The sequence below is a fragment of the Helicobacter sp. MIT 05-5294 genome (assembly GCF_000765675.1).
Taxonomy (GTDB): Bacteria; Campylobacterota; Campylobacteria; order Campylobacterales; family Helicobacteraceae; genus Helicobacter_D.
Genome location: NZ_JRPA02000008.1, coordinates 57672 through 105406, shown reverse-complemented (window position 1 = coordinate 105406; position 47735 = coordinate 57672). Strand labels below are relative to the sequence as shown.

Here is a 47735-nt window from a genome sequence, read left to right as displayed (position 1 = left end):
GGTAGATTGCGTAGTTGCTAGAATGCTTGGGGTTTTTGGCGTAGGAAGAATTTTTAATCTTATATTCTTGTGCCACTTCTGAAATTGTATTTGTCATTTTCTCATCTTGCGCTTCAAAGTATTCTAAATAAGTTTGCTTCTGTTTATTGGTATTAACTTTTAGGAGATTTAAGACTTTAAAAATATCTAAACAAGTTTTAAATTGTTCTTGGTCATTTTCTACTTCATTTGCCTTTTTGTTATTGAAGTTAAAGATAGCGGATTGCTTAATCATTCGTCTAGCAAACTTTATCCAATTATCTCCCTTCTGTCTTCTTGTATCCAATATAAAATCATATCTTAAAATAGCCCAGATTAAGAATCTGCTTTGGTATTGATTAAAAGCCTTGGGTAATAATTTATTTTCTTTTATGAAATTCATACTTTGATAAGTTGCACTTAAAAAAGGAATAAACTCTTTATAATATTCTTTCTTACTTTCTTCTTTTTCTTTGATTTTATTAAAATAAGTGATTTTCTTATCCTCTGCATTGAAAAGGTTTAAAGTAGTTGCTTCATAATTAATTGCCATAATATTAAAGAGTTCTTCTGCTTGTTGTGGGGTTAATTTAAATTCTAAATATTTTAGATTTCCTTTAGAATCTTTTGTGATTTTTAAATCCTCTTCATTGAGTCTTTTAAGTTGCTCTAAGGTTGCTTTGGGGTTTTGTTGTTGTTTTTTCTTTGTTTCATTTGTATAATCTTCTATTTTATTTTGAATGATTTTATTTAATGAAGAGGTTTTTATATCTGTTTGTAATGTTTTTAACATTTGAGCAGAGAGATTCTCTATTAAAGTTTTATATTCTTCATATTTATAGCTTGTAGTATCTTTAATAATGTTTTTAAAAGTATATTTATAATTATCAAATTGTTCATAGGGAATATCTTTGATGTCTTTTGTTAAACCAAAGAGATAATATAAGACAAGCTTTAGCCATAAGCCTTCAAGATTCTTTCCTCCTATATTGATTCCTATGCCTAGGGTGGCTATCCCTTCACTATCTCTATAAACTTCTTCTTTGATTGCTTCACTGCCTACTAAGAGGAGTTTTCTGATTTTATTATATTCTTCAAAGGTTGTGGGATTGAATTTTGTTTTAGATTCCATTGGTTTCCTTGTCATAAGCGTTTAAGAAGCTTAAAGCTAAAGCTTGATTGAAGCGGTAGGCACAATAGGAGGTTGCAACCACAACCCAACCATACCAAGCAGCATTATAATCCATAAACTTGCCACACATTAGATTTAAAGGGTATTTTCCTCCTGTCCTATCCATCATATACCTCTTGAACTCCTCATCTTCTCTAAACTTTATCCTTAAGCTTTCAAAGAGAATCTCTTGGGTGTGGAAGTTGTTTTGTTGCAAGAGTGCATAGGCTTTATAATATTGTCTATAAATCATTCTCTCCACTTCCTCATCGGTGTGGATTTCACCTTGAGATATATCAAATCCTGCATCATGAGGATATGGACCAGATGAAAGCCTAACAATATCTTTAAAGTTTGCTTTATGCTTAGAGTTAAAAATTGGCATTACTTTATAAATGAATGCCGTATATCTATTCCCCTCTTCATCTATTCCATATTCATTAAGCTTTGGGAAATATTCTAACTCAAACTCCCAAATATCAGGATAATCTAAACTTGTCTCATCATTATGGATAAATTCTAAAAGCTCATCATATCCGATTCCTAGTTTGTTAATTTTTGCTTTGGGGATAATAGAATCTGTTGGGTGGTCTTTGAGATAAAGGGCATTGAGTTGATAATATTCTTTTGGAACTTTATTGATATCAAATTCTTGTTCTTCACCATATAAGAGTTTAAAGATATTTTTAGGATTGCTAATTTCTTGCTCTTCATAGTAAAATCTTGTCTGTTTTAAAGGTAAATAAGCCTTTAGGGATTCTGTATCTTTTAGGAATTGCTTTCTGATAGAATTAGGGATAATGTCATAGATAATATCATAAAGTGTAATGATATGAATAGAAAAGCTACTTGTCGCTAAGGAATTATCTATAATGCTAAAACTTGTATCCTTGGCATAATTGATTTCTTGAATCTCTATCTTGCTTAGAGCATCAAGGAGATTATAGGGTTTATGGTTAAAGGTAGAAGTAAAGTTTTTTAGAAATTCTTTGTATTCTAATTTTGGATTATAGATTAACTCTTTGTGCTTTTCATAAAGTTTAATGGTAAGCCATTGGGTAAATATCATTTGAGCAAAAGGATATTTTTTTACAAGTTTAGAGAAGTCATCATTAGACTTTTGGTGGAAGTCAAGGACTTCTAAAATGATTCTTTTAGGCAAGCCTACACCAAAGGCACTAAAATCATTGTCTTGTAAGGTAGAGAGGTTTTTAAGATTAATTAGGTGTTTAAGATAAAGAGAAAAGTTAATGTCTGTATAGTTGTAGCGATCAAAGTATTCACCTATGATAGGCATAATTTCTTTGCCTAAATAAGAATCCATAGTCTCCATAGTTTCTCCTTTAATCTAGCGTGATAATTTTATCAGAATTAAATTAAAAGTTATACAAAAAAAGCGGGTGAGATTTTGGGGTTGTAGAATCCTGAAATGGGATTCTACTTTGTTTGATTAATCCTTAAAATTACCTAGATGATACCCATATAAAAGAGTGTTAAAATTTCTTCTTATTCACGTCATCAAAGATTTTGTTAGCGACTTCATCAACGGCGTTACTGATGTTTTGAGAATAGTTCGCGACTTCTACATTTTGTGCGTTGCTTTGTTCTAGTTGAGAAACTGCTTCGTTGATTTGTCCGATTCCTAAGGATTGTTCTTTGATAGATTCGCTCATATCGCTAATCCCTTGCACTAGAACATTGACATTTGCTTCAATCTCGCTTAAAGATTTCGTCGTTCGCTCTGCGAGTTTGCGCACTTCATCAGCCACAACCGCGAATCCTCTGCCGTGTTCTCCCGCCCTTGCTGCTTCAATAGCGGCATTAAGCGCGAGGAGATTGGTTTGGTCTGCAATATCACGAATTACACTTACGATATTACGAATATCATTAGCTTGGTTGCTCACATCATTGGCGCGGCTAGAGACATTTTCCATAGAGGAGCTGATTTGCTCCAAAGCAGAGGCAGTTTGTCCAAGTGAAGAGGCTTGATTATGTGCACCTTCAGTGAGTTGAATGACCGCATGATTTAAGTCTTTTGCGTTGGTTTCTAGTTCGGTGGCAAACTGCGAGGAAGCGCGTAACATTTCTTTAATGCTTTCTCCTAACGCATTTGCAGTGGATTCCACATTGCCTTTGGCGTTTGCGACTTCTGTCGTGAAATCTAAGTTAATATAACTTTTAAAAACGCGTAGAATCTCGTTCATATCGCTACCGATTTGAATTTGCAACACTTCAAGCATTTTATTGAGTGCATTTTTGAGTTCAATGAGTTGTGGATTGTGAGGATTCTCTACGATTTTGGCAGTAAAATCTCCTCCTTCAATGCGTTGCACAATTTCAATGGATTCTTTGACGACTTGTTCGTCTTGTTCCAATCCTTTTTGGATTCTTTGAATGTTTTGATTAATAGCAATGCGCATCATTCCAAGCTCATCTTCCGCCTTTGGTTTGGTGAGTAGTGGCGGAGTAGGCGTTTCGTGGTTTAGGTATTTTAAAAAGTGAAAAAGCAATTCAGAAATGCTATTGACGCGACTTAGCAAGGAAAGCTTGATAATCAAAAAGGACGCGAGTAAAATGGCAAACAAAATCACAATGATTCCAAACACGACGATAAATTCAATTTTTTGATTGGTTTCCATAAAGTCTTGCAGCAAGACTTCTACTAGGATATACAAATCCAAAGAATCGTTATAATCCACATAAGATTCGTATTTGTCGCCATTAATAGTGTAAGTAATGTTTGTGTTTGGCTTGAGATTCTGTAAATAAGAATAATCACTTGGTTTGCCATTTTTACCAAAAATAAATTGATCATTGGTTTTGTCTAAAACAATGATTTTTCCTTGCTTTCCGATGCGAATCGCATTGAGCTTTTGCGTTAGAATCTCATAAGAAGTCTTTAAGTCATAAGCCACAAACAAAATCCCGATTGTTTGTTGTCGTGCGTCTAAAATAGGCTTGTAAATAGACATATAATCACGACCTGCAAGGCGCACTTTCCCCCTAAAAACGCTTGGATTGCTTTTTGTGAGTTCGGCAAAAGCTGGGTGAGAGCTGTTAATAGCAGTGCCAACCATTCTATTTCCTTGTTGGTCTTGAAGAGAAGTAGAAATGCGCACAAACTCATTTCCTTTGCGCACGAAAATCGTCGCTACTCCGCCGGTGAGATTCGAGAAATTATCCACCAAATCCGTATTGCCAACAAGATTTACGCCATTAAACATTAAGCTTGGCACGATGGTTTGGCGGATTGTTGTAGAATCTCCGAGTTGATAGCTCGTAGCATTTGCCTTGCCATAGTGCGTTGTGATTGCGTTTTCAAAGAAGCTAAGAGAACTATCGCTTTCATTGATGATTTGACTAGAAATGATTTCGAAGTTTCCCTCTACGATAGAAGCCATTTGGCTAATTTGCAGCTTGATTTGGCTTTGGGTAAATTTATCCATGCTAGATTGGATAAAAAGAACAAAAGGCACCGCGATAATCAGTGCAACAACAATTTGAATACAGGAAAATTTTTTCCCCACAGAAAGTTTATCCCACATAAAAATCCTTTGCATTGGTGATGATTCTTTTGGAAACATAAATTATAATTCAAACAAATATAATAAAAGATAAAATAAATCAAATTTAGCCTCTATTTTTAGTCGTTTGGGGCTTGTGGTTGTATCGTTATAGTTGTAATAATATAATGTCTAAATTTGTAATATACGCACTTTTTGGAATTTTTATAAATAAAGATTTGGGTTTAAAAGCGCAAAAAATAATTTATAAAATTTTTAGAAAATTGTGCTAAGATTGTGGTAATTTTTGTTTTAGGTAGTGGAGATGAAAAGTAGCATTTTTGAATTGGTAGAGAATTGGACAAATAACGAAGTAACAGCAGTTTCAGACGCTATTGAATTGATAGAATATGCGGATAAATTGGGTTTTGATGAAGCTTGGATTGGAGAACACCATTTTAATAGCTTTACGCTATGTCCCGCGATTCTTACTCTTATCGGCTATGCCCTTGCACGCACAAAGCAAATCAAAGTTGGAAGTGCTGCGATTTTGCTCCCGCATTACCACCCAATTCAATTATCAGAAGAAATTGCAACGCTTGATTTGTTAAGCAGTGGCAGATTTCTCTTTGGTTTTGCGCGTGGAGCATTCCCGATTTTTGATATTTCTATGGGAAATAATCCCAATAACAATCGCAAAATTATGCTAGAAAATGCCAAAGTTGTGCATGATTTGCTATTTAAAGAACAAGTAACCCATGAGGGAGAGTTTTTTGACTTAAACAATATCAGCATTCGTCCTCACCCAAGAGGCTTGATTCCGTTTTATGTCGCAAGTAATCATGAAGAAACTCTCAAAATCTCCGCCCAAAGAGGCTATAATTTTTTGGGTGCTTTGACTTTGGAAGCAAAACGCGCAAAAGAAATTTATGATATTTTTGCCCAAAATGGCGCAAAGGATTTAGAATATGTGCTAACACGCGCCATTTATATTGATGAGAATCGTAGCGTCGCAGAGGAAAAAGCGCAAATAGGCGTGGATATTTTTACGCAATGTATGCTACGCGCAAACGAATCCAATCCAACTTTTGATGCGATTATGAAAGCCAGTGATTATAGTTATGAAGAGTTTAGGGCGGAATTTTTCAATAAAAACAAGATATTAAAATGTATGATTGTCGGGACGCCAAAAGACTGCGTGGAGCAGATTTTGGAATTGCGCAAACAAATAGAGTTTAACACTTTATCCCTCAAGCTCCTGTCCTCTAAGCTAGAAGATTCTAAAAATATCCTCAAACTCTACAAAGAACGCGTTTTGCCTTATTTGTAATGGAATCCACACAGCAAACCAAACTCCAGAATGCACAAAAAAGGCTTTTGGAATGGTATGCGCTTGAGGGTCGCCACCATTTGCCATGGCGCGATAGAAAAGCCCCCAATCGTGCGTATCGTGTTTTAATTAGCGAAATAATGCTCCAACAAACGCAAGTTAAAGCGGTATTGGAGCGATTCTATTTCCCCTTTTTGGATTCTTTCCCGACATTGCAAGATTTAAGCAAAGCAGAAGAATCAGAAGTGTTATCCGCATGGTGTGGGCTTGGATACTATTCTCGCGCAAGGAATCTGCATAAACTTGCAAAAATCTGTATTGCCACAAATGCCAATACAACACAGGATTCCGCAATTCCCGCACAAGCTTTGTTAGGAGATGAAAAGAATCCTTTGCCTAAAGAGATTCGGTATTTACGAAAGCTTCCCGGAATCGGAGCTTATAGCGCGGGGGCGATTGCTTGTTTTGGCTTTGATTTACCTGTGAGTTTTGTGGATTCTAATATTAAGCGCATTCTTTTAAGGCTTTTTGCGTTAAAACGAGCAACTCCTGCAGTTTTGGAATCTAAAGCAAAGATGATTTTAAACCACCAAGATTCTTTTAATCACAACCAAGCTTTGTTGGATTTGGGTGCAATGGTCTGTTTGCCAAAGAATCCTAAATGTGATATTTGCCCTCTGAATGATTTTTGTTTGGGGAAGCAAGATTGGCAGGATTTCACACAAACCAAATCCCAGCAATCTATCCCGAAGACTTTATCTCTTGGGGTTTGGATAAAAGATTCTAAAATCGCGCTTCTGCAAAGCCACGATAAATTATATTTTGGGCTTTATAATTTCCCACACATTCCACCAAATATCGCTAAAATAAGCCAAAAAATAGGCACTTTAAAGCATTCTTATACGAAATATCGTTTGGAAGTTTTGGTTTTTCTTTGTCCTTTGGAGGATAAAAAGGATTCTAGCTTTAGTGATTCTTTGTCGGATTTTAAGGATTCTTTGGAATTCTTTACGCGCAATTGCTTGGAGACTTTGCCACTTTCTTCGTTGGCTTTAAAAGTCCTTAAAATTTTGCATACAAAAGGCTTGTTTTAATGGAAATTTGCTAAGATTCCTATCTTAAAAATCCAAAAATAAGGAATCTTAAAATGCCACTTTTAGATAGTTTTAAAGTTAATCACGAAATTATGCCAGCACCTGCGGTGCGTTTGGGCAAGGTTATGCACACGCCAAAAGGCGATGAAATTTGTGTGTTTGATTTGCGTTTTTGTAAGCCCAATGTAGAAATCTTAAGCGAAAAAGGAATCCATACCTTAGAACATCTGTTTGCGGGTTTTATGCGTGAGCATTTAAATAGCGAAAAGGTGGAGATTATTGATATTTCTCCTATGGGTTGTCGCACGGGATTTTATATGAGCCTTATTGGCAAACCAACTCCAGAGGCAGTGCGCGATGCGTGGGAGAAGAGTATGCAAGATATTCTTAAAGTCAGCGAGATTCCAGAGGCTAATTCACTGCAATGCGGCACTTATAAAATGCACTCTTTGCAAGAAGCGCAGGAAATTGCCAAAAATACATTAGCCAAAGGAATTGGCATTATGGATAACGAATCCCTAAAACTTGATGTAAAATGACTTTAAAAGATTATTTAGAGGCGGTAAATCAGCTGAATTTATGGGCAAAGCATTATTATGTGCTAGACGATCCTATCGCGAGTGATGAAGAATATGACACGCTTTATCGCAAAGTGTGTGATTTTGAATCGCAAAACCCCCAAAGTATCGCGCCAGATTCTCCCACGCAACGCGTAGGGGATAAGGTGTTGGAATCTTTTAGTAAATCTGCGCATATTCAAAGAATGTGGAGCTTAGAAGATGTGTTTGAGCCTAAAGAAATGCAAGAATGGATAGAACGCGTCTCGCGCGGGAGCAATGCGGAATCCTTATCTTTTTTTGTTAGCCCTAAATTTGATGGTGCGAGTTTGAATCTCCTTTATGAGAATGGAATCTTGAGTGTTGCCGCGACGAGAGGAGATGCTTTTGTGGGTGAAAATGTAACACAAAATGCGCGAACAATTCCAAGCATTCCTCTAAAAATCGCTTATAAAGGGCGCATTGAGATTCGCGGGGAATGCGTGATTTCTAAACTTGATTTTGAAAATCTAAATTTTGAGCGTTTGCAAAAGGGCGAAAATCTTTTTGCAAACCCGCGCAATGCCGCAGCGGGTAGTTTGCGTCAATTAGATTCCAAAATCACCGCAAAGCGCAAATTGCAATTCATTCCGTGGGGTATTGGTGCTTGTGATATAGAGGAATTTACGCGCTTTGTTAGAGAAAATTCTCGCACGAAGGATTTGGAATCCACGCATTTATTTTCTGATGTTTTACAGGATTCTATTGGGGATAGTTTTTCTGCGCTGATGGAGCAAATTTATGCTTTGGGATTCCAAAAATCCCCTTTTGTGGAGAAATGTAGCGACTTTGAGAGGATTCAACAGATTTATTTGAATCTGATTGACAAACGCGATTCTTATCCTATTATGCTTGATGGAATGGTTGTGCGTGTGGATTCTATTGCCTTACAAGATAAGCTTGGTTTCACGATTAAAGCTCCGCGTTTTGCTTGTGCTTATAAATTTCCAGCGATTGAGAAGAGGGCTAAGATATTAGGAATCACCTTGCAAGTAGGAAGAACAGGCGTGATTACTCCGGTTGCGGAGCTTGAACCTATCAGGATTGAGGGGGCTAAAGTCAGTCGTGCGACTTTGCATAATTTTGATGAAATTGCCAAAAAAGATATTCAAGTTAATGACTTTGTTATCGTGATTCGTAGCGGCGATGTGATTCCTAAGATTATCAAGTCTTTGACTGCTTTGCGTGATGGAACGCAGTTTGTCTATCAACCGCCAACGCAATGTCCTATTTGTCAAAGTGAATTGCTTATAGAAGAAAAACTCATCAAATGCCAGAATCTTAACTGCGAAGCGCGTGTGAAAAACTCCATTATTCATTTTGCGAGTAAAAAGGCGTTAAATATTGATGGTTTGGGCGATAAAATCGTTGAGATTCTGTTTGACAAAGGCAAAATCGCTTCCATAGAGGATTTGTTTTATTTAAAATTTAGCGACTTAGAAGATTTAGAGGGATTCAAAGAGAAAAAAATCAACAACTTATTACAGGCAATTTCCGCGACAAAAGGGGTGGAATTGTGGCGGTTTATCAATGCGCTTGGGATTGAACATATCGGTGAGGGGGCGAGTAAAAAACTCGCAAACACCTTTGGCTTGGAGTTTTATCAAAAAACCTATGAGGATTTTATTTCTCTTGATGGCTTTGGGGGAGAAATGGCGGCTTCTTTGGTGGAGTTTTGCAAGGTGAATCTTGAGCGACTTTTGAGGCTTTTAAATCTCATTTCTCCCACTTGCACGACGCAAAATCTCACTAAAGATTCCGAAGTTAGAGGCAAAACCTTTGTGATTACAGGCACATTATCCAAAAATAGGGAAGTCTATCAAGAGATTTTAGAATCTCTAGGGGCGAAAGTCAGCGGGAGTGTTTCTAGGAAGACAGATTATTTGCTTTGCGGTGAAAATGCGGGTTCAAAGCTTATAAAAGCGCAGGAATTAGGCGTCAAAGTGATTGGTGAAGAAGAATTTAATGCGATGCTGTAAAGGCAGGAGAACAAGAAAGGGCAGGGGAGTTTATCTAGCGACTTTATCTAGTGAGTGAAGTTCGCAATAGAATCCAAAAGATTCTACGCTAAATCTCACTTTGGTTTTTACGATTCTAGTTATTTTAGCTTTTCTTTAAGTAGCTCATTGACACGCGCAGGATTTGCTCCTTTGGAATTTTTCATCACTTGCCCTACGAAGAATCCCAAAAGCTTTTCTTTGCCGCTTTTGTATTCTGCGACTTTGTCGGCGTTTGCGCTAATGACTGCATCAATGGCTGTAAGAATTGCCCCCTCATCATTAACTTGTGCTAATCCCATAGAATCTATTAAAGAATCCACATCGCCTCCGTGATTTTGCACCAAAACATCTAGGATTTCTTTGGCACTTTTGCCGCTGATTTTGCTCTCATCAATGCGCTTGACTAAAGTTGCTAAAGTTTCTGATTTTATACCGCAATTTTGTAGATTGTTTTCGCCTTTTAATCTTCCTAAAAGTTCGGTAGTCAGCCAAGTAACCGCGCCTTTTGCACTCGCGCCCAATGTAAGCATATTTTCAAAATACAATGCCATTTCTAATTCGCTTGTCAGCACTTTTGCGTCTGATTCTTTGATTCCAAACTCTTTGACATATCGTGCGCGTTTTTCATCGGGCATTTCTGGGATTTTGCTTCCTTGATCCATTAATTCTTCATCAATAAACACAGGCAACAAGTCGGGGTCTGGGAAATAACGATAATCTGCCGCTTCTTCTTTGCCTCGCATAGAACGCGTCGTGCCTTTTGCAGTATCAAAAAGGCGTGTTTCTTGCACGACTTTCGTTTCATATTTGCCATCTTCCCAAGCTTCAATTTGTCGTTCCACCTCGTATTCAATGGCTTTTTGAATGAATTTAAAAGAATTGAGATTCTTGATTTCTACGCGCGTGTAGAGGTTGGAATCCCCTTTGGGGCGGATAGAAACATTCGCATCGCAACGGAAGCTCCCCTCTTGCATATTTGCGTCCGAGATTCCTAAAAAGCGAACGATAGAATGGAGCTTCTTAAGATAAGCAATCGCTTCATCACTGCTGCGCATATCGGGTTCGCTAACGATTTCTAAAAGTGGAGTGCAAGCGCGGTTTAAATCTACTTTGGAATATTGGCTTTCGTGGATATTTTTCCCCGCGTCTTCTTCCATATGCGCCCTTGTAACGCCGATTGTCTTTTTCTTGCCCTCAATCTCAATTTCAATTTCCCCGCGCCCTACGATTGGAATCTCAAATTGGCTGATTTGATAGGCTTTGGGCAAATCTGGATAAAAGTAGTTTTTACGCGCAAATACAGAGTTTTGGTTGATTTTTGCATTGATTGCAGTGCCAAAAGAAATAGCTTTTTTGACGACTTCGCGATTCAGCACAGGCAATGCCCCGGGTAAGCCTAGACAAGTGGGGCAGATGTTTTTGTTAGGCTCTTCGCCAAAACTCGTTGCACAAGAACAAAAAATTTTAGTTTTGGTATTTAGCTGGACATGCACTTCAAGTCCGATAATGGTTTCATAAGCACTCATAAATTTCGCCTTTTGTTAAAATCGTGCGCATTTTATCGTGTTTTGCTTTAAAAAGTGATGATAAAGAATGCTTTGTGAGTGATTCTGTAAGATTCTTTGTTTGTAAATGGATTGAAGTAAGAGATTGATGTATGTTAAGTTTATTGATTTTTGATTCTAAAATAAAGAGATAATTTATGGCGAATCGCCCAAATAAACTTAGGTTGAATTTAGGCACATAAAAATATTTAAGTTTTAATATAATATTTATAATAATTTATTATTCATAATTATAATTAAATAAAGAAATCATATTTTAATGAAGAAAATATATTTGATATAGACTTTATTATAAATCACATAAAATAGAGATTTTCAATAAAATCTTTTAACAAAGAATCCCCAATGAGAAACATTGATTTTTATAATATCTTAATTTTTAAAAATTAATTTAATTTTTTAAGAATTTTAAATTATTATTACAATATAATTAACAGCGTTTTAAGTTATTACTTAAATTTTGTCGGTGGATAACTTTTTAATAAAATGATTTTAAACATGGAGGTTTATTTGATGTTTTGGAAAAACTTATCATTAGGTAAAAAATTCTTAATCCAACAAGTTGTGGTGTTTATCATAATTTTGATTCCTTTTATGGTATTCTTGGATACTATGATGGGCAAACATACTTCAAAACAGCTAGATTACAGGCTTACTCAAATTGACCATATCGTAAATGAAAACTTCCAACTTTTTGCAAATTATATTTTGGACGAAACCAATAAGTCTTATAATATTTTTGAAACAATTTTAGAACGATACAAGGGTGGTAGAACGCAGGATTCGTTTGTGCGTCAAGGAAGCGTTGTCGTCGCTGGAAAATCTGTCCCAAATCTTTATTATAATGGACACGATTTATCTAAGGCAATGGATATAACAGAGTATTTTACGAATCTAACAGGCAATGTGGCGACAATTTTTGTTAAAGATAATGAGGGCGATTTCACGCGTCTTACTACTTCGCTTAGGAATCTTGAAGGCAATCTTGTAGTTGGCACGAAATTAGGCAAATCCCATCCCGCCTTTGAATTGCTCAACCAAAATCAAATTTTTATGGGGCGCGTGAAGCTTTTTGGCAAAGACTATATGAGTCTTTATTCGCCAATTACCGATAGTTCAGATTCCGTGATTGGCGCACTTTTTGTTGCTTATGATCTATCGGGTGCTTATCGGGGTATTCAAGATAATCTTGGTAAAATTGTCGTAGGAGAGCATGGCAAAGTCTATATTATTGATACGAAATACGATGAGTTTATTTTGGGAGAATCTAGCAAGACGAAGCCTAGCAAATTTGCAAGATTCCAAAATCTTCCAGAGGGAGGATTGATTGATTATACTATCAATGGTCAATCTTATAGAGCATATAGTGGATTTAATTCCTCGTTTGAAATGTTTATTTTATCGGAAACTTTGGTAGAAGATTTTATTGCAGCAAACCGCGCAATGGAGCGCATTATTCTCATCGGAATCTTTTTGATGCTCACGATTATTTTGACGATTTCGCTTGTTGTGATTAAATACGGAATCGTGAATAGATTACAATCTCTCACAAAGACGATTCTAAGCTTTTTAAGCTTTATTAACCACGAGCAAGATCAAATGCCACCTTCTTGCAAAGGTGATTTAGGTGATGAAATAGGGCAAATCGCTAATCAGCTTGATAAATCTATGCGAAAGATTGAATATGGAATCGCACAAGATAATGCGGCTATTGAAGATTCTGTGCTTGTCGCAGAAAGCATTAAAAAGGGCTATTTGAATCACAAAATCACCAAAGAACCCCACGACCCAAGCCTTGCACGGCTCAAAAATGTGATTAATGACGCTTTGGAGCAAATTGAAATTAATGTTGTTAATGGCATTAGTTTGCTCAAAAGCTATGCGCAAGAGGATTTTAGACAACAATGCAAAGTAAGTTCTCTTGAAGGCGATATTTTAAGTCTCTATCAGTCTATTAATTTGTTGCGCGAAAATTCCGTCTCCACAATCCAAAAAAGAATTGAAACGGCACAAAATTTATTAGGAATCTCGGATAATGTTGCCGAATCTGTGAGGGATTTGCAACAAGGCGCGACCGAACAAGCGACGAGCATTAACCAAACTTCTAGTTCTATTGAAGAGATTAGTGCGACGATTCAAAGCGTCAGTGATAAAACCGCTGAAGTTACAAGACAAGCAGAAGATATTAAAAATATCGTCAGCGTGATTAAGGATATTGCAGACCAAACCAATCTCCTCGCGCTTAACGCCGCTATTGAAGCAGCAAGAGCGGGAGAACACGGGCGTGGATTTGCCGTCGTGGCAGATGAAGTGCGAAAACTCGCAGAGCGAACGACGAAGTCTTTAAGCGAGATTGAAGCAAACACAAATGTGCTAGTGCAGTCTATTAACGATGTTTCCGAATCCATTAGAGAACAAGTTGTAGATATTGCGCACATTAATGACGCGATTGGAGAATTAGAGCAGGTAACAGAACGCAATGTCCATATTTCCAATCATTCCCAAGAAATTAGCCAAACCCTAAGCGCATTATCCAATACGATTGGGGAAGATATAAAAAACAAAAAGTATTAATGGGGCGCAAGTTTTTAGACAAGGTATAAGGAATCTTTGTTTGTAGTTGATTGCTTGAAGTTTGCTAGACAAGGAGTTTAAGAATCCGAAGTTCTTTTGGGTTCTTGTTTAATTTAGATTCTAATTGATTTGCAACAATTCACATCTTAATGTCGCAATGATAGAATCCTAACAAATCCTTGAAGCAGATTCTAGCACTTCCTTACATCCAATCAATGATTTTTGTAACTTCTTGCACTTCAAAGCACTTGATATTGAGATTTTGGGTTGGCTTTTTGGGTAGAATCGCGCGTGTGATTCCAAGCGATAGGGCTTCTTTAAGCCTTGTTTCTACATTTGGCACATCACGAATATCGCCTACTAAACTCACTTCACCCAAAAACACACTTCCATTAGAAAGCGAACGATTGCGAAAGCTTGAAAGAATCGCAGCGACGACCGCCAAATCCGCAGCAGTTTCTAAAATCTTGATTCCACCTGTAATGTTGATAAACACATCGTAACGATTAAGTGGAATCTCTAGTTTGCGCTCCAGCAAGGCTAGAATCATATTAAGGCGATTAGAATCAAAACCCGTAGAAGAGCGTTTGGGCATTCCATAAGCGCAATCACTCACTAAGGCTTGCACTTCTAAAACCAATGCGCGAGAACCCTCCATAATCACGCTTAACGCGCTTCCGGGAGCAGAGGTTTTTTGTTGGAAGAAAATCTTAGACGCTTCTTTTGCGCCGACTAAACCATTGCTTTTCATTTCAAAGATTCCAATTTCGCTTGTATTGCCAAAGCGATTCTTGAATCCTCGCAAAAATCGCAACTCACGACTAGAATCCCCTTCAAAATAAAGCACACAATCTACCATGTGTTCTAAGATTCTAGGTCCGGCAATCGCGCCGTCTTTGGTGATATGCCCGATAATAAACACGCAGATTCCATATTCTTTTGCCAAGCGCATTAGTTCAAAGGTTACCTCACGCACTTGTGAGACGCTTCCCGGGCTTGAGCTTATGTTTTCGCTATAAAGCGTTTGAATGCTATCTATGACAACCATAGAATAATCGCGCCTATCGGTGTGGATTGCCCCTAGAATCTCTTGAAGTTTGATGGCATTTAGTAGATAAAGATTCTCGCATACCGCGCCCAGTCTCTCCGCTCTAAGTTTGATTTGTGAGGCACTTTCTTCGCCGCTTACATACAAGATTTTTTTGCCCATTTTGGCTAAGTTGCTAGAGATTTTCAGCAAAAGTGTGGATTTGCCAACTCCCGGGCTTCCGCCGACTAAATACATTCCCCCAAGCACGATTCCGCCACCAAGCACAATGTCTAATTCTTGCTCCCCACTGCTAAAGCGCACAAACTCTTCTTCTTGCACTTCTGTAATAGGCGTAACTTTGCTAGTTTCTAGGGGGGATTTGATGGCTTCAAAGGCAGCAATTTGTTCTTCTTTGAGTTCTAAAAAGCTTTCCCAAGCTCCACAATTAGAGCATTTTCCAAGCCATTTTGAGCTTTGGAATCCACAATGTTGGCATTCAAAAATTTGTGTTTTTTTCTTTGCCATTTTGCAACCTTTAAGAATCTATGCAAGATAGATTGGATTTTTTGGATTCTTTATTTTGGCGATATTTAGCTTGTTTGCGTCGTATCAAAAATGGAATCCAAAATCGTAGTGATGTATTCTTTTTCGTCAAATGCAATCAAATCGTCCGCATTTTCGCCAACGCCAAGATAGAGAATTGGCACACGCAAAGTATGGATAACGCTAAAAATCGCTCCGCCTTTGCTCGTCCCATCAAGCTTAGTGATAATTACGCCATCAATGCCGCCTAGTGTTTGGCTGAAAATCTTTGCTTGATCCAAACTAGAAGTTCCTTGTGTGCCATCAAGGATTAAGATTTTTTGGTGGGGCGCACCCGCTTTCGCTTTGTTGCAAATCCGCATAATCTTTTGCAGTTCTTGCTGTAAATTGCTTTGATTGTGCAATCTTCCGGCAGTATCAAGAATCGCAATGTCTAAATTTTTGGCAACTGCGGAAGTAATCGTATCAAAGGCAACTGCGGAAGGGTCGTGTCCGATTTGTGAAGCAATCACCGGGAGATTTAACCTCTCACCCCAAAGTTTTAGTTGCTCTATCGCTGCAGCTCTAAAAGTATCTCCAGCTCCTAAAATCACGCTTTTTCCTTGCTTTTTGTAGAGATTGGCAAGTTTAGCAATCGTCGTGGTTTTACCCGCGCCATTCACGCCGATAATAAGATGCACATTGGGTTTGTCGTTTGTGATTTTTGTTTGCACTTTGTCATAGTAGCTTTCTCCGCGAAAAAGCCTAGATAAAGCGACTTCAAGCTCACCACGACTAATTTCATCACCCAATGGGCTTAAAATCATTTCAAGCAAATCATAATCCATATCTGTTGCAATGAGGATTTCTTCTAATTCTTCTTTAGAGATTCTTTTTTGTGTTTTTGGGAGCAAATCACGAATATTTTGCGTGGTTTTTTGCAATGTTTTTTTGAAGATTTCAAGCATTATCGTGCCTTTATTTTTGCTAAATTTTGCGAGAGGTCAAACTCAATCATTTCTTCTGGAATCGCACCTAGATAATGGATAATATAGCGTCCTTTCTCATCATATAGCACAAGAAGCGGCACTCCCTCTATCCCATTTAGTGCGCGGAAAAGCTTGGAGCGATTCTCATCTAGTATCATCGGGATTGTTGTGGTGTTTTCTTCATTAAAAATCTGCATAATACCTTTGAAGTTTTCTACCTCTCCTACCAAATCATCAATAGGGATTCCATAAAATGAAATTTGTTCTCCAAATTGTTTTTTGAGATTCTCTAAATGCGGTAAAATACCTTTGCATGGGTCGCACCAAGTAGTAAAAAAAACCAATATTTTCAGATTCTCTTTGTCGGTTGTGATGATGAGATTTTTTAAAATATTTTCTTTTTTGGGTTCAATATTTTTGAAATTACTCTGTTCTTTTGGCGGGATTTGGTTGATAGTTAGTATCGTGCCATCACTGCTTTGTAGGGCAAGATTTTCCAAGATTTCTGGTTTTTGCTCCAAAATCGTTTGTTCTTGTCCTTTTTGCCTATCGTCTTTTTCGCACCCAAAGAAGCCCAAACAAAGCCCTAAGATAATGCCAACTCCAATCCATTTCATCGTCTTTCCTCGCATTAAAAGTGCAAATTATAGCAAATTACGCACTTATTTGGCAAAAAGAGATTCCAAAGGTGTTTTTGCGAATTGGACAAATTCTGCCATTTGCTCTAATGGAATCTTAAGGCGAATAAATCCATACGCATAAGGCATAATCTCATAGGGCTGATAAATAAAAACAAAAGAATCATAATCCAAAGAAACTACCTTAGAGACTTCAAAGTCTTGAAATAAAACATAATCTTTTGGCGCATATTCTCCTAAAGTTTTTTGGTAGTTTTGGTAGGCTTTCCAAAGCAGCTTTTTAAGCTTTGGATTTTGGAAATCCATTATGGATTCTAAATCTAAGATTTCATTCTTATTTTTCGATAAAATCACGCCCAATTCGCTTGGCATTCCGTGTGCGCCACCCAAATAAAGATAATTTGAGTCTATAAAGACAAGCAAATTTTCATCAAAATAATACAAAAATTTAGAATCTTGTCGTTCAAATGACGAAGTTCTCAAATATTCTTCAATGGCGTTTTTGCCTTTAATGTTGGCTTCATCTTGGAGAGATTCTAAAGATTTTTGCATAGAATCTTTCGCGTTTTCTAAAAAGATTTTTTGTGCATTTTGACAATCAAATTTAAACCCATATAAAACTTCCAAAGATTCCTGAATCTTTGAATCTTTGGAGCAATAAAATTGCGTGGAAATTTGGGCATTTGTCGTAGAATCTTTTTTAGGTTTTTTAGGGTATTGATAGAGGACTTCTTGACTTTGCAGCCTAAAGGATTCCAAGAGTTTGAGGTTGAGTTTTTGGCTAGTTTTGTCGTTGAAAGCTTCTGTGATAGTGCCATTTTCAACTTTAAGTGAGAGGTTTTTGCATTGGAGTGTGCCATTTTTGAGTTTGCCAAACGCATCGTTTAGCGGCACACAACGCCCCAAAACTTGGTTACCAGCATATAAGATTCCCTCATTGGAGTTTGCGACAAAAAGCAGAGAGGATTTTTGTTTGGAAGCTTTTTTGGTGGGCGTAAAAAGCTTGGATTGTAAAAAAGTTTGCGGTAATTCAAAGGTTTGGTAATCCAAAACCTCATTAGAAGCCAAAATCATAGAGGGCGCACTAAAATGCAAAACCAAAGCCAAAAAAATCGTAGTGAATTTGAAATTTCGTTGTTTCATTAATAGGACTCCTTGTTAAAATTTAAGAATTTAGAATTTTATCATTTTTTATTATTTTTGCCTAAAATATCTTGATTTTTTTTTAAAGCGTCGCTATAATTGCGTTCTCACTTTTATGCGGGAGTAGCTCAGTGGTAGAGCATAACCTTGCCAAGGTTGGGGCCGCGGGTTCGATCCCCGTCTCCCGCTCCATTATTTAAAATCATAAAAGTAGCTAAAATTCATACATAAATTGCCCGGGTGGTGAAATGGTAGACACAAGGGACTTAAAATCCCTCGGACATTGCGTCCGTGCCGGTTCAAGTCCGGCCCCGGGCACCACCATAAGGCGACATAGCCAAGCGGTAAGGCATGGGCCTGCAAAGCCTTGATTCCCCAGTTCGAATCTGGGTGTCGCCTCCAAATATTTTAACTTCTTTTCGGGAGATGGCTGAGTGGTCGATAGCGGCGGTCTTGAAAACCGTTGAGGGTCATACCTCCGGGGGTTCGAATCCCTCTCTCCCGGCCACCAAATCATAATCCAAATTTCACTAAATTAAATTTTGCTTTTAATGCACAATCTGCGTTATAGTATCGGCGTAGATTCTTGTTTTAGATAAAATCCCTCATTTTTTGTTATTGTAAGATTTTGCATTATAGAATCGCAGGTTGGCGGTCGTTTCTGTAAGAAGTCGCTAAGATTTTGCCCTTTTGTTATTGCGAGGCGCATTGCATGGCAATTTGCCACACTCGCAAATCTACAATGGCGAGATTCTATATTATAGACCGCCTCGTTATTTTGCTCATTCGTAACAACAAACAAAGTGGAATCTTCGCAGTTTCCCACAATAGCAAGGCAAGATTCTGCAACGCCAAAGCTACTTCACTTCTCGTAAATAGCAGAATCCTATGTGAAGACTAATGCAAAGCGGAGTTTAATTCAATTTTGCGATTAGAGCGGAAAGCAATCATCGCGCCACTCTTAGAATCTTGTCTGAAATGCACACCATTTTTGCCTGATAATTCGCGCCCCTTATACAACCCGCTTTCTTTGACTTCAAAGCCCGAATTAATCTCTGCGATTTTTCGTGCCTCTTCCTCGCTGATTTTAAAAATCGTTCCTGCTAAAACCGCGATTCCGCCATCTACGATACAACCATCACCCAAACTGATTCCTGTGGAGCTATTGACGCCTAAAAGGCAGTTTTTGCCAATACTAATAGGGTCTGCGTTTCCTCCGCTTAACACGCCAAGTATGCTTGCGCCTCCGCCGACATCGCTACCCTCGCCGACAACGACACTAGAGCTAATGCGCCCCTCATTCATACACGCACCCATTGCACCTGCGTTGAAATTCACATAACTTGCTCCGGGCATTTGTGTATAGCCTCCCTTGCCAAGATACGCGCCAAAGCGAGTTTTAGCGGTATCCAATAAGCGAATATTGTCATATTGTGGAATCACTTGCATTAAATAACGAGGGAATTTATCCACAAAATCAATTGCGGGAAACTCTCCGCGCATTTTGAGTGCGATTTCATTTTCTCTTAACCATTCTAGTTCAAAAGGCACATTGCCGCTCCACGCGACATTTGTAAGTAAGCCAAAGATTCCATCTAAATACAAACTTCTAAGCGGTGCTTTGCCAAGTGAAAGCGCAAGTAGCTTAAGATATGCGGATTCTACGCTTTTGCATTGCACATCTTGATAGATTGCGCAGAATCGGTAGCGAAAATCCCCATTTTCAGTATAGATTCTATCCTCTTGCAAGGCGCGTTGAAGCTCCAAAACTACCGCGACATTTTTATGTAGATTTGGATTCTCTTGGGTTTGCGCTAAAAAAGGCGTGAAAGATTCCATTGCTTTAATCACAAATTCCTCTGTGATTCCAAACACCAATTCACTCTCGCTATCTTCTAGCACTTCGCATTCCTCGCGTAAGGACTCAAAAATCGCGTAAGAACCGAAATTTTCTCCCCAATTTAGCACAGGATAAGTTGCTTGTAAAACCTTATTGCTCACCACGCCCACATCAGCATAACAAATGCCAAATCCTAAAGGCTGTTTGTAGTTAGGCGCACTTTGTAGGGATTCTACTTTGGTTTTAAATTCTTCTTTATTCATCAAAAACTCCTTAAAAATTTGCGGATTATAGCCAATTCCACATAAAATAAATTTTATTGCGATTCTGTTTTGGAATCTTCCAAAAGGATTTCAATCTAGTATTTTTACCTAAATTTTTCTCCTCCCAAAAGCATTAAAGCTTAAGGAAATAGGCTATAATTCGCCTCAAAAACAACTAAGAGGAAAAAATGCAAAAAGAAGATTGGATTTTGTTTTTGGTGTTTTTGATTGTTGGTTTGTTGTTAATTGCGCTGTTTTTTGTTTTTTTGGGAGATAGAATGTTTGGCAAAGGCAAAACAGCGCAAAATGCGCCTAAGATTCCAAATGCGCAAGAAGTTTTAACACAACTTAAGGACCAAAGCAAGGATTTGCACCAACTTGAATTTTATTCCCAATTAGCTTTTGCGCAGTATGCGCAATATATGCAGGAAGTGGAAAACTTTGATTTAGAGTTTATTGCGATTCTCACTTCGCACAAAAGCGTCAATGCCAAGTTGATTTTAGAGGTTGAAAAGCATTTCAAACAACTGAATCCCAAGCGCAAAGAACTCCTAGAAAAAGCTTTGGGAGTTGGGCTAAAGAGACGCTAGGAAGCGTTTAGAAGTTGTTGTTAAGGATTTCATTGCAGAATCCCACCACCTCGTCATTGTGAAGCCTCTGACAAAGGGCTGTGGCAATCCATAATTTAGAATCTTGCCTTTAAAGATTCCATTGCATTATTTTATTTACGATTTACATTATAGATTGCTTCGTCCTTGCGGTCCTTGCAATGACGCAGTAGGCATATTTACTCTAATCCTGCATTATAGATTTGCAAGTGTGGGTGAAATTTGTTCCACAAATTGCACACCACGATTCCGCTACCGCAGAATCTCGCAATGACGCAATAGCGCACCCTCTTGTCATTGCGCGGAGTGGAGCGACAAAGCAATTCATAATCCCAAGCTAAAGCGGATTCTAACCCTGCGATTTTTAAAACTTTAAGTAATCTAGTGCGGAATCCCTAACTTGGCTTGAAAATTTCTATTAATTGCTCGTGCGGTAGCGGAATTGCCCCTTTTTTAGCACCATATCCATACCGCCTATGCTATATAGCCATTTGTTTTCAATTGTATTTTTCATAAAAGCCGCCATTTCTCCTTTGACATTTTTATGATATACGATTCCTACACCATCGGTATGCCCGATAGAGCAGACCGTGCCACGATGATTGAATTTGAAAATTTTATCAAAGGCTTTGTTTTCTAATTTGGCACATAAAAGCTCCGCAATGTAATCCCCCATTTGTGCGGAGAGTTGCGCAGTAGGCGCGTGAATGGCATCTTTACTTGCAACCACCGCACAATCTCCCACGACATAAATATTAGGAAAATCCTCGCATTGAAGCTTAGCATTGACCTTGATACGCCCTTTTTTGTTTGGAATCTCGGAATTTTCTACAATATCACTTCCTTTAACACCCGCGCTCCAAATAATTGTATTGCCATAAATTTCTTGCGTTTGCCCTTCTTTTTCTACAATAACTTTTCCTTCTTGAATCTCTTTGATTGTCGCAGAAGAGAGAATCTCTACGCCGAGTGCTTCTAGTTTGGATTCCGCTGTTTGGACAAGATTTTCGTTAAAAACAGGCAAGATATGTTTGGAGCGTCCAATACAGGTAATCTTTGGAATCTTCCTATCAATGCCACAAATGAGGCAAAGCTCATCAAGCTGTGTGGCGAGTTCTGCGGTAAATTCAATCCCGGTAAAGCCCGTGCCACACACAATAACTTGCAAGTCTTTTGGATTTTTGGTATGCACAAATTCTTTGAATTTGTTTTCAATGTTTTTTGTGAGTTTAAGGGCTGCATTAAGAGAGGAGAGTTTATAAGTATATTGATCCACCCCGCTAATTCCGAAATTATCGGGCTTAAAGCCAAGCCCAATAATCAGATAATCATAAGAATATTCTCCCCCATTGCCAATAACTTTATTTTCTTTTGGGCAAAGTTTTTTGATTTTATCTTTGATAAACTCTACTTTTTGGGGATTGAGAATCTTACGATAATAAATACGCGCTTTTCTTGCACTTAATGTGCCGATTGCTACTTTATGTAACAGCGTAGTTTGGTAATGATAGTCGTGTTTGCTAATCAAAGTGATTTTTGCATTGCCTTGATATTGTCTTTGCAAACCTAGCGCGACTTTCAATCCACCATAACCACCGCCGATGATAAGAATCCTTTTAGTCTCTTGCTCCATTTTTCGCTCCTTTTTTGCGCTTTGAAATTTTAATCTTAGAATATTATTGTTAATAGAATCCTAAAAGGTTAAAAATTATTTTATTTTTTAAGAAATATATGAAGTTTGATTTGCGGAATCCAAAATTTAGCTATAATTAGCCTCTTAATTTTACAAAAAGGGATAGAGGTTGCAAAATATTAAACGATATTCTTTGATTGTTATCATCATTTTAATGTTGTATTTCTTGGTGGTGTTTCCTGAAGTGGCGCAAATCCTAGCTGGAGTTGCGATTTTGTTGATTGGTATGATGAATCTAAGTTCTGGATTCAAGTCATTTAGCGGAGGGCTTTTAGAAAAGATTTTGACAAAATCTACCGACACACGCTTAAAAAGTATTGTATTTGGTGTTATTACGACAATGTTAATGCAGTCTTCAACGCTTGTTTCTGTTATTTCTATTTCTTTCCTCTCTGCGAGTCTGATTACTCTCGCACAAGGAATCGGAATTATTTTCGGGGCAAACTTAGGCAATAGTGCGGGTTCTTGGTTGATTGTGGGATTGACAAGTATTAATATTTCTATCTTGGCGATTCCGCTTATTGTTTGCGGAACGGTGTTGAATTTCCAAAAAGACAAAGTTTTCAAAGGAATTGGATTAATCTTTGTTGGGCTTGGATTCTTCTTTTTAGGCGTGGATTATATTAAGAGCGGTTTTGAATCCTACAAAGAAATTATGGACCTCTCACGATTCAATTTTGATGGATTTAAAGGCGTGATTATCTTCGTGGGACTTGGTGCTTTGATGACGGGAATCGTGCAAAGTAGTCATGCGACTTTGGCGATTATTATCTCTGCGTTAGTGAGCGGACAAATTGGCTTTGAAAATGCTTTGGCTGCGACACTTGGAACAAGTGTTGGTGGGGTTGTAACCGCAGTTGTGGCAAGTTTGAGCGCGAACATTGAGGGGAAAAAACTCGCGATTGCGAATTGTATTTTTAACTTTAGTATTGCGATTATTGTGATTATTCTTTTCCCGTATTTTGTCCATTTGGTGAATATCACAGCGGATTTTTTAGGACTTGCTCCAGGAAATATCGCGCTTAAAACCGCGCTTTTCCATACTTTGTTTAACCTTGTGGGTGTGATTTTGATTTCTTTGTTTATCAAACAAATCGTGTTTTTCTTGGATAAAACTATCAAAGCTCCGCGCGATAGAGATATGGACGCGCCTTTGTATTTGGATAGCAACTTGATAGAATATTCTGATACGGCGATTGAAGCTTTGCAAAAAGAATCCTTGCACCTTTATAATAATGCGTATGCACTCATTGCCCATACGATTGGATTTAACCGCAGCGATATTCGTGGAAAAGAAAGCTTTGATACGATTGTGAAAACAAAAAAATGGTTTAGTGGAAATGTGGATTTGGATTATCTTTATAAGCGCAAAATCAAGGTTTTATTTGACGCGATTATGGAGTTTTCTACCAAAGTGCAAAAATATGTAGAAGATGAAGATAAAAACCAGCGCATTTATTCTTTTAAGGTTGCAGCACGCAATATCACAGAAGCGACAAAAAACTTGAAACTAATCCAAACTAATATGAAAATCTACTCTGTCTCTTCCAATCCTTATCTTGCAGAGCAATACAACGCAATGCGTAAAGATTTGGGGGAATTGTTGCGCAGTATTGAGGAATTAAAGCTAATGAAAGATGAAAGTGCCTATGTGATACTAAAGCAAATTAAAGTTGCTAAAGATATGCCAAAAGAGTTTGATGAACATATTATGCGTGATGTTGAAAAGCTGATTGCAGAAGAAAAAATCAGTGCGGCAAATGCAACTTCAATCCTAAATGATAGCTCCTTTATGGCAGATATTGCGGTGAATCTTATGGAAGCGGTGGAAGTGATTTTTACCAAAGAAGAATGGCTTAATGCCCAAGAGACAGAGGAACAAGAAGCGTAGAATCTCTCGTGATTCTTAAAATGTTTCAAGATTCCTTGATTGCCTTTTTGTGAGGTTGTTTTGAACCTCACAATCAAAGATTCTACAACGAAAAATTTACAATAAAATCTTGCTAAATTTTACACAATCAATCTTCCCAAACGCTTCGCGCAATGCAATCTTGCTTAAAATTAAGATTCCATTATGAGATTCCATAGGCTTTTAGATTAGAAAAAGCAGAAATTATTTAAGTGTAGCTTTATTGTGGGGCTTTTATAATTTTATATTCTAAATTTTGGGATATAAATGCGAGTTTTGATTCTTTTTTGTTTCGTCTTTTGTATGCAGTTGTGGAGTAATGACCTTGAAAATACCCTAAAAACGCTGAATTTGCCGATTGCAACGCAAGAAGCATTGAAAAGCGCAATGGCAGAATACTACACAGAAAAATTAATCTACCAACAAAATAGTGATCGCATTCGTAATCGTCTTTTGCAGGATTTAAAAAACGATGTGAAAGTGGATTTGGGAGAATACGAACAAGCATTCAAAGAAGTTAGCGAGGAATATATCCAAGCTAGAATCGCATTTTATTGTGCGGTAGCGAAGATTTTGGATAAAACAAGTATGAATGAACTTTTAGAAAAAATCTTGGAGTAATAAATGTATAAGATTTTAATAGTAGAAGATGATTTAGAAATGCAAAAATTATTAGTGGATTATCTGCATAAAAGCGGTATGGAAGTTTTGGCGACAGATAGCCCTAATACGGCGTTGGATTGGGTGAAAAGAAAAGGCGGATTCCATTTGGCGGTGTTAGATATTATGTTGCCTGAAATGGACGGCTTAGAATTATGCCAAAAGCTACGCCAAATCAGCGATATTCCAATTATTATGTCATCTGCAAGAGCGGATATTAGTAGCAAGATTCTAGGTTTTGAGCGAGGCGCAGATGATTATTTAGCAAAATCCTATGAACCCATTGAATTAGTCGCGCGGATTCATGCTTTGCTTAAACGCTATTCGCAAAATCAAAGTGTGAAATATGGAGATTTAGAAGTGGATATAAGTAAGCGCAAAGTGAATGTTTCAGGCTATAATGTGGAGCTTACACCCGCCGAATTTGAGATTTTAAGCTTGTTGATTACACACAAAGGCAAACCTTATTCGCGCGAATCCCTTGCACTCGCTATTTCTAGCATTTCTCCCGATTCTTCTTCGCGCAGTATTGATACGCATATTCGGAATCTGCGAATGAAATTAGGCGATGATGCCAAAATGCCAAAATATATCCAATCAGTTTGGGGGATTGGATATAAGTTTTGCGATTAAGAATCTTTTAAGTGGCAGATTGCAGTGAGTAAATTTAGGATTCCAAATCTCATTCCTCCTCTTTTTGTGCAAATTTATGTTCTGTTTATTGCTTCTGTTTGCATTAGTGGCGTGATTGTTTATTTCGCCAATGTAAATAATCTAAAGAAAAACGAACAGGCGATTTTGTCCAAAACGACTTTTCTAGCACAGCAATCCTTGCTAGAATTTATCAGTGGCAACACGAAACATTTGCAAGAAATGGTAGAAAATAATCATTATGAAATCGTGCGCCAAATGCCAAAAGACGCGGTGATTTTGCTAGAAGATAAAGAATCTTTTACAAAGGTTAAAATCTTTAGATTCCAAAGCTATTATGGATTCTGTTTAGAATACTTGGGAATGAATTTTGTTGCTTTTAAAGACTACGAATCCGAATTGTTTTTAGGCGATGGCTTAAATGTGTGGATATTTTTGGATTTTTTAATCCAGCTTTTGACTTTTTCCATCATTCTAGCACTTTTGCACCCTTTGAAGGTTTTGCAAAATGCCTTGCAAGAGTTCGCCAAAGGAAATTATAAAATCAAGATTCCTGTGCCAAAAGAACCGCAACAAGCAAGGTTGGCGTGGAGTTTTAACACGATGAGTGCGAAGATTTCTAAGCTAATGATGACGCGGGAATTTGTGCTAAGAAACATCGGACACGAGTTGAAAACTCCGATTTCTAAGGCAAAACTTGCTTTGGAAATGATGCCAGAAAATCCACAAAAAGAGCTTGTAATGCGGTGTGTGGGTAATCTTGATAGTCTTACAAGTCAGATTCTAACCTTTGAGAAGATTCAAGAGGGCGGAGATTTGCTTGTTTGGCGTGAATTTGAAGTGGAAACTTTGGTTTTGGAGACTTTGCAACACTTGTTTTTGGAGCAAGAGGAGCTAGAAATTGAGATTTTAGAAAATTTTAGAATCCGCGGGGATTTGCAGTTTTTATCTATTGCATTGAAGAATCTTATCGAAAATGCGAAAAAATACAAAAGTGGTGGCAAAATCACCATGAGTGCAACCCAAGAAACAAGCCTTGAAAATACTATCGTGTTGGGCTTGGAATCTCAAAAAGATGAAGTTTTTTGCTTGAATATTTGCAATGTTGGGAATGCTTTAAAACAGCCGATTTCGTATTATCTTGAACCTTTTTCTCGCGAAGATACCCATGCGCTGATTCAAGGTTATGGGCTTGGACTTGGAATTGTGAAAGGAATCTTGGAATTGCATCATTTGGGATTTGGCTATTTGTATCAGCCAAAAGCGGAATCGCAAGGCATACATTGTTTTAAAATCATCTTTCCAAAGGAATAAAATATGGAAATTATAGGAATTGATCTAGGTAGCAATTCTCTGCGCGGGGTGAGAATGAGAGCAATAGAAGCAGAATCGCACAATGATTTTATTGTGGTTGGCGAATACGATACGACCGTGCGCACAGCAGAGGGATTAGAGAGGAGTGGAGAGATTTGCCAAAGTGCGAAAGAAAGGGTGATTGCAGGTTTATTGGAATTAAAACAAGCACTCCATATCACGCCTCAAGACAAAGTGGTTGCATTGACAACACAGGCAATGCGCAAGGCGCGGAATCGTGAAGAAGTTTTGCAAGAGATTTGGGATTTTACACAGATTCGTTTTTTGGTGATTTCAGGGGCTAAAGAAGCCGAAATTACTTCACTTGCGCCTAAGATTGCAGCGAAAAAGATTGCTAGAGAGAATCCCAAATACAAACAAGATTGCTTTTTGCTTATAGATATGGGAGGGGCAAGTAGCGAATTTATCGTGTGTAATAGCGATAAGGATTTGGCAAAAAGCTTTGAGATTGGAATCGTCAGTGCCAAAGATCGCTACAAAAGCGTAGAGAATCTACTCGTGCACAAAGAGGAGTTTTTGCAACCTATGGTGGATTTCATTCAAGAATGCGCCAAACAAGGCAAAAAGCCACAATTTATGATGGCAAATAGCGGCACTCCGACAATGGTATGTGCGTTCAAAATGGGGCTGCGTGAATACGATGCAAAAGCGATTTTTGGCACAGAATTAACAAGAGAGGATTTCCAAGTAGAATTAGCGAAGTTTTTGGAGCTTTCAAAGGAATCACAAATCGGTCTTGTAGGAATGTTTAAAGCCGATGTTGTGCCATTTGGAATCGCATTATTTACTTGTTTTATGGAGGCTTTGGGATTTGGCGAATGTTTGGTGGTAGATGAGGGGTTGCGTGAGGGAGCTGTGATTGCCCATACGCTCGGACTTTTGGAATCTTAAAAAAACAATCCATGAGAATTTGTAACATTAGAGATGGAATTTCGCCATTGTAGAATCCTCTTTTGTTTGAAGCTATAATTGCCACGAATTGTGTTGCAATTCTCACAATGAAGCAAAGGCGGGATTCTGTATTGTAGGCTTGTGCGAGTCATTGCTAATGCAATGACTCGCTTTGCCCTGCAATGATAGTGGAGGATTAAAATAGATGGCAGAATCTAAAGCTTATAAATGACACAAGGTGTGCGAAATAACGAGTGAAATCCGCCAAAATCCGCACAGCTTAAGATTCTTTGTCTAGTCCATTTAATACAGGGACAAAAGCGCATTGTTCTAACTCTTGTTTCTCTCTTAGGATTCCATCGCATTTGATAAAACGCGTGATGATTTGCGCATTGCCCCTTTCGATTGGAGCGACAAGGATTCCACCCTCACTTAGTTGTGCAATAAGGCTTTGTGGAATCTCTTGAATGGACGCGGAGAAAAGAATCCTATCATAAGGAGCGTAAGCATTCCAGCCATTTTGTCCATCATCAAGTTTGGTGTTGATATTGGAAAAGTTGCATAGCTTAATTCTTGTTCTTGCTTCGTTTAAGAGTTTTTCAATGCGTTCAATGCTAAAAACACGACGAATCAATCGGCTTAGAATCGCAGCTTGATAACCGCTTCCACAGCCGATTTCTAACACAGAATCCGCGCCCTCACATTGCAGATATTCTGTCATTTTTGCCACGGTTAGAGGAGAGCTAATCCATTGATTTGCCCCCATAGGAAGCGCATCAAGCGTGTAAGCAAAATGCGCAAAGCCATTAGGCACGAAAATTTCACGATTTACACTTAAAAAAGCTTTTTCAACCGAAGGGCTAATTTTGAATCGCTTAGAGATTTCAAGCACCATATTCGCAGTTTTTAGAGATTGCATTTATTTTTTAAGCCCAATATCAATAAATTTGCGTGTTTGTGTGATTTCGTTAAAATCTGCGCATAAGCTAATCACTTCTTGTTCGTCGTCTTTGGTCGCATAGCCAAATGGAGAAATAATCGCGCTTCCTTTAGCGCAAGTATCGTTTGCGCCACTACTTGCAATCACAAAGCTTTGGGTGGTGATAGCAAGGGCTTTGGCGAGGGTTTCAAAGTTGTCTTTGCGCTCTTTTCCCCATTGTGCAGGGACAAAAATCAAATCACAACCCTTGACGCGTTGCCACAATTCAATAAAGCGCAATTCAAAACAATTGATTGCGCCGCAGAGAATCCCATCAATCTCAAATGGAGCGATTTCGGCAATATCGCCGCTTTGGAAATGCAAATGCTCGTTTCCTAATGGAAAAAGCTTGTGTTTGCTTTGTTTGTGTAGCAATTCGCCTCTGTGAAACACTTTTAGGTTGTTGAAAAATCCATTGCGATATTTTTCAATCATTGTAAGGACAATCGTTCTATCGCTAGAGAGGCGCAGTAGCGATTCTGTTGCGACTTTGGAAAACTCTGCGGCTTCGTCCATTCTCTGATAGCAGAAGTTTGTAAGGCAAACTTCGGGTGCTAAAATGATAGAATCCCCCTCGCAATTTAGAATCAGATTCTTTAGATTTGCGAGATTTTCTTCAAAATTTTGCTTTGTCTTAATCTGTAATGAATAAAGTTGTCTAGAAATCATCAAAATTTATACTCCCTTTTGCGTAATTACCAACATTTCCTTCAAAGAAATTTGTTTTGTGCTGATTTAGCGAACTAAAAGAATCTACCCATTTGATAGGATTCTTAGCATTAAAAAGCGGTGGCAATCCCACACGCTTTAGCCTATCATCAGCAAGATAGCGGATATATTCGTGAATAATCTCGCTTGTAAGCCCTAGAATCTGCCCTTGTGTGATATAATCTCCCCACGCGGATTCTACCTTAACCGCTTCTCTAAACATTTCTATGACTTCTTCAAGTAAGTCTTTGGTAAAGAGATGAGGCATTTCTTTTTTGAGTGAATTAATCATATTTTGGAACAATAACAAATGGGTTACTTCATCGCGTTGGATAAAGCGAATCATTTGCGCACTTGCTAACATTTTACCGCTTCTTGCAAGAGTGTAAAAAAAGGTAAAGCCACTATAAAAATAAATCCCCTCTAAGATTTGGTTGGCAAACATTGCTTTAAGCAAAGTAGGTTCATCGGGATTGATAGCCAGTGCCTCATAGACATTAGCAATATAGTCGTTTTTTGATTTTAGTCGGCTATCTTTGCGCCACATTTCATAGATTTCATCTGTGTTTGCAGAAATGGATTCTACCATTACCGCATAACTTTGAGAATGCAAAGCTTCTTCAAAGGCTTGACGCACTAAGATGAGGTTGATTTCAGGGCTTGTAATGTAAGGATTCACATTATCAATGAGGTTATTTGTCTGCAACGAATCCATAAAAATAAGCTGCGCTAATGCGCGATCATAACCGAGCTTTTCTTGTGGAGTTAAGCCATCAGCATAGTCGCGTTTGTCTTGGGTCATATTGACTTCTTCAGGAAACCAAGAGTTTGCTAACATCACTTTCCAAAGATTATAAGCCCATTGGTATTTGATTTTGTTAAGCTCAAAAATGCTTGTGGGATTCCCACCGAAAATTTTGCGTTCATTGACGCTTTCTTGTGAGTTAGGATTGTAGATTTTTTTGCGATTTACCATAAAAATTGCCTTAAGAAAACTAAAAATTATAAGCGTAAAATAAAAAAAAAATTATAAAATTTTAAAGCTTTAAATCTTATCAATTATTAAAAACAATCCTAAAGGTTTAAGAAATGCAAATGGTTAAATTAAACATTAGTGGAATGCACTGCAGTGCTTGTTCTGCCACGATTGAGCATAATTTACAAAAGATTCCAAGTATTAAAAATATCAAGATTAATTCCATTAGCGGACGCGCAAAAATTGCGTATGAAGAAACGCAAATTTCTTCCGCCCAAATTATGGAAAAAATCACTTCTTATGGTTTTCCTGTTTCTCTTGATGATTCCAAAGCATTAGAGATTGCTTATATTCAAGGATTAAAGCGGCGATTGTGGGTTGCGATTCCTTTGTTTTTGGTGATTTTTTCACTGCATATGTTAGGTGTGCATAGTCATTGGAGTGCGATTGTGCAACTCATACTTGCAAGTGTGGTGCAATTTTATTGCGGGTTGCCTTTTTATCAGGGTGCAAAGAGTTTTTTTAAGACAAAGTCCGCAGATATGAATGTGCTAATTGCGCTTGGCACGAGCGTGGCTTATTTGTATTCTCTGTATCTTTTTGCAAGTGGGGAGAGTGGGTTTTATTTTGAAGGAAGTAGCGCGGTGATTTGCTTTGTGCTAGTTGGAGAATATCTCAAATCTAGTGCGAAAAAACGCGCAAGTGATGAGCTAGAGCTTCTTGCCAAACTTCTCCCCGCACAAGCAAGATTGATTGAAAAAAATGTAGAATCCCAATCCTATCAGGATTCCAAAAACACAAAATGGGTTGCTATTGATAAAATCCAAAAAGGCGATAAATGCTTGGTGATTGGCGGTGAGAAGATTCCGCTTGATGGTGTGATTCTCTCCGGTAGTGCGGAAGTGAGCAGTGCGCATATTAATGGAGAAGAATTACCCAAAGCTTTAAGTATTGGAGCGGAAGTGGTTGGCGGAAGTTTGGTGCTAAATGGCGAAATTGTGATTGAAGCAAGTAAGGATTCTAACGAATTTTTTGTTTATGAAATGCTAGATTTGTTAGAGCTTTCACAATCCCAAAAGCCGCCCATTGGTGCATTGGCAGACAAAATCGCAAGTGTGTTTGTGCCAAGCGTGGTTTTGCTTAGTTGTGCGAGTTTTGCTTTTTGGTGGATTTGGAGTTCTAATTTAGCTTTTGCGCTAAGCATTGCGGCGTGTGTGTTGGTGATTTCTTGTCCTTGCGCACTTGGTCTTGCTGTGCCTTTGGCAATTGTGTGTGCAAGTATGCGCGCGAAAAAATCCGAAATCTTGATTAAAACGCCCGATATTTATGAAAAAGCAAAGCAGATTCAAACGATTGTTTTTGACAAAACAGGCACACTGACTAAAGGCGAGATTCTCGTCCAAGATTTTAAGAATCTCTCCCAAGAATCGCAGGATTTTATTTTGGGGCTTAGCTACGCTATGCAAACAAACAATCCTCACCCAATCTCTAAAGCGATTTTGGAGTTTGCCAAAGATTCCACACCGCTTACCTTAGAATCCAAAACTTATCAGATTGGTAAAGGAATGGAGGCGAGATTTGAAAAACAAAACTATTTTTTGGGTGCGCTAGAATGGGTAGAATCTCTAAGTGGCGCGAATCTTCAAGGAATCCAGCGTGAAAATTGTGTTGCACTTGGAAATGAGCAGGAGGTTTTGGCGTTGTTTTATTTGCAAGATTCTATCAAAGAACACGCGAAAGCTACCATTGACGCATTAAAGGCGCGTGGAATCCAATCCGTGATTTTAAGCGGAGATAATCAAGCAAGTGTGGCGAAAGTCGCACAAACTCTTGGAGTAGAGCAATTCTTCGCGGGTGTTAATCCCGAACAAAAGGCGGATAAAATCGCACAACTCGCCCAAAATGGCGCAGTTTGTTTTGTGGGAGATGGCATTAATGACGCGTTGGCATTCAAAAATGCGAGTTTTGGAATCTCTTTTGCACAGGCGACAGAGTTAGCGCAAGAAGTGGGCGATGTTTTGTTGTTAAAAGAAGATTTATGGGGAATCGTAGAAGTTTTTGATATTGCTAATGCGACTTTGAAAAATATTCGCCAAAATTTATTTTTTGCCTATATTTATAATATTGTGTTGATTCCAATCGCCGCAGGTGTGCTTTATCCATTTTTTGGAATCGCATTGCAACCCGCTTTTGCAGGGGCGGCAATGGCATTAAGCTCACTAAGTGTTGTGAGCAATGCACTTAGAATCTCGCGTTTAAGGCTTTCAAGTTGCGATTAGGATTGATGATTTTATTGTTTTGCGCCTCCTTTGCTCACGCGCTTAACTTTTTGGTTTTAGAAGAAGAATATCGTTTCAAAAATCATACAATTTATGCGAAAGATTTGTTTCCAGAGTTGGAGAATGATTTTTTGCTTTTTGAGATTCCAAAGAGTGCGAATAATTACCAAATAAAAACTTCTCAAATGGTAGAAAAGTTTGAAAACGAGGGAATCTCTGTGGGTTCAAAAGCACCTATTATTACTTTCAAACGCGCTATTGGTGGGGAGATTGATGGGATTTCTAAATACATCACGGCTGAATTTCTACGCGAATATCAACCCTATAATATTCAAATCAATGCGGTGCATTTGGAGCAGATTACACCGGTAGATTTTAATGAAGAAGCAATTGCTTCTATTGATTTTCACCCCAAATTACTTAAGCGCAATGAGGGAAGCTTTGACATTGTCGTGCGGGAAAAAAATGGAGACAAACTAAGGAATCGCAAAGTTTATTTTAAATATTCCATTGATGCGTCCTTGCAAGTGGTTAAAACAAGTGAAGCTATTAGCGGAAGACAAAGCATTGGCTATCACAATGCGCGTGTGGTTCGGATTCCTTTTGGGAAGATTGGTAGCCCTTTGATGAAAGAAAACGAAATGGGCAAGGTTGCGGTGCGTTCTTATACTCCAAAAGATATTGTGGTTACACACGATCGTTTGATTCTAAAACGCGTGGTTAGAAAAGGAGATAAAATCTCTGTAAGCGTGAAAGAGGAGGGTGTGTTGTTGGAGTTTGTGCTAGAAGCGCAAAAAGATGGCGCAGTAGGAGATGTGATTAAAGCGCGTGCATTGCAAGGCAAAAAAACTTATGCAGTTGAGATTTTAGAATCCGGAAGAGGGCGTTTGCTATGAAACGCTTAATTATTGGGATTAGCGGTGCGAGTGGGGTAGAGCTTGGCTTGAAGTTTTTGCATTTTTTGCCGCAAGAGTTAGAGAAATATTGTGTGCTAACTCTAGGCGCAAAACGCGCAATCGCAGCAGAAAATCACGCATCACACCAAAGCCAAAATCTGCAAGATTTAATGCGGGATTTACAAGAGATTCCTAATCTCACTTTACTAGAGGATACGGATTTGGGCGCGAATATCGCGAGTGGTTCTTTTGTGTGTGAAGCGATGGCAGTGATTCCTTGTTCGCAAAATACTTTGGCGAAAATTTCTTGCGGGATTTGCGATACTTTGCTAACTCGCGCTGCAAGTGTGATGATAAAAGAGAATCGCAAACTGCTCCTTGCGCCGCGTGAAATGCCTTTAAGTGCGATTGTGTTAGAAAATATGCTGAAACTCTCTCGGCTTGGAGTTACGATTGCTCCGCCGATTTTTGGCTACTATGCAGGGAAATCTTTAGAAGAGTTGGAGAGATTCTTGATTGGCAAATGGTGCGATAGTTTGCAGATTCCATATGATTATCCACGCTGGAGCCAAAAAGCAAGACTCCATTAAAGACTTAGAAATATTGCGTTTAAGGATTGTAAATTTTGCAATGGAATCTTTAAACGCAAAGATTCCGTGCTGTTTAAAAAATATCGCATAAGGATTCGCCATTGTGCAAACGCGCACTTTTGGTGTGTTGGCATTCTAAAATCGTATCTTTTAGCACAAAATAAGCTTGGCGTCCATTATCGTTTGCGATAAATCCGTTTTTTTGCTTTTGGAAGTAACATTTGCTTGGATTCAAATCAAGGTTTTGATAGAGGGCATTCCAATCTGTTGCGAGTTTTTGTTGTTTTTGGGATTTGAGTGTGAGTTTGAGATTCAGCACTTGAAGTTGTAGTTTTTTGATACAGGCATTTTGTGTGTAATGGCTTAAATGCGGAATCCCAAAGGATAATAAAATGCCAAATAAAGAAAGCACTAATACTAATTCTAGGATTGTGAAAGCAGGTTTGCGTTTAAGGTTTTTCATCAAAAGACAATGGAGCTGCTAAGGAGTGGAATCCTAAGTGTTTGGGTGAGATGAATACTCTCTATTAATTTCTCGCAAGTGTCGCCTTGCGCATTGCTACTTGCTTGTGTTGTGAGTTGTAGAAATTGCACATTGCTTGGTGTCGTCGCGGTGGCGTGGTTGGAATCCAATAGCGTCGCACTTACGCATGGGTTGCCGCTTTTGTCTTGGAGTTTGCTCGTGATAGTATAATTATCAAGATTCCAATTCGCGCTACTTAGCGTGATTGCGCTATTAAATGTCCCCTCTCCTTGCGCAAGAAAATAGGCAGGAAATGAAGTCTTAAGTGTGTTAATGTCGCTTTTGAGCGCGACAAGTTTCGCGTCTTCGCGACTTGCAGAGATTTTTGGAATCGCAACAGCTGCTAAAATCCCTAAAATCACTAAAATAAATACAAGCTCTAGCATTGTAAAAGCTTTTTTCATCGGTGCATTTTTAATTCTTCTCATCAAGTTATCCCCATTTTTGAGCTTGTTTCTTAAGTTTTAAGATTTTAGCGGTTTTTAAATCCCTTGTAAAGCTTCCAAAGCATTAAATTAATCGGCTTGTTGCATAAAGTGCAGCGGTTTCGCTTTTTAAAATATTGCATTTGGGTGCGCTAAAAGTCGGCTTATTTTGCAGGATTTCGCGCTCACTTTGGCTAAATCCCCCCTCGCAACCAATCATTAATGGAATCTCCAAAGAATCGCAAAGAGGTTTCCCGCCAAAGTCTAATACTGCGAAGTTTGGGTAGTTTTGTAGCACTTCTTCTAAGTTTGGCAAAATTTCAAAATCTAGCTTAAGAATGCGTCCGCATTGCTCACAGGAGCTTTTTAGGATTCTATCTAAACGCGCAGAATCTAGCTTGAAATGTTTTTGTGAGTATTGCGCATAAAAAAAGGTGATTTTGGCAAGATTGAGTTCGTTGAGCATTGGGAGGGTTTTTTCAATGCTTTTTGGTTCAATGATTGCCCAAATCAAATGCCCTTTGGGAGGATTTTCAATCGGCGTGGATTCAAAGGTTTGCAAAGTAAGCGTTGCGTCTTTTTTGCCAACTTCTGTAATGGTGTAAAGATAAAGATTGCAATCGCATCCATTGCGTAAATATAGGGATTCTAGTTTGCGCGTTCTGCGGGAATGAAAAAGATGATGATAGATTTCATCTTGTAGCGTGATTTGCTTTTCTCCTGCGTTGTGATGAAGAATGAATTGCATTAGAGTATCCAAAGCAAGAGGATTGCAAACGCGCATAAATCAAAGCTGTATTTGAGCTTGGCAAATCTAAAAAAAGCTTCTCTTTTGTGGGGATTGGCTTCTACTTTTGTGAGTTTTTGTCGTTTGTGGCGCAGGATTTCTAGCCCAAAACAGATAAACCACAAAATAAGCATTAAGAGGATTTTAAATGTTGTAACAAATCCTAACATTGCCCAAATGACAAATCCGCTAAAAAGACACGCGCTAAGAAGTGTGTAATAAGCGGGTGCGGTAATTGCGAGTGTGCGTAACTTTTGTGTATGGGATTCTTTGGCAAGAAGACAAAAAAGATTCCAAAGCGGAGGCAAAAGCAGGAGAAATGACAAAAATAAATGAACCAAAAGCAATTCTTCTCCAACAAATTCCATATACTAACTTTCAAAAATAAATTTATCTAGGAATTGTAACAATAAAAGCTCTGTTTGTAAAGCATTTGCAGGATTTGCAATAAGGGCAAATCCGCTTAAAGGCTTATAAAAGTGCTTTTTGTATAAGTCTTTTGGCTTAAGGTGGTTTAGCTTTTGTATTTTTCTAGGGCTTTGAGGACGAGATTTTCAAAAAGATGTTGTTCGTTTTTAAGATTTCCTTGAATGGCGGCTTTGAAATATGTAACGAACATATCCTCTTCCATTTCTTCAAATATAGGATTATAGAGTTCTTTTGTCAAAAGAGTTAAAACGATGACATTGATGAGTTTTGGGGATTTAATCAGCGGCACAGATGCGATAATGCTTTCTAAATCTTTGATGCTAATATCTCCATAAATATCGTTAAGTTTCGCGCTTTTTTGGTTGCTTTTGATGTCGTTTAATGCTCTATCTAGGGATTTTAGAATGTTGGGATAATTAAATTCTGTGGAATCTGTTTTTAAAATAGGGTGCGAAATTTCCTTGTCTGAATCGGGATTATTGGAGATAAAATCATATTCTTCTTTGGTGCTTAAAAGCCCTTCAACGCTATTTTTCCCCATAAAATCAACGCTGATTTGCCCTCTAGGTTTTAGGACAATCTCATTGTCTTCGTCTTGCGAATCTATATGTTCTAGCACGGATTTGCCATTAAGCATTTCATCAGTAATGCTGTGAGGTTCTACAAAACAAAGAAGAATCCCGCCGATTTTGAGTTTGTCGTTTGGATTGATGATTGTCCCATAGCCTCCTTGCATTTTGGAGAATGAGCCATTATAAAACGCAATACTCTCTCCCACAGGAGTAATAGTAAAGCACCCCTCTTCAAAGGAGATTTTGACATGTCTGTCGCGTATTTCTCCCTCTCTATCTTGAATGCAAAAATCACATTCATAATGACTGCCGATATAGCCGCCAGATTCGTTAAAGACAAATGCTTTTTTATCGCTTTGACATTCATCAAGATTTTCAACGATTACGCCGATTTTTTCACTTTCCATTTATTATTCTCCGCTTGTAATATTTTCTATCATTTTAAAGCTCTCTAGCGATTCTATGAGTCTTTTAATCTCTTGTTCTCCATCAATGATTTCATAATCAAAATACATTTTGCCACTATTATCAAAGAATATGCTGTAATTTGGCATTTTTTTGCTTGATTTAAGGAATCTATACCAAGCCCATTCTCCTTTGTAAGTTTTCTCTAACGCAGCTCGTGTGCCACCATAGCTATAAGCCTTTAAGGATAATAAAGTTGAGGGGGTGAATTGGTCTGCAACAATTTGCAAGGTAGTTCTTATCGTATGGTCGTATAATGCTGAATGGTTGAGGTAGGAGATTTCAATATGAGAAAAATCCGCGCTTAAATCAAGGCTGCGTAGAATGAAGTTTATCCTAAGATTATCATTTGCGCTTAGCATAGTGCTGGATAGATTCGCAACTTGTGTGATAAAATCCAAAAATCTATTTGAAAAATTTAGTTTTTCTTTATATTTTGGATTGATAGAGTAGATATTTTTTCTTTTAACCAATACTCCATTGAAGTATTTTTTGTAAAAATTATTGAGTGTTCCATTTTTACCAAAAAAGCTTTTAAAAGAATCTAGGCTTAAATCATGAGTGCTATCGTTGTTAAAAGGATAAAAGGGTGCAATATCGTTGATAAATGGCGTATAGACTTCATTTTTCCACGCTGTGTTAAAAAGTGAGATTCCGTGTTTTTCTATAAATCTCCACGAATAGCGGGAGAGTTTTTTATAATATGCTTCAAGTTCAGTAGGAATTTTTTTGATATTGCTATCAAACACAACAAAGGGGTCGTTGATTTCTTTTGTATCGCCAAGCGCGTAAGAGATTTTTTCTTCTATGCTTAGATTGTTAGAGCTAAAGGATTGGATTTGATTTTGAATGTTAGCAATGTCCGCGCTCAAAATATCCATAATATCATCGCTATTAGACTTTAGCCCAACACTAGCTGCTCCCGCAGTGATTAAGGAATTTTCTTTAGAGATTCTATGATAGGGTTCAAAGGCGTTTGCGAGATTGGCAAAGCTTGTTTTGATTTCTCCTGCATTTAAGCCTAATTTATACGCTTCACTTAATAAAAACGCATCGTTGATGTTCGTGTTTTTGCTTACAACGCTGATTAAAGATGTGATAGGATTTTCTTTTTTGGAGAGAATATCTAGTTGGTTTAGCATCGCCTCTTTGGTGTTATATTTTTGTGGTTCTAAGGAGAGAAGCAAACGATTCCATTGGTTTTGATATTCGTTTAAATAGAGTTTTAAAATGCCCAACACCACGGCATTTTTATTGTCCCCATTTTTTTCTTTGTTGGTTTCCATAATCCAAGATTCAATAGAAATCGCATCATCAACTTCTTTGTTTAAGGTCGCTAAAAATCCTATCATTCCTTCTTTTGTATAGATTTTGTCCATAGAAATTAACTCTGGAGAATCCACTAAAACGCTATTGGCGGAGTAGCCTAGATTTTGTTTGATAAAGTATTGTTCTTTTGGTTCATAGCTTTTTAAAAAATTCAACAAAACATAAACCCTTTGAATCTCATTCATCTCTTTGAGGCGGCTAGAGCTAGTAATAATACTTTTTTGATTCTCATAAAAGCTTTTGAAGTTTAAATTCACAAGCTCATCAACCCCTTGTAAGAAGTTTTCTTTGGTGATTTGGTATTTTTCTAAGTGATTCCAATTTTCATTAATCCAAATTTTTAGCAGGTTTTTGTTTAAATATTCTGTCTGAAATAGGGATTTATACATAAAAAGTGTTTTGACTAGATTTTCTTTGTTTTTATCCGTGATTAGTAACTCTTCCATTTCCTTTAGCAAGGTATTTTTTAAGACTTCTTCATTGAGTTTATAATACAAGTCTTTGACTTCTTTAAAACCCGCATAAGAGAGTTTGAGGGTTAAATATCTTGCTAAGCGTTCTTCTTCAAAAAGCTCCGGATATTCGCCCAATAGGCTTTTTAGATGGATTAGCAGATTCGCCTTTTCTTGGATTGTGAGTTGGTGATAGGTAGAATCCCCCAAAAGCGTTTCCAAAGATTTTAAGACATTATGGCTTTTGGCAACTTCTTGATTGCTTTGATTTAAGAAATAATACGATGTTAAATAGGTTGTTAAGCTAATGGCAATCATCAAGACGAGAAAGGAGAATTTTTTTAAGAAATTTTTGGTGCTACTTAACAAATAATCTTTAAAAATAATCTCTTCGAGCAATGATTTGACGAAATAACTCTTTTTTGTATAAATTGGCGCGACTTTCGCCAATGCTTTTTTGATGTTGTATTTATCGCAAATTGTATCAAGCAAAAGATTTCTAGGAATATTCTCTTGATAAGCACTGACAAAATAGATTCCTCTTAAATGCGAATTATTCTTTAGACTATTTTCTTCTTGTAACTCCAAAATAAAATCCCGCGCCAATGCGAAAAGATTGTCTAACTGCTTTAAAAAAAGATAAGATTTGTTCTTTTCTTCAATCGTGTAGATTCCATTGTTGTTTTCCATAAAAAGACAAAGCAAAGAATCGCTAATCTCCTTAAAGCTTTGATTTAGCTTTTCAAAATCTAATTTATCCCCAAAAGAAAGTCCTAATATTTTGTTAGCTATGTTTTCGTTAAAAATATCAAAGTATTCCCGCATTCCCTCCATTAAATCTAGCTTTGAAAATACGATATAAATTGGCAGTTTGAGATTGAGGGATTTTTCGCAATCATTCACCCTTTTTGTCAAATGCCTAATGAGATTCTTTGAATATTCTTTCGTGCTATTTAAGAACAAAGAAGAATCTATAACAAGGACGATTCCATTAAGTTTACTATAAAAAAAGTTTTTGTTTAAGAAATTTAAAAAATCTTTCCAAATGTTTCTTTTTAATAGAAAATCTCTATTTTTATCCAAATCATCTTCTGGCAATTCATCGCTATTTGTTGGATTGAAAAACTCTTCTTGAGAGAAGTAGTTTCCCTCTGTATCTAGCAAAGCACCTTTTTTGGAGACATAGAGGGCGAAATTCCGCGTAGATTTGTGTAGTTTTTTGTAGGATTCCAAACTATCACTTAGGGGATATTCAATGTTGGAATAATTAATGAGGGTGCTTTTCCCCGCCCCTTCGTTTCCGATGATAATAACAAGTGGTAGGTTTTTTGTTTGAATCTCGTTTTTCCAAGTGCTTTTAGCGTCTTTTAAGGAAATAAAAAAGTTCCTTTTGGCTCTAAAAAGAAAGTCATTCGCTTCCTTTTTTAGAGATTTCATCTTTGCCCTTTTTTCGCTTTTTAAAGACGCGACAAAATCTATAATGGGTCTTAAGAAAAAGAATAAAAAAATGCAACCCCAAAGGATTAGTAGGATTCCAAATCGCAAATAAGAACTGCCAAAGATATAGATGTCATTAAAGGCGATTAAAGCACCCCAAAACCAAAACAACAAGCTAAGCACAAAGAGAATCCCAAACAACAATAGCATAATGAATTGTTTTGATTGGACAAATGCAATGATTTTTCTAAACATAATGAAAATTTCCTAAATAATTGAATCTAAAATTTCATAGCATAATAAATATGGATTTCATTATTCTACAAAATTTATAATAAAAAAAACAAAAATTAGATAGAATAAAGTTTTAATCAAAATGATGAAAATTCAACAAAGGAGTTTCAATGGCGCAACCAGCCTATATAAGAATTGAAGGTGCAACACAGGGTTTAATTTCGGGTGGAGCAACCACAGAAGCAAGTATTGGGAATCGCTACCAAACAGGACACGAAGATGAGATTATGGCCCAAGAAGTGTCTCATACCGTTACGGTTCCTGTTGATCAACAAAGCGGACAACCATCAGGACAAAGAGTTCATAAGCCTTTTACTTTCACATGTTCTCTTAATAAGGCAGTTCCATTGCTTTATAATGCGCTTACAAAAGGCGAAAGACTTACCAATGTTGAAATTCATTGGTTTAGAACTTCAACCAATGGAGATGCAGAACATTTCTTTACAACAAAACTAGAAGACGCAATCATTACAGATATTACTTTGATTATGCCCAATGCCCAAGAGCAAAATAATCACGATAAAACAGAGCTTTTTAGAGTCTCTCTTAATTACAGAAAAGTGATTTGGGAACACACGGTCGCTGGAACAAGCGGAAGTGATGATTGGCGAGGAAATAAAGCTTAAGTTGTAATGGATTTCTTCCATATCTATCCCAATGGGTGTGGAAGAATATTCTTGTAAAACATAGAAATTTGTTACAAAAATAAACATTTCAAATCTATCACAAAGAAGTTAGAGAATCTCTAGCGTTAGCTTACTTTTAAATTTATCCCCGATTTTTTGTTTGTTATGGATTCTAAATGAATTAGAATGAGTGCCAAAACCAAATAAAACTTTAAGGATTTTTGAAGTTTTAAAGCAAATTCTATTGTTGAATCGCACGAAGCGGAATCTTCCAAAGTCAAGATTCCGCTTCATCGCAACCCAAAAATGCGAATCCTAATGCAATGAGATTTTATTGTTGAAAATAATATACTCTATGATTGAATCCATTAAAGGGTCGTTTGTTTTTTTAAGATGTGCTAAGTAGAGTTTGCGCTTTAGTCTCACGCCCAAAATCTTTGTGCTATAAAACAGGCGATTTTGCAATTCGTTTTTGACTTGGATATAAGGCAAAAAGGCGATATATTGGGTTTTGGATTCTCTGTGTTCTAGCATAAATTGTTTGATTTTATCCAAACTATCAAAGCGCATTTTGACATTTAGATTATCTTTGTTAATATTGATTGTCTTAAGGTATTTATAAACTTCTGGAATCGTTTGCTTGGTCATCTCCAAACCTATCCAAGTGTAGGAATACAGCTCTTCTCTATGAATAATTCTTGGTAGATTTTGTGTGCTAATTAACACAAGTTCATCTTCTAGCCATTCGCGATAGGTGATACTTTTATCCGGAATATAAGATTCTGTGAGTGCAATCTCACAAAGCCCATTTTTCAAATCTTCGATGGCTTGTAATGAAGTAGAAATAGAATATTCTATGTTGGGATAGACTTTTTGTTGCAAGGAAGAAAGGCATTTGGGGAAAATAAAATGCCCAATCGTATAGGAACAGGCAAAGCGAATGGAATCCTTGCGCTGAATCATTTGCATAATTTGAGGGTGGTATTTATGCAAGTTTTTTTCAATATCTTGTGCAATGAGCAACAAAGTCTCGCCCTCTTTGGTGAGTTGGACACCATTTTTCTTACGGATAATGATTTTGACTTTGAAATATTGTTCAATAAACTTAATTTGTTGTGTTACTGCTGGTTGGGAGATTCCAAGCTTTGCAGAAGCTTTAGAAAAGTTTTTTTCTTGCGCAACAACTATTAATGTTTGCAGTTTAGTAAAATCACGCAACATTTGGCATTTCCTCTAAAAGTATTAAAATTTGTATTTTAGCGAAAATTGAAGCAATTTAGATTAAGAATTGCAAAAATTTGACATTTGCCAACAAAAGATTACTTTATTGGTATAATTTCTTTTTATAAGATTTGATAAGGGTTTTTATGCAAGATTCTTTTTTGACACAACTTAACCCCGCACAACTTGAAGCGGTAAAAACCATTGATGGTGCGCTTTTGATTCTCGCAGGTGCTGGAAGTGGCAAGACAAAAACAATCACGACGCGACTTGCTTATTTGATTGACGCAGTGGGGATTCCACCTCAAAATTGTCTTACGCTAACTTTTACCAACAAAGCAGCAAGTGAAATGCAAAAACGCGCACTTTCTATGATAGAAAATATTACTTCTTATCCACCTTTGCTTTGCACTTTTCATAAGTTTGGATTATTGTTTTTGAAGTTTTATATCGCCAAACTCGGACGCAAAAGCAATTTTATTTTAGCCGATAGCGAGGATAGCAAACGCATCATTAAAGAGCTCAATGGCGATTTAGTGCCGCTTCCATTAGTGATGAGTGAGATTTCTCGTTACAAAAATTCCCAAATTTCTCCCAATGAAGCACTTAAAAATGCCTATAACGAAAACTACAAGCATATTGCCAAAGTGTATGCGGCTTATCAAGAATTTTTGGTGCAAAAAAATATGGTAGATTTTGATGATTTATTGCTTTTGCCTTTGGAGATTCTGCAACAAAACCCAGAAATAGCAAAGGAAATGAGTGAAAAATACCAATATATTATGGTAGATGAGTATCAAGATACGAATCATTTACAATATTTATTGCTCAAACAGCTTTGCTCCACGCACCAAAATCTTTGCGTTGTGGGTGATGATGACCAAAGCATTTATAGTTGGCGCGGGGCAAATATTCAAAACATCTTGCAGTTTGCAAAGCAATTTAAAGGCGCAAAAACAATTAAACTAGAAAACAATTACCGCTCCACACAAGCGATTCTACACGCGGCAAATCAACTCATTGCCAACAACAAAGAGCGTTTAGGCAAGGAGCTAAAAACCACTTTGGGCAAGGGTAAGCCCATAGAGGTTTTGCGCTCTAATGACGAGCAAGAAGAGGTGCGCAAGGTTGCCAAAACTATCAAAGAATTATTAGGGCGCGGAGTAGCTCCTAGAGAAATCGCAATTCTTTTTCGGCTTAATGCGCTTTCACGCTCACTAGAAGAGGGGTTTAATCGCGAGAAGATTCCTTATGTTTTGGTGGGCGCGATTCGGTTTTATGAGCGGAGCGAGATTAAAGATGTGTTGAGTTATTTCCGTGTGTTGGTAAATTTGGACGATGATTTTTCTTTGTTGCGCATTATCAATAAGCCTAAACGCGGAATCGGAAAAACCACGATAGAGAAATTAACCCATTTGGCGCAACAACACAACACGAGCATTTTTAGGCTATTTGAATCAAATGCAGAATCCCAAAAAGGCGCACAAGGGCAAAGTTTGGAATCCCAAGTGCGTCAAGCAATCAGCCCAAAGGCTTACAAGACTTTGCAAGATTTTTTTGAAACTCTAAAAAGTCTGCAAAAAGACTTGCAGGAATCTAGCTTAAATTTCTTAGATGAATTTGAAAGCAAAATCGGGCTTTGTGAGGCATTAGGAAATACAAATGAAGAGATTGACCGCGTCAGCAATATACAAGAATTTTATGGGGTTTATCGTGAGTTTGTCAAGCAGAATCCCTTAAGTGAATTGGAGGAATTTCTCAACGAACTAGCACTAAGAAGCGACCAAGAAGACGAGGAAATGCGCAAGGAAAGCAAAGGAATAGAGGGCGTGTCGTGTATGAGTGTGCATTCTAGTAAGGGATTAGAGTTTGAATATGTCTTTATTATCGGGCTAGAAGAGGGGTTTTTCCCTATGGTGCGAGAAGACAGTAGCCTAGAAGAAGAAAGGCGGTTGGCTTATGTGGCATTTACAAGGGCGAAAAAAGAGCTTTATCTAAGCTATGTGGATTCAAGATTTTATAGGGGGAATCGCGCGTTTTTGCGCCCTTCTATCTTTTTGTCTGAAAGCGGGGCAAGTCAGCGAATTGGCGGGTTTAACCGCGCCAAAAGCGTTGCGCAAGGGGATTGCGTCTTTGCTGTATCTACTAAAAATGGCGTCAATGGGGGCGGATTCCACAAAGGCGATTGTGTGATGCACAAGATTTTTGGCGCGGGTAGGGTGCTAGAAGTTAATCAAAGCGGCAAGGAAATTCGGCTTAAAATTAATTTTGGCGGTTTGGTGCGCGAAATCTTTAGCAATTATGTTTCTAAAGTATAATATTGGCTTTGGGAAATTCCCTCGCTGCACCATTACAGAATCCCACCTTAAAGATTCCATTGCATTTTCCCCACCTTTTCCCCACCTTTTCTTTTCATTTTTACACATTTTTTTATTTCTCATCTCTCCATTCCAAAAACTTTCCAACCAATCCAACAAAACACCACAAACAAGGCGATTAAAATTTAAATCAAAAATCTAAATCCTACCCAAAATCCCAAACAAAACACTCCAAAAACGCAAGAAAACTAAAAAATTTCTTAAAAAATAACTTGACACCCCCCCCCCCCAATTTGCTAAAATCTCATTCTAGCTTTGTTAGGTTAGAATATTCCAAGGCTAGATCTTACTTGATTGATGGATTTAAGGGGGCTTAAGTTCCCTTAAGTCTAAGCAATTCAGTTGTAATTTCGAAATTTTAACGAAAAAAGGAGATTAAAATGAAATTTCTAAAACTAAGTTTAGCAGCAAGTGTTGCTTTAGGTGCATTATCTACTGCATCTTTTGCTCAACCTCTTGAAGATGCAATCAAAGGCATTGATGTAAGTGGTTATCTACGCTATCGCTATAATGATGATAGATATGAGAATAACGGATTTAACAAAAATTCTGTTAATGGAAGCAACGCAACACACCGTTGGAAAGCCGTAGCAGACTTCAAAGCTCCTGTGGCTGATAATGTAGCATTTAACTTTGGGATTCTTTACAACAACGAATCACAAAATGTAAATCATGGGAATGGAACAAATATTCCAAATCCTAATTACACTCCTTGGATTCAACCAGGAGGCGCAGGATACCAACCAGCGACATTGCCAGTCGGTGGTCTAGGTTCAGGTCTAGGTTCAGGTAAAGACGGAAGCTTTGGTGTAAGCACATTTAATGCAGTGATTACTCCAGATTCCACAGCGACAACTGTGATTATCGGTAAGCAAAGATTGGCAACTCCTGTAACAAATGCTGGAGATGATGATAGAGGAACAGGTATCTTAGTTCTTAATAGCGACTTAGAAAATGCAACCTTTGCAGCAGGTGCATTTGATAGCTGGAGTATTGATGATGTTGCTTTACTTAGAGGTTACACTTCAGGTAGCAATGATGGTGGTTCTGTAGATAAACCTCTCTATGCTTTAGCAGGCATCTATAACTTTGATACTGATTATGGAACTTTTGGTGCGCAACTTTGGGGATTCTATATCCAAGATGCAGTAGATGCTCTCGGTGTGCTTGACCTTAGCTGGAACAACGCAACATTTAATGCAGGAATCAAATATGCAATTGCTAAATTAAACAATGATAATGATTCTGTTTTGGCTACATTGCATGGAGTAGCATCAGCAAGACATGCTGACATTTCTGAAGCAAACGATTTGTTTATATTTAATGTAGGTGCAAACTTCGCTCAAGAGTATGATTTCCCATTGGATATTAAACTCGGTTATGTTACAAACTTCCAAGATGGCACAGCAGTTACACTAAATGATGATGGTAACTTCTTTACAAATACTGTAGCTGGAGCAATCTGGTGGCAAAATGACGCAACAGGCATTAGCTCTTCTGCATTACTTGATCGTGGTGTGCATGGCTTCGGAACTGAACAAGAAATCAGTGTATTCTATGGAGCAGTAGGCTATACTATGGTAGATAGCAGACTAAGAGTAGGGCTTGATTTTGTTTGGGGTGAAAATGAGATTGATTGGGGAATCCGGGGTGTGAAAAATGATACAATTGACTTCATGGAAATCACTCCAAAAGTTAGCTGGAAACACAACAAACAGCTTACAATCTCTGGCTACTATGCGTATCTAACAACTGATAAGCCAGACAGTCTTAGAAATGTAGCAGGACAACCAGCACTATACGACGATGAAACTCGCACAAGAGCAAGGGTAGAAGTAAAATACAGCTTCTAGTCTCTTAAGCCGACAGCGGGTCTTATCCTGCAAAAGCTAGAATCTAAATATTCTAGCTTATCTTGGAATCCCTTTTGGGATTCCACCACTTCTTCATTACAGAATCCCACCTTATCGTCATTGCGAGTGAGTGAAACGAACGCGACAATCTATAATCTTAAACACTACTTCATCATTGCAAGAAAATTTGAAAAATTTTCGTGGTGTGCAATTTGTGAAACAAATTTCACCCGCACTATGCAAATCCCTAATCCACAACATTAAAACATTAAAACAATCAATGGAAATTTATATAACAAAAGTAGAATCCACAGGACAAATTCATCATAGCCCCGTCAAAGCAGGGCTAAGGCTTAATAAGCCTTGACAACGATTATACAAAGTAGTATAATCACCGCTATGATGAATTTTACGACTCTCATCATATGTCCTTTTAGGGCATAGATTTTGCCGC

At 37.7% G+C, this 47735-nt stretch carries 41 protein-coding genes and 4 tRNA genes; 24 read left to right on the top strand and 21 right to left on the bottom strand.

Annotated features, from left to right (window positions below):
• The 3 genes from LS69_RS05695 to LS69_RS05685 all read right to left on the bottom strand — a co-directional run.
• Positions 1–1150: hypothetical protein (locus LS69_RS05695; RefSeq protein ID WP_138123017.1), on the bottom strand; the 1150-nt coding region annotated here is incomplete at its 3' end.
• Positions 1140–2522: a hypothetical protein gene (locus LS69_RS05690; RefSeq protein ID WP_138123015.1), complete on the bottom strand. Its 1383-nt coding sequence runs from the start codon at positions 2520–2522 to the stop codon at positions 1140–1142. The genes LS69_RS05690 and LS69_RS05695, both read right to left, overlap by 11 nt.
• A gap of 160 nt (positions 2523–2682) precedes the next feature.
• Positions 2683–4734, bottom strand: a complete 2052-nt coding sequence (locus LS69_RS05685) for a Cache 3/Cache 2 fusion domain-containing protein (protein WP_194145433.1) — start codon at positions 4732–4734, stop codon at positions 2683–2685.
• Between the two features lie 283 nt (positions 4735–5017).
• Here LS69_RS05685 and LS69_RS05680 point away from each other — a divergent pair, with 283 nt between their 5' ends.
• Genes LS69_RS05680 through ligA form a run of 4 tightly spaced genes read left to right on the top strand, consistent with a single transcriptional unit; the run spans position 5018 to position 9691 of the window.
• Positions 5018–6022 carry an LLM class flavin-dependent oxidoreductase gene (locus tag LS69_RS05680; protein WP_138123011.1) on the top strand — a complete coding sequence of 335 codons (1005 nt, stop codon included), beginning with the start codon at positions 5018–5020 and terminating at the stop codon, positions 6020–6022.
• Complete coding sequence (locus tag LS69_RS05675; RefSeq protein WP_138123009.1) at positions 6022–7116, top strand: A/G-specific adenine glycosylase; 1095 nt, start codon at positions 6022–6024, stop codon at positions 7114–7116. The genes LS69_RS05680 and LS69_RS05675 overlap by 1 nt, the downstream gene beginning before the upstream one ends.
• Positions 7117–7169: 53 nt before the next feature.
• The gene (gene luxS / locus LS69_RS05670; protein ID WP_138123007.1) at positions 7170–7655 is read left to right on the top strand and encodes an S-ribosylhomocysteine lyase; all 486 of its coding nucleotides are present in this window, start codon (positions 7170–7172) and stop codon (positions 7653–7655) included.
• Positions 7652–9691 (top strand): NAD-dependent DNA ligase LigA, encoded by a 2040-nt coding sequence (ligA, locus tag LS69_RS05665; protein WP_138123005.1) that lies wholly within the window; start codon positions 7652–7654, stop codon positions 9689–9691. Before luxS ends, ligA begins: the two co-directional genes overlap by 4 nt.
• A gap of 119 nt (positions 9692–9810) precedes the next feature.
• On the opposite strand, the gene gatB is transcribed toward ligA, so the two are convergent.
• Positions 9811–11238 (bottom strand): Asp-tRNA(Asn)/Glu-tRNA(Gln) amidotransferase subunit GatB, encoded by a 1428-nt coding sequence (gene gatB, locus LS69_RS05660; RefSeq protein ID WP_138123003.1) that lies wholly within the window; start codon positions 11236–11238, stop codon positions 9811–9813.
• Positions 11239–11790: 552 nt separating this feature from the next.
• Between gatB and LS69_RS11085 the strand changes: the two genes are divergently transcribed.
• On the top strand, positions 11791–13851 hold the full coding sequence (locus LS69_RS11085; protein WP_194145432.1) for a Cache 3/Cache 2 fusion domain-containing protein: 2061 nt from the start codon (positions 11791–11793) through the stop codon (positions 13849–13851).
• Positions 13852–14053: 202 nt separating this feature from the next.
• Here the strand turns inward: LS69_RS11085 and radA are convergent, their stop codons facing one another.
• The 4 genes from radA to LS69_RS05635 form a co-directional block, all read right to left on the bottom strand.
• Positions 14054–15406 carry a DNA repair protein RadA gene (gene radA, locus LS69_RS05650; protein ID WP_138122999.1) on the bottom strand — a complete coding sequence of 451 codons (1353 nt, stop codon included), beginning with the start codon at positions 15404–15406 and terminating at the stop codon, positions 14054–14056.
• Positions 15407–15471: 65 nt separating this feature from the next.
• Positions 15472–16371, bottom strand: a complete 900-nt coding sequence (gene ftsY / locus LS69_RS05645) for a signal recognition particle-docking protein FtsY (protein WP_138122997.1) — start codon at positions 16369–16371, stop codon at positions 15472–15474.
• Positions 16371–17009: a TlpA disulfide reductase family protein gene (locus LS69_RS05640; protein ID WP_238699181.1), complete on the bottom strand. Its 639-nt coding sequence runs from the start codon at positions 17007–17009 to the stop codon at positions 16371–16373. The genes ftsY and LS69_RS05640 overlap by 1 nt, the downstream gene beginning before the upstream one ends.
• Before the next feature lie 45 nt (positions 17010–17054).
• On the bottom strand, positions 17055–18173 hold the full coding sequence (locus LS69_RS05635; protein WP_138122995.1) for an RsiV family protein: 1119 nt from the start codon (positions 18171–18173) through the stop codon (positions 17055–17057).
• 117 nt (positions 18174–18290) lie between these two features.
• On the opposite strand from LS69_RS05635, the gene LS69_RS05630 reads away from it, so the two are divergent.
• The 5 genes from LS69_RS05630 to LS69_RS05610 all read left to right on the top strand — a co-directional run bounded on the left by LS69_RS05630 (position 18291) and on the right by LS69_RS05610 (position 19074).
• Positions 18291–18365 (top strand) — tRNA-Gly (locus tag LS69_RS05630).
• Positions 18366–18407: 42 nt separating this feature from the next.
• Positions 18408–18494: transfer RNA gene (locus tag LS69_RS05625), tRNA-Leu, on the top strand.
• Between the two features lie 6 nt (positions 18495–18500).
• Positions 18501–18575 (top strand) — tRNA-Cys (locus LS69_RS05620).
• Between the two features lie 18 nt (positions 18576–18593).
• Positions 18594–18681 (top strand) — tRNA-Ser (locus tag LS69_RS05615).
• Between the two features lie 204 nt (positions 18682–18885).
• Positions 18886–19074: a hypothetical protein gene (locus LS69_RS05610; protein WP_138122993.1), complete on the top strand. Its 189-nt coding sequence runs from the start codon at positions 18886–18888 to the stop codon at positions 19072–19074.
• On the opposite strand, the gene LS69_RS05605 is transcribed toward LS69_RS05610, so the two are convergent.
• A complete protein-coding gene (locus LS69_RS05605; RefSeq protein ID WP_194145431.1) occupies positions 19071–20279 on the bottom strand; it encodes a 2,3,4,5-tetrahydropyridine-2,6-carboxylate N-succinyltransferase in 1209 nt (402 codons plus the stop codon). The two genes, LS69_RS05610 and LS69_RS05605, sit on opposite strands and share 4 nt — an antisense overlap.
• A 185-nt stretch (positions 20280–20464) precedes the next feature.
• Here LS69_RS05605 and LS69_RS05600 point away from each other — a divergent pair, with 185 nt between their 5' ends.
• Together LS69_RS05600 and LS69_RS10415 are read left to right on the top strand one after the other, a co-directional pair.
• On the top strand, positions 20465–20866 hold the full coding sequence (locus LS69_RS05600) for a hypothetical protein (RefSeq protein WP_138122989.1): 402 nt from the start codon (positions 20465–20467) through the stop codon (positions 20864–20866).
• Between the two features lie 121 nt (positions 20867–20987).
• Entirely contained in the window at positions 20988–21158 is a 171-nt protein-coding gene (locus LS69_RS10415) for a hypothetical protein (RefSeq protein ID WP_194145430.1), read from the top strand.
• Positions 21159–21302: 144 nt separating this feature from the next.
• Here the strand turns inward: LS69_RS10415 and LS69_RS05595 are convergent, their stop codons facing one another.
• Positions 21303–22517 carry an NAD(P)/FAD-dependent oxidoreductase gene (locus tag LS69_RS05595; protein ID WP_138122987.1) on the bottom strand — a complete coding sequence of 405 codons (1215 nt, stop codon included), beginning with the start codon at positions 22515–22517 and terminating at the stop codon, positions 21303–21305.
• Positions 22518–22731: 214 nt separating this feature from the next.
• On the opposite strand from LS69_RS05595, the gene LS69_RS05590 reads away from it, so the two are divergent.
• From LS69_RS05590 to LS69_RS05570, 5 genes are all read left to right on the top strand, one after another.
• Complete coding sequence (locus LS69_RS05590; RefSeq protein WP_194145435.1) at positions 22732–24468, top strand: Na/Pi symporter; 1737 nt, start codon at positions 22732–22734, stop codon at positions 24466–24468.
• Between the two features lie 285 nt (positions 24469–24753).
• Positions 24754–25107, top strand: a complete 354-nt coding sequence (locus tag LS69_RS05585; RefSeq protein ID WP_138122983.1) for a hypothetical protein — start codon at positions 24754–24756, stop codon at positions 25105–25107.
• Positions 25108–25110: 3 nt separating this feature from the next.
• A complete protein-coding gene (locus tag LS69_RS05580) occupies positions 25111–25779 on the top strand; it encodes a response regulator transcription factor (protein WP_138122981.1) in 669 nt (222 codons plus the stop codon).
• A gap of 24 nt (positions 25780–25803) precedes the next feature.
• Positions 25804–27111 (top strand): histidine kinase dimerization/phospho-acceptor domain-containing protein, encoded by a 1308-nt coding sequence (locus LS69_RS05575; RefSeq protein WP_194145429.1) that lies wholly within the window; start codon positions 25804–25806, stop codon positions 27109–27111.
• A gap of 3 nt (positions 27112–27114) precedes the next feature.
• A complete protein-coding gene (locus LS69_RS05570) occupies positions 27115–28062 on the top strand; it encodes a phosphatase (protein ID WP_138122979.1) in 948 nt (315 codons plus the stop codon).
• A 280-nt stretch (positions 28063–28342) separates the two neighbouring features.
• On the opposite strand, the gene LS69_RS05565 is transcribed toward LS69_RS05570, so the two are convergent.
• From LS69_RS05565 to LS69_RS05555, 3 genes are read right to left on the bottom strand one after another with little or no spacing between them, the layout of a single operon-like run.
• A complete protein-coding gene (locus LS69_RS05565) occupies positions 28343–28981 on the bottom strand; it encodes a protein-L-isoaspartate(D-aspartate) O-methyltransferase (protein ID WP_138122977.1) in 639 nt (212 codons plus the stop codon).
• Positions 28982–29710, bottom strand: coding sequence for a carbon-nitrogen hydrolase family protein (locus LS69_RS05560; RefSeq protein WP_194145428.1), 729 nt, complete (start codon positions 29708–29710; stop codon positions 28982–28984).
• Positions 29700–30725 carry a ribonucleotide-diphosphate reductase subunit beta gene (locus LS69_RS05555; RefSeq protein ID WP_138122973.1) on the bottom strand — a complete coding sequence of 342 codons (1026 nt, stop codon included), beginning with the start codon at positions 30723–30725 and terminating at the stop codon, positions 29700–29702. Before LS69_RS05555 ends, LS69_RS05560 begins: the two co-directional genes overlap by 11 nt.
• A gap of 113 nt (positions 30726–30838) precedes the next feature.
• On the opposite strand from LS69_RS05555, the gene LS69_RS05550 reads away from it, so the two are divergent.
• Genes LS69_RS05550 through LS69_RS05540 form a run of 3 tightly spaced genes read left to right on the top strand, consistent with a single transcriptional unit; the run spans position 30839 to position 34490 of the window.
• A complete protein-coding gene (locus tag LS69_RS05550) occupies positions 30839–33004 on the top strand; it encodes a cation-translocating P-type ATPase (RefSeq protein ID WP_138122971.1) in 2166 nt (721 codons plus the stop codon).
• Positions 32995–33900: a flagellar basal body P-ring formation chaperone FlgA gene (gene flgA / locus LS69_RS05545; RefSeq protein ID WP_238699179.1), complete on the top strand. Its 906-nt coding sequence runs from the start codon at positions 32995–32997 to the stop codon at positions 33898–33900. Before LS69_RS05550 ends, flgA begins: the two co-directional genes overlap by 10 nt.
• Positions 33897–34490, top strand: coding sequence for a UbiX family flavin prenyltransferase (locus LS69_RS05540; protein ID WP_138122969.1), 594 nt, complete (start codon positions 33897–33899; stop codon positions 34488–34490). The genes flgA and LS69_RS05540 overlap by 4 nt, the downstream gene beginning before the upstream one ends.
• 73 nt (positions 34491–34563) lie before the next feature.
• Here LS69_RS05540 and LS69_RS05535 read toward each other — a convergent pair whose 3' ends face one another.
• From LS69_RS05535 to tssM, 6 genes are all read right to left on the bottom strand, one after another.
• Positions 34564–34953, bottom strand: coding sequence for a type II secretion system protein (locus LS69_RS05535; RefSeq protein ID WP_138122967.1), 390 nt, complete (start codon positions 34951–34953; stop codon positions 34564–34566).
• Positions 34953–35441, bottom strand: a complete 489-nt coding sequence (locus LS69_RS05530) for a prepilin-type N-terminal cleavage/methylation domain-containing protein (RefSeq protein ID WP_194145427.1) — start codon at positions 35439–35441, stop codon at positions 34953–34955. Before LS69_RS05530 ends, LS69_RS05535 begins: the two co-directional genes overlap by 1 nt.
• Positions 35442–35523: 82 nt before the next feature.
• Positions 35524–36186: a 16S rRNA (uracil(1498)-N(3))-methyltransferase gene (locus LS69_RS05525; protein ID WP_138122965.1), complete on the bottom strand. Its 663-nt coding sequence runs from the start codon at positions 36184–36186 to the stop codon at positions 35524–35526.
• Entirely contained in the window at positions 36186–36593 is a 408-nt protein-coding gene (locus tag LS69_RS05520; RefSeq protein ID WP_138122963.1) for a hypothetical protein, read from the bottom strand. Before LS69_RS05520 ends, LS69_RS05525 begins: the two co-directional genes overlap by 1 nt.
• Before the next feature lie 146 nt (positions 36594–36739).
• Positions 36740–37633 carry a hypothetical protein gene (locus LS69_RS05515; protein WP_138122961.1) on the bottom strand — a complete coding sequence of 298 codons (894 nt, stop codon included), beginning with the start codon at positions 37631–37633 and terminating at the stop codon, positions 36740–36742.
• A gap of 3 nt (positions 37634–37636) precedes the next feature.
• Complete coding sequence (gene tssM, locus LS69_RS05510; RefSeq protein ID WP_138122959.1) at positions 37637–41164, bottom strand: type VI secretion system membrane subunit TssM; 3528 nt, start codon at positions 41162–41164, stop codon at positions 37637–37639.
• A gap of 149 nt (positions 41165–41313) precedes the next feature.
• Here tssM and LS69_RS05505 point away from each other — a divergent pair, with 149 nt between their 5' ends.
• A complete protein-coding gene (locus tag LS69_RS05505; RefSeq protein ID WP_138122957.1) occupies positions 41314–41829 on the top strand; it encodes an Hcp family type VI secretion system effector in 516 nt (171 codons plus the stop codon).
• Between the two features lie 108 nt (positions 41830–41937).
• On the opposite strand, the gene LS69_RS05500 is transcribed toward LS69_RS05505, so the two are convergent.
• Positions 41938–42123, bottom strand: a complete 186-nt coding sequence (locus LS69_RS05500; RefSeq protein ID WP_138122955.1) for a hypothetical protein — start codon at positions 42121–42123, stop codon at positions 41938–41940.
• A 21-nt stretch (positions 42124–42144) separates the two neighbouring features.
• Entirely contained in the window at positions 42145–43050 is a 906-nt protein-coding gene (locus LS69_RS05495) for a LysR family transcriptional regulator (RefSeq protein WP_138122953.1), read from the bottom strand.
• 146 nt (positions 43051–43196) lie between these two features.
• Between LS69_RS05495 and LS69_RS05490 the strand changes: the two genes are divergently transcribed.
• The 3 genes from LS69_RS05490 to LS69_RS10410 all read left to right on the top strand — a co-directional run bounded on the left by LS69_RS05490 (position 43197) and on the right by LS69_RS10410 (position 47648).
• Entirely contained in the window at positions 43197–45368 is a 2172-nt protein-coding gene (locus LS69_RS05490; RefSeq protein ID WP_138122951.1) for a UvrD-helicase domain-containing protein, read from the top strand.
• Between the two features lie 440 nt (positions 45369–45808).
• Positions 45809–47281: a major outer membrane protein gene (locus LS69_RS05485; RefSeq protein WP_138122949.1), complete on the top strand. Its 1473-nt coding sequence runs from the start codon at positions 45809–45811 to the stop codon at positions 47279–47281.
• A 214-nt stretch (positions 47282–47495) separates the two neighbouring features.
• Positions 47496–47648: a hypothetical protein gene (locus LS69_RS10410; RefSeq protein WP_194145426.1), complete on the top strand. Its 153-nt coding sequence runs from the start codon at positions 47496–47498 to the stop codon at positions 47646–47648.
• The last annotated feature ends 87 nt before the right edge of the window (positions 47649–47735 follow it).

Coding starts and splice junctions, on each gene's coding strand:
- LS69_RS05690 (WP_138123015.1), bottom strand. CDS start 2,522: ATGGAGACTATGGATTCTTATTTAGGCAAAGAAATTATGCCTATCATA.
- LS69_RS05685 (WP_194145433.1), bottom strand. CDS start 4,734: ATGTGGGATAAACTTTCTGTGGGGAAAAAATTTTCCTGTATTCAAATT.
- LS69_RS05680 (WP_138123011.1), top strand. CDS start 5,018: ATGAAAAGTAGCATTTTTGAATTGGTAGAGAATTGGACAAATAACGAA.
- LS69_RS05675 (WP_138123009.1), top strand. CDS start 6,022: ATGGAATCCACACAGCAAACCAAACTCCAGAATGCACAAAAAAGGCTT.
- luxS (WP_138123007.1), top strand. CDS start 7,170: ATGCCACTTTTAGATAGTTTTAAAGTTAATCACGAAATTATGCCAGCA.
- ligA (WP_138123005.1), top strand. CDS start 7,652: ATGACTTTAAAAGATTATTTAGAGGCGGTAAATCAGCTGAATTTATGG.
- gatB (WP_138123003.1), bottom strand. CDS start 11,238: ATGAGTGCTTATGAAACCATTATCGGACTTGAAGTGCATGTCCAGCTA.
- LS69_RS11085 (WP_194145432.1), top strand. CDS start 11,791: ATGTTTTGGAAAAACTTATCATTAGGTAAAAAATTCTTAATCCAACAA.
- radA (WP_138122999.1), bottom strand. CDS start 15,406: ATGGCAAAGAAAAAAACACAAATTTTTGAATGCCAACATTGTGGATTC.
- ftsY (WP_138122997.1), bottom strand. CDS start 16,371: ATGCTTGAAATCTTCAAAAAAACATTGCAAAAAACCACGCAAAATATT.
- LS69_RS05640 (WP_238699181.1), bottom strand. CDS start 17,009: ATGAAATGGATTGGAGTTGGCATTATCTTAGGGCTTTGTTTGGGCTTC.
- LS69_RS05635 (WP_138122995.1), bottom strand. CDS start 18,173: ATGAAACAACGAAATTTCAAATTCACTACGATTTTTTTGGCTTTGGTT.
- LS69_RS05610 (WP_138122993.1), top strand. CDS start 18,886: ATGGCAATTTGCCACACTCGCAAATCTACAATGGCGAGATTCTATATT.
- LS69_RS05600 (WP_138122989.1), top strand. CDS start 20,465: ATGCAAAAAGAAGATTGGATTTTGTTTTTGGTGTTTTTGATTGTTGGT.
- LS69_RS05595 (WP_138122987.1), bottom strand. CDS start 22,517: ATGGAGCAAGAGACTAAAAGGATTCTTATCATCGGCGGTGGTTATGGT.
- LS69_RS05590 (WP_194145435.1), top strand. CDS start 22,732: ATGTTGTATTTCTTGGTGGTGTTTCCTGAAGTGGCGCAAATCCTAGCT.
- LS69_RS05585 (WP_138122983.1), top strand. CDS start 24,754: ATGCGAGTTTTGATTCTTTTTTGTTTCGTCTTTTGTATGCAGTTGTGG.
- LS69_RS05580 (WP_138122981.1), top strand. CDS start 25,111: ATGTATAAGATTTTAATAGTAGAAGATGATTTAGAAATGCAAAAATTA.
- LS69_RS05570 (WP_138122979.1), top strand. CDS start 27,115: ATGGAAATTATAGGAATTGATCTAGGTAGCAATTCTCTGCGCGGGGTG.
- LS69_RS05565 (WP_138122977.1), bottom strand. CDS start 28,981: ATGCAATCTCTAAAAACTGCGAATATGGTGCTTGAAATCTCTAAGCGA.
- LS69_RS05560 (WP_194145428.1), bottom strand. CDS start 29,710: ATGATTTCTAGACAACTTTATTCATTACAGATTAAGACAAAGCAAAAT.
- LS69_RS05555 (WP_138122973.1), bottom strand. CDS start 30,725: ATGGTAAATCGCAAAAAAATCTACAATCCTAACTCACAAGAAAGCGTC.
- LS69_RS05550 (WP_138122971.1), top strand. CDS start 30,839: ATGCAAATGGTTAAATTAAACATTAGTGGAATGCACTGCAGTGCTTGT.
- LS69_RS05540 (WP_138122969.1), top strand. CDS start 33,897: ATGAAACGCTTAATTATTGGGATTAGCGGTGCGAGTGGGGTAGAGCTT.
- LS69_RS05535 (WP_138122967.1), bottom strand. CDS start 34,953: ATGAAAAACCTTAAACGCAAACCTGCTTTCACAATCCTAGAATTAGTA.
- LS69_RS05530 (WP_194145427.1), bottom strand. CDS start 35,441: ATGAGAAGAATTAAAAATGCACCGATGAAAAAAGCTTTTACAATGCTA.
- LS69_RS05525 (WP_138122965.1), bottom strand. CDS start 36,186: ATGCAATTCATTCTTCATCACAACGCAGGAGAAAAGCAAATCACGCTA.
- LS69_RS05520 (WP_138122963.1), bottom strand. CDS start 36,593: ATGGAATTTGTTGGAGAAGAATTGCTTTTGGTTCATTTATTTTTGTCA.
- LS69_RS05515 (WP_138122961.1), bottom strand. CDS start 37,633: ATGGAAAGTGAAAAAATCGGCGTAATCGTTGAAAATCTTGATGAATGT.
- tssM (WP_138122959.1), bottom strand. CDS start 41,164: ATGTTTAGAAAAATCATTGCATTTGTCCAATCAAAACAATTCATTATG.
- LS69_RS05505 (WP_138122957.1), top strand. CDS start 41,314: ATGGCGCAACCAGCCTATATAAGAATTGAAGGTGCAACACAGGGTTTA.
- LS69_RS05500 (WP_138122955.1), bottom strand. CDS start 42,123: ATGAAGCGGAATCTTGACTTTGGAAGATTCCGCTTCGTGCGATTCAAC.
- LS69_RS05495 (WP_138122953.1), bottom strand. CDS start 43,050: ATGTTGCGTGATTTTACTAAACTGCAAACATTAATAGTTGTTGCGCAA.
- LS69_RS05490 (WP_138122951.1), top strand. CDS start 43,197: ATGCAAGATTCTTTTTTGACACAACTTAACCCCGCACAACTTGAAGCG.
- LS69_RS05485 (WP_138122949.1), top strand. CDS start 45,809: ATGAAATTTCTAAAACTAAGTTTAGCAGCAAGTGTTGCTTTAGGTGCA.